Here is a 41,394-nt window from a genome sequence, read left to right on the forward strand (position 1 = left end):
ATTAGAGATGAGTATGGCGGCCATAGTGGCAGGGCCACTCCTGTTCCCATTCCGAACACAGAAGATAAGCCTGCCCACGTTGTTTACTGTACTGAGGTACGAGAGTCCTTGGGAAATCTACATCGCTGCTATACTCACTCTTTACCTTAACTTTTCTTTGATTTGCTACAACCCATGAGTTGTGACTTAATGTTTTCCTGGTATTCAACAGTCCTCCTGAGCTCTGCTTAAAGTAAACCGTGCAGAAGTTTTGCTGTGGTCAAAACAATACGATCACTAGCCTTCATTGTCGCAATGTAAAAGCTTATATGCCTGTATTGCCTACTAGGATTCGTTCAAATGCCAAGGTGGCGGAGCGGCTACGCAATCGCCTGCAGAGCGATTCCATTCCGGTTCGAATCCGGACCTTGGCTTTCATCCATTAACATGAGTAAGAGTACGGCGGCCATAGCGGCAGGGCCACTCCTGTTCCCATTCCGAACACAGAAGATAAGCCTGCCCACGTTGTTTACTGTACTGAGGTACGAGAGTCCTTGGGAAATCTACATCGCTGCTGTGCTCACTCTATTATCCTTTTCCTTTACTTGATCTACACTCACCTAGCTTTGAGTTTGTCTTTTTTTTAAGAATCTCTGATATGTAACCATACATGATCGCACTTTTCTATATCCCGCGCTCTAATCTGGGTGTGGATCTTGGTGTATATTCTGAATGTAGAATCTGTTCTCATTAATTCAATAATTATTGAAATAGCTAAGTTTATATAGTATTTCAACATTATTTGAAATCATGTCAACTGATTACTTCATATTTCTTATGAATGCTGGACTGCAATCGGTCCAGGAATATCTTGCACTTCATGTATTGCTGTGTTTGGTACCTGCATTCTTCCTTGCAGGTGCAATAGCTTCATTGTTCTCAAAGGAATCTGTGTTGAAGTTCTTTGGAGCAGATGCACCAAAGTATGTCTCATACTCGGTAGCTGCAGCATCCGGATGTCTTCTTGCGGTTTGCAGCTGTACCGTTCTACCGCTGTTTGCAGGTATCTATAAAAGAGGTGCAGGGATCGGACCTGCAACAACATTCCTCTTCTCCGCACCTGCCATAAACATACTTGCGATCGTCTACACTGCTAAGATCCTTGGATATGACCTTGGTGTGGCAAGAGCTGTCGTTGCAGTTTCACTATCTATTGTAGTCGGTCTGACCATGGCTGCAATATTTGAAAGAGGCAAGGTCGAGAGAAAGAAGATCGCTACTTTCGGTGAAGATAAGCACAGGAACAGCGCTTACCTGTTCATCCTGTTACTGGGAATCCTTGTTGTCCCGGAAATATTTGGTTCATGGTTGTTGATGCTGTCCATACTCATTCCATTGATAGCCATCACTGTGTACTTCTCGTTCAAATGGTTCACACGTGAGGAACTTTCTGACTGGATGGGTGAGACATGGTTCCTTGTAAAACAGATCACACCTTTGCTCCTGATCGGTGTGTTCTTTGCAGGTATCATTGTGGAGGTACTTCCTTCAGAATATGTTGCCAGGTTCGTAGGTGGTGACTCGGTCTCATCTTACCTGATAGCAGCGACCTCAGCAGCCTTAATGTACTTTTCAACACTTACCGAGGTTCCTATTATCAGTGCTCTCACAGTTCTTGGTATGGGAAGAGGTCCTGCTCTCTCAATGTTACTGGCAGGTCCTGCACTGAGTCTACCGAACATGATCGTAATCAGCAGGATCATGGGCGCTAAAAGAGGTGCTTCCTACATAATGCTGGTAGTTGTAATTGCTACACTGGCAGGACTTGGATTTGGTTATCTTATTGGCTGAGTTATTTAAAAAAATCTGAATCTCTAATATAACAAAAAAATAAAATATTGGGATAATATGGCTGAAGAAAACAAACTGGGGTTTTTTGAGAAATACCTGACCGTATGGATCTTTGCATGCATAGTCATTGGTATTGCTCTTGGCAAGCTTTTCCCACAGATAGCCGGGACACTGGATTCGATGCAGGTATATGAGGTTTCGATTCCTATTGCTATCTGTCTTTTCTTTATGATCTATCCGATCATGGTCCAGATAGATTTCAAACAGGTAGTAAAAGCAGGGAAGACCCCTAAGCCTGTACTTACGACACTGGTCATCAACTGGGTTGTAAAACCCTTTACCATGCTCTTCTTTGCATGGCTGTTCATGGCAAATATATTTGCTCCTTATCTCACAGAGCTCCAGGTATCACAATATATAGCCGGGATGATCCTTCTTGGAGTTGCTCCCTGTACTGCAATGGTGCTTGTATGGGGATATCTTGCCAAAGGTAATCAGGGTCATACTCTGGTAATGGTTGCGATCAATTCCCTTGTCATGCTTTTCCTTTACGCTCCACTTGCAAGAATTCTGCTTGGAATAAGTGATATCGTAGTTCCCTGGGAAACAATACTACTTTCTGTAAGTATGTATGTGGGTGTACCTCTTGTTGCCGGATATTTCTCACGTAACTATCTGCTGGAAAACAAAGGTAAGGACTGGTTTGAGAACCGTTTTTCCCCTGTCATGCACAATATTGCTATAACTGCACTGCTGGTTACACTGGTCGCCCTGTTCTCGCTTCAGGGAGATATTATCCTTGACATGCCTCTTGTGATCGCGATGATTGCAGTACCTCTTCTTGTGCAGGTGTTCTTTATATTCTTCCTTGGATATGGTATTGCAAAGGTCATTGGAATATCCTATGAAGATGCAGCACCAACAGCTCTGATCGGTGCATCTAATCACTTCGAGGTGGCAATAGCAGTGGCTGCAATGCTGTTCGGTATCAATTCAGGTGCAGCTCTTGCAACAGTTGTCGGAGTTCTTATAGAAGTTCCTGTGATGCTCGGGCTTGTGTGCATATGCCTGAGGACAAAGCAGTTTTTCAAACGGGAGGCTTAAGATGAAGTTACTGATAATATCAGACATTCATGGGAACAAAGCTGCTCTTGATGCCGTACTTTCCGTACCCCATGATGAAGTGATCTGTCTTGGTGATCTTGTGGACTACGGTCCTGATCCGGCAGAATGCATCGAGCTCATAAAAAATGAGCATATCCCTGTGATCAAGGGTAATCACGACAATGCTGTGGCTTCAAGAGTTGACTGTGGATGTGGTTACAAGTACAAGCACCTTTCAACAGCTACCAGGGAATATACGTGGGACCAACTTGATGATTCTCACATGGAATTCCTCAGAGGTCTGACGATGTATATTGAAAAAGACCTTGCTGGTAAAAAGATGTATTTTGCCCACGGTAGTCCAAGATCAATGTACGAATATATCAAGCCCGATACTCCTGAAGATGAAGTTCTTGAGATGATCAAAGGTGTGGAAGCAGACTTCATAGTCGTTGGTCATTCCCACATGCCTTTTGTCAGGCATGTTGGGGATGTTACAATAATAAATCCGGGGTCTGTTGGACAGCCCAGGGATGGAGATATACGTGCAAGTTGTGCTGTTTTCGACACGGATGATTATTCTGTAGAAATGATCAGGTGTGAGTATGATTTGGAATCGGTGTGCCAGCGGATACGGGGGAGCATGCCCCATGCTGATGAACTTATTGAGATTCTGAAAAGAGGTTTCTGATAAAAACAAAAAGCTTAAATCAGTTATATTATTCAAAAATATTAAGAGGTGTCTAAATGAAAATAGAAGTACTAGGTTCAGGTTGCGCCAAATGCAACAAGGTAAAAGAGATCGTGGAAAAGGTAGTAAAAGAAGCAGGCATTGATGCCGAGATCGTAAAGGTTGAGGACATCGACAAGATACTTGACTATGGTGTAATGGTCACGCCGGGGCTTGTGATCGATGGCGATGTCAAGATCGCAGGTAAGATCCCTTCCGAAGATAAAGTTAAGGAATGGCTGACCCAGTAACTGAGGGATGTCTCAATGGCAGACGAAATAAAATGTGCTTGTGATTCCACCAACGTGGCATTGTTCTCATGCTCCGGCGCTTCCAACGTCGGGCAGCTTTCCAATCAGCTTGCGATCGAACTAACTGAAAAAGGAGTTGGTAAGATGATGTGTGCTGTAGGCATCGGAGGTCAGGTCCCCGGTCTTCTCAGATCTGCAGAGGGCTGTGATCGTGTAATAGCTATTGATGGCTGTCCTCTCAACTGTACAAAGAAGACCCTTGAACTTGCAGGAATTGGAATTGATCGTCACATTCTGATAACCGATCTTGGAATAAAGAAAAACAAGGATCTGAGAATTAAGGGGTCGGAAATTTCTGATGTACTTGAGAAGGTCTCAGATATTCTGGCAAATTAACTATGCATATCGTTTTTTGCAGGCATTGTCTTTATTTTGTGTGCTGGTCATGAAATACAAATATATAATATCAGCCAATATCTAATGCTCAAATGTCATCGATATTCGAGATTACCCAAAAAGACGCTGCAGGACGTATCGGGAAACTGAAAACACCTCATGGTGTTGTGGAAACTCCTACAGTCATGCCTGTAATAAACCCGAACCTTCAGGCCATCAAACCTTCCGAGATGAGAAGCTTTGGTGCCCAGATGCTTATTACAAATTCATATATCATATCACGCAAGGAAGAGCTTCGCGAAAAGGCAATGACGGAAGGCCTTCACGCACTTCTTGATTTTGACGGTCCCATCATGACAGATTCCGGTTCATTCCAGCTTTCTGTCTATGGTGATATAGAAGTGACCAATGAGCAGATAATCGAGTTCCAGAAGACCATCGGTTCCGACATAGGTGTGCCACTGGATATACCCACTCCACCGGATGTTCCACGCAGTCGAGCGGAATCTGAATTAGAAACAACCCTTGAGCGCCTGATCGAAGCACGAGGGATGGTAAATGACGAGATGCTTCTGGCAGGTCCGGTACAGGGTTCTACATATCCTGACCTGCGCCAGAAGGCTGCAGAGTCTCTCCGGGAACACAAGTTCGATGTATATCCTCTTGGTGCAGTGGTTCCATTGATGGAGACCTACAGGTATGCTGATCTTGTGGATGTGATCGTATCATCAAAGAAGGGCTTGGACCCGACCGTGCCTGTACACCTGTTCGGTGCCGGACACCCGATGATGTTCGCACTTGCAGTAGCACTTGGCTGCGATCTGTTCGATTCTGCTGCTTATGCATTATATGCCAAGGACAGGCGTTACATTACTGCTAACGGTACATATCATATTGATAACCTGAGCTATCTCCCATGTTCCTGCCCGATATGCGTATCCCATACGGCAGAAGAGATGAAGAAAGCTGATAATTGCAAAGAGCTTCTTGCAAGACACAATCTCTATGTTACATTTGAGGAAATGCGCCTTGTCAAGCAGTCCATCAAGGAAGGCAATCTCCTGGAACTTGTGGAGCAGAGGTGCCGCACTCACCCGAGGATGCTGGAAGCCCTTAAAAGGATGTATTCCTATTCCGACTGGATAGAGGAACATGATCCTGCATCAAAGTCCACATTCTTCTATTGTGGTCCTGAGTCTGCACAGAGGCCGGAAGTGCTTCGCTTTTCCAATAAACTTGACCGTTTCACAATAAAAGGTTCAGCCATCATCAGGCCGGCTTCAAAGAAAGAGTTCAAGAATTACGATAACGACCTTGTATTCAAGGCTCCATTTGGTGCATTTCCTGCTGAGCTTATTGAAGTATATCCTTTCAATGCAGAAGTTATCAGCACACCGGATGTGGAATCTCTCGGGAAGGCTCTTGAGAACACGATTGCTCTTATTGAGCTAAACCCTGATGCAAAGTTCACATTTATCAAGGAAGAAGGACTTGAACATCCACTGTTCGAAAAGCTTGGAAAGATCGCAGAGATCAAAGAGTGAACTATACTTTTTATGAGTATAAATATTGAAGAAATCATCCAATGGTGATTCATTTGGTATCAACAACAGGATCAAAGACACGCAACCCCTACTTAGAATTGCTAAGGCCGGAGATCGCGGATATGGATTTTGCTCTCCCGGCAGCAAGTGCCCTGCTGGCATCCTATCTGGCAACATCCGGATTCCCTCCGCTTATTCCATTCATTATTGCTGTTATCGGTGGGTATGCCGCGATCACAAGTTCTTATGTGTATAACGATTGCTGCGATGTGGACATTGATCAGATCAATCTCCCTGACAGGCCACTTGCTTCAGCGCAGGTCTCCCAGAAACAGGGACTTACATATGCATTTATTCTGTTCTTAATTGCAGGAGCTGCGGCATTCTACCTGAATCCGGAATCGTTTCTGGTTCTTGTTGTTGCTGTTCTGACTATCAGCATCTACTCCAAAATGGCAAAAAGGCTAACATTCCTGAGCTTTGTTCCAGTTGGTATTGCATACGGTCTCGTTCCTGTGGGCATCTGGCTTGCGTTCGATCCTGCCGGAATACTCAGGGGTAGCGATGGTGTGATCCTTCCATTGCCAGGAATCTTCTTTTTCATAATGATGTGCGTGGCCGATTGGGGTTTCACCCTTTCGGGAGTATCCAGGGATGTAGAGGGCGACCGTGCAAAAGGTGCTCCGACCTTCCCTGTGACATTCGGAGTCCCGGCGACCTCTAAGTTCGTTTTCTCCTGCTGGCTCGTAGGTGTTCTTTCATCCTTTGCCATTGGAATTACTGCAGGCCTTGGTCCTATATTCTTCACAGGAGCAATTCTTTCAGGTTTCTGGATGCTGTCACAGGCATTCGACTTTGTGAAAAACCCTCTTCCTGAGCGTGGTGGCAGACTTTTCCTGCAGGGTTCGAGGTACAGGGGATTCATGTTCGGTTCCCTGATAGTTGATGTAGTGCTTTCTATATTGTTCACATCTTATGCAGGTATCCTGTGATGTTCGAGGTTTTTCAAATGGATGCAGATATTATTGTAATAGGTGCTTCCCCTGCAGGCCTTATGGCAGCGAGGAATGCTTCCCGAAAAGGTGCAAAGGTACTGGTGATAGACAAAAAAGAGATAATAGGCCATCCTACCCATCCTGCGAATACTTTCTTCAAGGGCATGTTTGACAGGTCCAATGAACCTGTTGACCAGAGCTATGTGATTAAGAACATGAGGGGAGCTTACCTGATCGCTCCGTCCGGTGGCAGGGTTGCTATTGAGAGTCCTGCGTATTTCCTTGATCGTTTGAAGTTCGATGAGTTCTATGCAAAGCAGACCATGGATGCCGGCGCAGAGATTCGCATGGGTGTTGAGGTTACCAGTATTTTCAGGAGCAAGGGTGTCATGAACATCAGCACACCAGGTGGAGTTCTTACATGTTCCCTTGTGATCGTGTCCGATGGTATTAATTCTAAGATCGCCAGTCTGCTAGGGCTTGAACCGATGAAGCATCCCAATGATATTGCATGGGCAATGGAAGCTTTCGTAGAGGCAGATGGCATCGGTGAGCCTGATATGTTCGAATATTATGTTGGGAACCATTGTCCCGGATGGAAATCCACCTATTCCCCATGTGGTGGGAACCTTGCAACCCTCGGGGTTTACGTAAGGCGTCATGGAAAGGATGTATCGCCTTTCTTTGAGAAATGGGTCGAGAACTTCAAGAAACTAAAAGGTATTGATGACCTTGAGGTCCTTGAAAGGTCGGTTGGCGGAGATCCCATTGTGACCATTCCCAAACAGATGCTTGCCGATGGTGTGATGCTGGTGGGAGGTGCTGCAGGTCAGTCAGGTATAGGGTACAGTATGCATGCCGGCCAGATGTGTGGTGATGTGGCAGCAGATGCAGTTGCAAAAGGAGATGTTTCTGCAAGGTTCCTTTCAGAGTACCGTAAGAGATGGAACACCGAGTACCGGGCAGAATATGTGCTTGGCCGAATAGGCCTGGAAACATTGCGCAAGATGAAGGACAATGAAATAGATGATCTTATGAAGACCTTTGAAGGAGAAGACTTTACGTTCCTATCAGGTACATCTCTCCACAGGTCAATGCAGCTAGGCCTTTTCATGATGAAAAAGAATCCTAAGTCCCTTCTGGCTTACAGGGCCTTATTAAGAAAGAAGTGATCTTATGGTAGATAGCAAAAGGTATTATTTTTACAAAAATCCATTTTTCAAGGTATTTGCCACGGTTGAAGATGGCCTTGTCAGGATGCATACTTCCGGAGTTGCATCACGTGCCATTAAACCTCTTACTTCTGAGATGATGGACCTTTTTGAAGGGCAAAGGCCGGCATTGGTAAAGGAAGACGAATTGATCTTTTCCACATGGATGCCACCTATACCCAGCAAGGCCTTTGACCGCCTTGTTTCAAGCCAGATGGGGTACATACGTGGAAAGATGGTTCCCGAACAGGTCACAATTTCAATAACCGAGGATTGCCCTAACAACTGCATTCACTGTGCTCTTCCTGATACCAAAAACAAGGCATCTTTGCCTGCAGGTGATGTAAAAAGTGTAATTGACCAGGTCATTGACATGGGTTCCACTTTCATAGTCTTTGATGGCGGTGAACCTCTTGTCTATGAAGGACTTGAAGATCTGATCAGCTATGTCGATGGCGACCGTGCTATTGCCGGCATGTTCACTTCAGGTGTGGGGCTTACAAAAGAGCGTGCACTTTCTCTGAAGAAAGCCGGTCTAGATATGTTGAGCGTGAGCCTTGACAGCCCCAACGAAAAGGGTCATGATACCATGCGTGGCCGTGCAGGTGTTTTCAATGAAGCTATTGCTGCTATTCAGAATGCAATGGATGTGGGGTTGCTCGTGAACATCTATGTGGTCATATCTCCAAGGAACATCGACCAGCTCGATGATTTCTACAGTCTGGCTACAGATCTCGGTGTCCATGAGATCTCTTTCTTTGAGATAGTACCTACCGGACGCTGGATGAACCGTCTGGATGAGATGATGAGTGCTGAAGATCACAGGAAGTTCGATGAGTTCGTAAAGCGCACTGAGGATATGGATGGTCCGAAAGTTTTTGCCATTCCTCATGTATTGAAGAAAATGGGATGTTTTGCCGGAAGAAAATGGCTTCATATTACTCCCGAAGGTGACATTTTCCCCTGTTCATGCCTTCCTTTATCCTTTGGAAATATCCATAAGAACAGAATTTCCGATGTCTGGAAGAAGATCCGCAAGGATTCAACCTACAAAGGTGGCACCTGCCTCATGAGAGATTCGGATTTCAGGAAGTTGCATAACTTTGACTAAATATATCTTTTAAAGACATTTTGTCATTTTAACTTAGAAATAGTGGTGATGAGTCATTTTTTCTGACTTATCGCTTTTTGATTGATTGATTGATTGATTGAATCTATATGCAATTGCTATAAAAAACCAAAAGAGTTAGGTTTAGTTCAAGCCTAAAGCCTTATCAAAATATTTCCGGGATTCTTCCGGATCGGCTTCATAGCTCATATATGCCAAAAGCATAAAGATATCCTTTATATCAATTATCATATTGCCGTAGCTGTTTTCTGTTCCGGTGAATGTCTTACTTTGTTCCTCCAACAATTCAACATTGCTAAGTAATGATGCATACAATTCCACAGCTTCTTGCTCCTCCATTTGTCCAACATCAACAATATGGATAAACAATGATTTCTTCTGTTCTGCAAGAGCCTTTGCAATTTCCACACCCTTTTCACAAGGGGCAATTGCTATCTTGTCAGAATGATCTTTGTTCTGGATCCATAGTGGGAACATGTCCATCGAGACGCCGTTTTTCTCCTTCACATTTTTGCACTTCTCACATCCTTCCGGACATTTAAAAAAGTCCAAAAGTTTCATTAGATCTTCGTTATATTCTCGAAATTCGTTCTCAACAGTCATCTTTTCCACCTTTATGATCTTCATATGTTCATTTTAACAATCAGTATCCACATTCATGTTTATTCAGCATTCCAATAAAGAATTGTGTTCCATTCCTTTCCATCTTAAAAATTTTCTTACTTTTTATAGGTCACTTGATCGATTTCCATTTATATTCTGAAACAAATGGTGATTACTATCAGTAATTAGTTATTAAAAAACAGTATTCAAAAAGGATGGATCTGATGGATCCTATGAATATTAGAATAAATTGAGGGTGTAGCAACACCCTCGAAGTTGTCAAAATTTTCGATTTTTCGATTAAAGCAGACCGGATTTCTGAAGGACCATGAGGTTCTCGGTGGTGAGTTTTTCACCGGACTTGAACTTGTCAAAGATGTCCTCTGCATCCTTTCTAACATCTTCCATGGATGCGACCTTCTTTCCACCAGTGTCTTCGCCCTTCTTGATCTTGCGAACTTCTTTATCGATGTCCCTGATCTCTTTCTGTGCTGCGATGAACAACTTGTGCTGCTCGTCAGCCTTTTCCTGGAACTCGACAAACTGCTTGTGTGCAGCATCAGATTCTGCACGCATCTTGTCAGCTTCCTTGAATGTGGAGATCATCTTGTCATGATATTCCTGAGCTTTCTGTGCATACTCGGAAAGGACATTGTGGAATGTGGACGCCTCGTCGCGGATCTCCTGTGCTTCTGTTAACAGGTTCTTGAGCTCTGTGTTGCTCTCGAGCTGATCCTTCTTGATCACATAGAGTTTACGGAGCTCTGTGATCTTGTTGACAAGTTCCTTCTCCTTGCTTGGGGAAAGTACTTCTGTCTGCTGTGTGAATTCAAGACGGTCAATATCTTTTCTGATATCCTTGATGGATGGACCTGTAAGGTTATTTGCGGTACGTAATGCATCGACCTTTGCAAATACTTCGTTAGCCTTGGCGTTGATCTCGTCACGCTTTGCCTTGTTCTCTTTGACCTGCTCATTGTTCTCATCACGGAGCTTCTTGTATTCCTGTGCTTCGTTGATGAGTTCTTTTGTGCGCTTGTTAAGTTCATTGCGCTTTGCAGCCAGAGTACTTGCTTCGGCGTTTAATCCATTTCTTTTCTCTTTCGCTTCTTCAGATGCAGCTTTTAATTCCTGCCTTTTGGTGTTCAGTTCTTTCAACATGTTCTATATATCCTCCCTCTCCAGCAAAAAAGCTGGCATTTCATGCATTTCTAATGCACGATACGAGGACTTTAATCCAGATCAAGCGAATCTATGATCGGAATTATTGCCCTGAGGTCTTTTTGAGTAATAACCTCATCTGCATATTGGCGCAGAATTGGTTTTGGATTAAATGCAATTGCACATCCTGCGTTTTTAAAGAGACAAATATCGTTGGCACCATCGCCAACAACGATACAATCTGTGGTGTTGAATCCCATCTCCTTTGTGATCTTCTCAAAGACCACTTCTTTGGAGTTGTTACCTGTCATCGGGCCACTGACCTCGCCTGTTAGATGTCCATCTTCTACAGCAAGTATGTTCGAGTAAACATAGTCGATGCCAAGGAGCTTTCCAACCCTGTCGGTTGAAAGTGTGAAGCCTCCTGAAAGCATTGCTGTTTTGAATCCCAGGTTTTTAACATGTTTAACAAGTTCTTCCGCACCGGGCATGAGCTTCATAGCATTCATAGCTTCCTTTGCAGTTTCCAGCTTTAATCCTTTTAAAAGTTTGACCCTGTCCTTCAAGGCCTGATTGTAGTCGATATCGCCATTCATTGCCTTTTCTGTAACAACAGAAACTTTGTCAACAACGCCGGCAGCACGTGCAAGTTCATCAATGCTTTCTGCATCGACGAGTGTACTGTCCATATCAAAAACGATCAGTTTAGAATATCTTTTCTTAGAAATATTATTGCTGGAATTCACTTGACCATACCTGAAACTTTAAAACACTGATTACAATCAGTAATAACTGGATGTACTGAGATGGAACTACAATTCCCCACATTACTTTTAAGCTTTACGGGTAGAATATGGCTTCGGAGAACAGATCGTTAATCCAAATACTAACACATAGGATGGAATATGAATTTCACATGTAGGATATAAGTGTTACTGTTTTGTTCTGTCTTTACAAAATAATCGCCTATTGCCTCTAATAATATGTGTGGACAATTCTTCTAAGCTCTTTATGTAACTCGTTATACATATGGATAATCACAAATATTATATCCTAAACCGTAGTTGCAGTAATGTGATCTACTATGGCAAAAATAGGATTTATTAAGTTAGGTAATCTTGGTATGAGTCAGGTCATTGACCTTGTACAGGACGAGATCGCAGCAAGAGAAGGTATCAGTGTACGTGTATTCGGAACTGGTCCTAAGATGGGTAAGGGCGAAGCTGCAGAAACAGAACAGCTCAAGGAATGGGACGCTGACTTCTATGTTATGATCAGCCCTAACTCCAGTGCACCAGGCCCAACAGCTGCACGTGAGCTTTACAAGGATGTACCATGCATCGTAATTTCCGATGGTCCAACCAAGAAAGACGACAGACAGGCACTTCAGGATGCAGGCTTCGGTTACATCATCATGACCGTAGACCCACTCATCGGTGCAAAGACCGAGTTCCTTGATGCTGTAGAGATGGCTTCCTTCAACTCTGACGCAATGAAGGTCCTCTCAACCTGTGGTGTTGTCAGAATGATCCAGGAAGAGCTTGATGCAGTTGCTGCACAGGTCGACGAAGGCAAGTCCGGAAAGGACCTCGAGCTTCCACACATTCTCGCAAAGCCAGAGAAGTGCATCGAGCGTGCAGGTTTCAACAACCCATACGCAAAGGCAAAGGCACTTGCAGCACTCCACATGGCTGACAAGGTCGCACAGATCAACTTCCCAGCATGCTTCATGATGAAGGAGATCGAGCAGGTTGCACTCACAACCGCAACCGGTCACGAAATGATGCGCGCAGCAGCACAGCTCGCAGTCGACGCACGTGAGATCGAGAAAGCAAACGACTCTGTCTTCAGGCAGCCACACTCCAAGAAAGGCGTCCAGATGACAAAGACCGCATTGTACGAAAAGCCACAGTAAGTGTCTTTTCGACACTTATTCTTTTTTTAATTACATGGATACTTTAACCGTAATCGGCATTGCTATTATTGCCTTTGTTCTCATTGTAGGGTTTACCGCAATGAACCTTAAAGCAGCTTCAAGTTTCCAAAAAGAAGCATCCGGATCTTCTGTTTCTTCTCAGGATAATGCTCGGATCAAGGGCGATGATGGTGAAAACAAAGCTGATGAAGACAAAGTAGAAGATGAGTCCGAAAATGAAAATAAAAAGTGATGCTGAGATCGGGAACTGAATAAGTCCTGAAAGTAGTATCAATGTAAAAAAAGATTTGAAAAGGGCTGGCATCTTAAAGATGCCCGGATTGAAATTCGTTTTATTTTTGATTTGTCTGTGACTGGTCAGTTCTTATTTTATTCACTTTGGCTCTTCCTTTGCGCGTGGCATTGCAAGGATCTCGCGAACCTGCATGTTGAAGAAGTTCTGTGAATGTGCCGGTCTTACAACAAGTGCTACATCAGCACCCTGACGTGTTCCGCCGATTGCGATTATTTCTGTATCCTGTGAGACAGGTATATGGCCGGAATCTGCAGCCATCATTACGACCTCCAGGGCGACCTTGAAACCTTTTCCAAAGACTGCACGGAGTGTGTCTGAGATCACATCCGTACGGCTTGCACCGCCCAGTCTCTTTTGGATCGCACGCTCCACTCCTGAGAACATGTGTGATTGTGTGGTGACCACTACGCCCATTTCCTGAAGTTTCTTCATGTTGTCTTCATTCATCTCCCACTTGCCATCCTCACGAAGTCCGTACTGGTGGCTTATGGCAACGATCTTCACATCCTTGCCCTTGACCGCTTCTGCCATCTTCAGGGCTGTATATCCTTCTGTACTTGAAAGTACGATGTATTTGATCCCCAGTTCTTCTGCTCTTTCAGCAGCCACTTTCACAATAGCATCGGTGTTCTCTTTGCCGACATCATCGAAATATAGTATAGGTCTTTCCATGATAATTCCTCTCTTTCTTTGGAGTCATTTTGTCATCATCGGTCTTATGTATATCGTTCTTATGCAAGCATTTCTCCGAACTAAGACGATGTTCTTATCTATGAGAATTTACAATTATATAATAAGTGTAAAGTACATGAACTGAAGCAGTGATGGGGTATATTTTTACAGAGGGTGATTTTTTTTGTCAGAAACAGACGACTATGATGCGATCGATGTAGAGATCATAACAAAACCTATCCGGTCAAAGGAACCGATACTTATCGAAGGTTTTCCGGGAATTGGACTTGTAGGTAACATTGCCAGCCAGCAGATCATCGAGGAGCTGGATATGGATTATATAGGTTCCATCGAATCCAGGTATTTCCCTCCTATAGCAGTTCTTTATGAGGGTCTTGTCAATATGCCTGTGAGGATCTATGAGAGTGAGGAGCATAACATTGTGATGGTGGTATCTGATATCCCTATCAATCCATCTGTATCCTATGATGTCAGCAAGGCCCTGGTTGGCTGGGCAAAGTCTGTAGGGGTAAAGGAAGTTATCTCTATTGCAGGTATTGCCACAATGGGAGAGGACAACAAGGTCTTTGGTGCAGCTACAACTGAAGAAATGCTGGAAAGGATCAAAGAGAAGGTCGAGATCTTCCAGATGGGTACTATCTCCGGTATTTCCGGTAGCGTAATGGCAGAATGTTTCATGCATAATCTGCCTGCTATAAGCCTGCTGGGTGCTACCAAGACCCAGAATCCTGATCCAAGGGCAGCAGCAGTTGTCGTAGATGTTCTTAATTCCATGTATGGATTTACGATCGATACACAGGACCTCATTGAACAGGCCGAGAAGATCGAAGTTGAGATGCAGAAGCTTGCTGAGGACGTTCGCACAACCGAGCAGACAACAACTCCAAGAAAAGAGTTCCCAATGTACGGGTGATAAAAATGGAATACGTGGCACTTACGGGTATATCGGATCTGGTAATGTCTGAGCTGAAGAACCATCAGTTGCGCACGATCGAGATACGTACACCTCAGAACTTTTTCACAGCTTTAAATGTGGATGCAGGGGACACTGTATTTCTTACCCATACTTCCATACATGACCTGACACGTGGCACCACCGGCCTGATTGCAAAGGTGATAAAACATCAGTTATCCACGCATAGGACAATAACCGGGAATGACATGTTCTTTGAGGAACATGAGACCATGATGATCCGCCTTCAGCTACAGACCAAAGGCATTGCCCGCATAAGCAATGTACTTTCAAGCGAGGTCGGGAAAGAGACTCGTGTTGTGGCTGAGGACATGTGCTTCTATGAGGCACGTTGACCTGAGGTCAAAACATTCTTAAAAATATCCGGGAAAAGAAGATCTAACAAAAAAGGAAAACCCGGGATTCATTGGGTTCTGATCGTTCTTTGATCAGTTCCTGGTTTCGGGGATGTTCTTCAATCCCTTCTCTATTTTTTCTGCTTTATCAAAGCGTATACCTATGGGTATCTCATCATCGCTATACTCGCTGTGTTTGCGGGAACCTTTACAGCCATAGGTCAGTGCGATCCCTTTCTCATCTGCAAGAGCTGTGCAGTCTCCGCATATTGAGGCCGCACCAAAAGTATCGATACTTACACGTTCTCCATCGTTATATGCCATTGCCTGAACGATCCTCATAGCCTTCTCAGGCCTCAGGTATAGTATCATCACATCAAAAGTGCCGTTGTTCTTTGATAAGGGTTCTATCCTTATGCGATCGTATTCCCTGCTGACCCTTGGAAGATTGGCTGCAGCGTTGGCAGCAGTTTCCTTGTCGATATAACGGCCCGACTTAAGATAATAACTGTCAGGCCTGTCCTCTGATTCCCTAAGAACGAATTTACCGGGAGGGCAACGCTGGGAAGAGGCAAGAAATACCTCTCCATCACGTGCTTTTGTGATCAGTTCACAGTACAGGAGTTCGTAATCATCTCCTTTTTCTGCGTTTTCTCCTTTTTCAAAGGTGACGCAGACCGGTTCACCTTTGTCCATGATTTTTGCGATCTCTGTGAACATGATCTCTCTTATAATGTATTTTTACTCGATCTCTGCCCTGACGGTCGTGAAGACTGGTCCGCGGATATCGATCTTCTTGTTCTTGCCGGTAATGTATCTCTGGGCAAGCGGGTCGAGCTTGATGTTGACCTCGGAAGGTACCTTTACTATCCTGATACGGGTCTCTGTAGAGCTCTCACCGTTCTCAACAGCCTCTTCGATCTCTCTGGCTGCCTGTGCGGCAAATGCATCAAGGAAACGTACTCCTGTCCTTGCGGAGTGGTTCTCGAAAGCCTTCTTCCATTTCTTGTTGTTTGGAAGTCCCAGTATGTCGTTCTCATAGACAACTACTTCATTGAATGTTGCAGGTCCGCAGAGCTTTGTTTCCTCTTCAGGCTCCACTACGGATACCTTCACCTTCTTTCCACCGATCTCTCCTTCCCATGCAGCAAACTCGCATGGGCTTGGTTCTGATGAGTGGAGTTCGCACTGTTCAACGATGCTGTCCATGATCTCCTGACCCTCTGCGGTCTCCGGCAGTTTGTCCACATAGATCATTGTTGCCAGCTCCCCGTCCTTCAGGTTCCATTCGGAGTACTGTGGGATCTGCGGATATGTCATGGCACGCAGGTCAGTTGAGTCGTGCAGTATCATTGCAAGCCTTTCCACACCAAGTCCGAGGTTCATGACCGGGTATGGGATCTCATACTCTGAAAGTGCGGTTGGTGAGTAGATCCCAAAGGTTGCGATCTCTATCCAGCCATCGGAGTATTTTGTATTTGAGCCTACGAGTTTGGGATGGTATGCGAATACTTCGATCTGTGTGTCAGGCACGTAGTATTTGCTTCTCTTCTCATCAGGCCTGAAAAGGAACTTCTCGAAACCAAACTGTGAGAGAAGGCCCTGTGCAACTGCTTTACCATGGTCTACTGTTACATCCTCGTCCATGATGACACATGAAGCGGTGTAGTAGGTCATGAGCCTTGAAGCATCTTCCTGCTGTTCTCTCCTGAATGCACGGTCAATTGAGAAGAAGTGGAATGGTGGTCTTGCACGTTCCAGTATGCCCGCAAGGGAAAGGAACCAGCCTGAGGTCATGTGACTTCTGAGTGTCTTCTTTGTGGCCTGTGGTATGAGTTCCTTGAACTCCGGGAAGACCTGGTCGATCATTTCCACCACAAGCGCATCTGATACATCGAGCTTATGTGAGATCTCCGGGACAAGGTCATCTCCTTCTACCTCTCCTTTCTTGTATGAGTGAAGGACCTTCCTTATGATCTCGATTCCCTCATCATCAATTCCTCCGAGCATCTCTTTTATCTTCGCGATGCGCTGGTCAGATATGCCGACATTTGGTCTTGGCAATCCTGCCAGGTAGAAACAGCGGTCAAGGACTGCAAGTGCCTCATGGCCGAACTGCTTGTGAACTTCACGCTCATCCACGATCAGTGGATTCATCATCTCGTCAAAACCCATGCGCAGGTAGGCTTCCCTGAGCTTTGAGATCGTGTCGTATACCGGGTGTGCTTTTCCGAAATTGAAAGATGTGTGTGGGTACTGCTGGTTAATGCCAGACCTGTGTACAAGGTCCTTTCCACTCTTCCACGCAGCATCAAAATCTTCCTTTGTTGCTTTCCTTATGGCTTCAGGATCGAATTTCATGGTAAAATCTCTTTTTAATTTATGATAATGATCGTAGCTAGTAATCGTAATTTCATGCATAAAAAGTTATCAATAGGTATTATACTTACGTTCGGAAAAAAAGCATGTAAGCTAGGGGCATGAAATAAAAGGATAAGGTAGGCCTGAAGTGTCAGACCGTTTTTCCACAGATTATGATGTGGCTTGTTTTATTCATCTACTGGAATTGTTTCAAGCTGGCTTGCAACATTCCAGATAAGGGTTCTTGTGTGCAACGGGATGTTTGGGTCGTTGCTTATGTCCTCCAGTATGGAAATACTGGATGATGTTCTAAGGAAAAGTGGCTCTGCTTCGTTGTTCAATGTTGCAAGGATGTCATTTGCTGAACGTCTGATATTCCTTGGAACTGAATTATCGTTTGCGATGTGTTCTAGCACTTGTGTACATTGCTTAATGACGTCTTCAGGTTCGCTGGCTCCTAACATTTGGATCACCTTAATAATGGTTTAATGATATAGAATAAGAATCAATATTGCAGTACCCCTAACAATTATATCCTATAAAAAGACTTTCATTCATGGAGTATGCTAAAAGGTGAATTAATGAGCGACAGTGACGATAAGATAAAACAGATATCAAGATTACTGGAACTTGGAGGCACAATGCTTGCACAGCACTGTACCACATGCGGTGCCCCTATGTTCAGGTATCACGGTGAGGTCCTTTGTCCGATATGCCAGGGTGAAGGAGTAGGTGCAGACATTATTCCGCCGGAACCAGTAAAGCGACCGGAGGCAGCAATAGCTCCGCAAGTGGTTGCAACAGAACAACCAACAGTATCTCCGGGGATTGAAACTCAGATCCCGGCAGACCAAGTCCCGATCTCATTTACTTCTCCTGAGGTCAGAACTGAAGCAATCCCAACAACACCTGCTAAACAAGTAGAATGTATGGGCTCAGTTTCCGATATGTTGAAGATGAAGTTAGAGTCTCTTGCAGCTCAGATCCAGTCCGAGAATGACCCTCGCAGGATCAATGAATATCTTGAGACAATGGAAAAGATAATTAATATTCTTGACAGGCTCAGCTGAATTGAATTGAATTGAATTGAATTGAAAAGTTGGGTGAACACGATTAAGTTCTCTTCATCAGATGCAGGGTACTTTAAACCCTGCTTGATCTATTTTTAACCTTTGTATTCACTAGTGAGAATTTCTCTTATCTTTGCAGCGGTCTTCGGTCCGATGTTCTTGACCTCTTTTAATTCATCCTGGTCCGCTTTCATTACGTTCTCGATGGTTCCGAAATGTTCCAGTAGGTTCCTTGCGGCATTTGGTCCTATATCACTGATTGATGAAACAACGTACTCCTGTTGCTGTGAAAGCAGCATTGAGGACTTTTTCCCGTGTACGCTGATCTCCCGCTTTTCATCGATCTGCTCTCGTTTTGCAAGGATGCTGATAAGGGATGCTGTGTCTTCAGGGTCTCTGGTGTAAAGTACAGATACTCCGAAATCCAGCACAAGGGATGCGATCGTCCCATGGATGGCATTCGGGTTAAGCATTCTGGAAGTGAACAGACCTTCGCCTTCAATTATCAGGATCGGCTTGTCATAAGAACCCGCAAGATCTGAGATCTGCCTGAAGAGGTCCCTGTCAAGAAGAGAACTGACAAAGTCCTCAGTGCTCTTACGTTCGATGGCTGTTCTGTCACTGACGATGTAATCTCCAACCTCGAGTGTTTTTACAGAGATATCAACTCCCATCTTCTCAAGGCTTCGGGCAACAGTACTGCGTATCTCTCTCTGGTCGAGAACGACCGTGATCCCATTATCGGCATCTGCAAAATCTGCCAGTCCTGTTTGCTGCTTCTGTGTAACCCCGAACTCATTTGCAATATCCTCATTGCTATTTTCGGATGACATCGACTCCTGCCATTGCTTCATGTTGCTTTGCATCCGGCGTTCCTTGTGGGTACAGCTCCAGTAATAGGCTTCATCACGTGTGCCTTTTGTAACAAGGACGACCACTCTTCCTTCGTGTTTCCTGCCCGTACGACCTTTTCTCTGAATGCTTCTGATCTCAGAAGGCACCGGCTCGTAGAACAATACAAGATCCGTGGCAGGTATGTCAAGCCCTTCCTCGGCAACTGAGGTTGCAACAAGGACATTGTGTTTTCCTGCCTTGAAATCCTCGATGATCTCGACCTGCTGTTTCTGAGTAAGCCCTTTGTCGCGGAATTTTGAGCTCTGCCCCACGAACTTTATGGGTCTTATTCCCTCGATCTCAGAAAGAGCATTCGTCACCATCTCCGAAGTATCGCGGTAATTTGTAAAGATAATCACTCTTGAATCAGGTTTACCATCCAGTTCCTTTGATACGATGTCACGTACCACAGCAAGCTTTGGATGCTCGGTATCGCATTCCTTTATCCTGTGGTAGAACTGACGCATGTACATGTCTTCAGAAAGACGTTTTGCAGCTTTGCTTCCACTCTTTGAGACTGCTTCGTTCTCCAGCCGGTCGGCATATTTTGAAAGGGATTCAAGTCCCTGGGTTTCAATGACCTCAACGGCATGGCTGACCTTCATGATCTCTGCCAGTATGGATAGTGCACTGAACACTGCCGGATCCGCCATTCCTCTCAACTGCCCCTGCAGACTTTTCTGCAGGCCCAGCAGGTCTCTTTTTGAAGAATTCTTTCCGTATGGAAGTGAATAGCCAAGTTCTCCGAGTTTCTTGAACCTGTCATCCAGCACCTTGTCCAGAAGTTTCTTCAGCTCCTTCATCTCATCCGGTAGTATCACATGCTTCCATTCGATCTCTTTTTTGTGAATGTAAGGGGAAACATCCGAATCGGATTCAGTCTTGATGGCAACTGAACTTATGAAGAGGTTGGTGCAGACCTCACTGATCTTCTCATCTGAGCTCCCAGGGCTTGCAGTGATCGCAAGGCAGTGAGGGTCCTTAGCATCCTGGAAGTATCTCTCTGCAATGTAGGTATAAGCATAATTGCCCACAGCTCTGTGTGCCTCGTCAAAAGTGATGTGTGAAACGTCCTCAAGGCTTATTCTTTTAGTGAGGATGTCGTTTTCGATGACCTGTGGTGTTGAGATGATGATTCGTCCTTTTTCCCAGAGGTCTGCTCTTTTCTCAGGTGAGACTGCTCCTGTGAATGTCAGTATCTCTTCTTCGGGTATGTTAAGGGCAGTTTTCAAAAAAGAAGCATGCTGTTCCACCAGCGGTTTTGTAGGGGATAGGACAAGGGCTTTACCTCCGGTCTTTTCCAGTCGCGAGGCAATAACAAGAAGAGCAACGATCGTCTTGCCAAGGCCGGTTGGCAGAACTACCAGTGTTGGTGCTGATAGTGCCTTCCCGGCAAGGTCAAGTTGGTAAAGCCTTTGTTCTATAGTGTCCGGTTTTACCAGAGGATGTTTGATGTAGTTGCTCATATTTATTTCAGGTTATTCATTTAAGGTCTGAAAGTTGCTTGATGCAATTACGTCCTTAACCTTATTAAATATGAGGCAAGCGGTGTGAAAGTGTTTAAAGCTTCACACCTGCGTTCTCAAAGTCCTTCTTTCCATAGACGAGGTCGTATATCACGTTCTCAATTCCATCGACAGGTGTCCTGACCTGTGCCATTGAATCACGGTCACGGATGGTAACGGAATTGTCCTCAAGGGTATCGTAATCGATTGTAATGGAATATGGTGTTCCGATCTCATCGTTCCTGCGGTAGCGGCGACCGATAGCTCTTGAGTCATCATAGGCTACAAGAAGTCCACGATTTCGAAGTTTTTCTGCGATCTCCTTTCCAGGGTTCATCAGTTCTTCCCTTGTAAGCAATGGAAGGACAGCTACCTGGACAGGTGCGACTTCTTTCTGGAATCTGAGGACTATTCTCTCCTCTTCCTCTTCCTCGCCTTCAGCAGCGACCATTTCTTCTTCGAATGCGTGTTCCATGGTACAGTAGAGAATTCTGTCGATACCATAGGATGGCTCGATAACATGAGGTACGATCTTTTCACCGCTGACCTTGACTGTTTCCTGTGAATAGGAGATTATGTCGGAAGGTACTGTGAACTCTTCACCATCGATGTTGACCTTGATCTCATCCTTATCAAGTTCTTCTGAGCTTAATTCCTTAAGTGCATCTGCAACAGCCTTTGCCTTTCCTTTGAAAAGAGGTCCGAGCTTGCCCATATCCGGCTTGACCACGAACTGTTCGATCATCTTTGGTTCATCGTATTCGATGTGAATAACCAGTTCTGTGCCGCTTGTTTTTGCATGGGCCATGAGGTCGTAGTCGGTCCTGTCTGCAATACCGACAACCTCGATCCAGCCGAACCTGTCCGTCAGGATCTCAGCATCCCAACAATCGATAGCGTAGTGTGCCATCTCATCCTTCTGGTGCTGCCTGAACCTGAGCTTGTCTGCAGCAATACCTACGCGCTGCAGGAAATTGTTCGTAAGTGCAATGTGGTATGCCAGGAATTCGTGTGCAATAATGTTATTGTCAATAGCTTCCCTGACGGTCATCTGCTCAATAACGCCTTTCTGCTGTGCTTCATCTGAGTAGAGGCTTAACGTTACATCCTCGAACCTTCCGATGTTCGGGTGGGTCTTCTCTTCAGGATGTGTGAATATCTCAGCTTCTGCCTGTGTGAACTCACGAAGTCTTATTACACCCTGTCTTGGTGAGATCTCGTTACGGTATGACTTGCCGATCTGTGTTGCACCAAAGGGTAGTTTTTCACGGTAATACCTGGAAAGTCTCTGGAAGTTCACGAACATTCCCTGTGCGGTCTCCGGGCGCATGTAACCCTGCCTGCCGGTGCCCGGTCCGATGCTTGTCTTGAACATAAGGTTGAACTCATAGGCCTCACCGAGCTCACCGCCACATTCGGGGCACCCGATGTTATTCTCTTTGATCAGCCTGTCAAGTTCCTCGTTGCTAAGGGCATCTGCAATTTCAACGATCTTATCTACAAGGTGGTCTGCACGGAATGCTTCACCACATTCCTTGCATTCACAGAGCGGATCGGAGAATCCTCCTACGTGGCCGGATGCAACGAATACATCTTCGATGCCGACTGTAGGTGTTTCGATCTCCATGAATCCTTCATGGATCACATACAGTTCACGCCAGATCTGCTCGATCCTGCGCTTTAAAGTGCTTCCAAGGGGTCCGTAATCATAAAATCCTGCAGTACCTCCATACAGCTCAAAGGAGTTCCACAGAAAACCTCGTCGTTTTGCCAGTTCAATAACCTGTTCATACCTGTCCATGATAGATCCTCATAAGTTCGCGATCATATTGCAGGGGGATTTTGAAATCTCTTTGATTTTTCCGGTTTTGATCCAAAAGAGATCTGAAGCCCCAGTTTCATTTTCGCTTTTTTCAATATGTTAGCGGGTATATATTCTGATTAACTCACTTTCCACATATAAATTTGTGTCTGTTGGGTAAATGATCTGGTCATCAGATGATCGGCCTTTTGAATTGGATGTTCGGGTTTTTCCATGTCTGATGGAATTTTGTGGGAGTGAACAATTACTAATTGATTCTATTTTCACCAATCGTCATCATTCGGTTTAGTTGTGATACGTTCTACAAATTTATAATGTCACGCTGTTAATACAAAATTATTTATATTAATGATTTAGTATGACGATTTATAATATAAGTAACACTAAAACAAACGATCAAGTAAAAAAATGTTACTTATCTCTAGCATTTGTGTGTTTACTAAAAAAGGAGGAATGACTATTAAGATCAAACTTGCTAATAAAGCAAATATTGCAATTTTGCTGTTCTTGTCACTTGTTCTTACAGTGGGTGTCTGTTCAGCAGAATCAGTGACAGTACGTGGAGAGATCCTTGACAGCGGAGATGTTACTTCTATATCCTGGGACAGATCTAACTGGGGTGCACTGTATTTTGCATTGAATGATGCAGGCTCTAACACGGAATCAGTTTACTATGAGAATATCGATCCTGAGAACCCTGCAATCGGTGCAGATCCTGTTAACAATGTCATTGATAAAAAGGAACTCATCTATAGCACTCATACGTATAATAAGAAATTCATGTTGAGTAAAAAGACAGATGTTACTGTTGTTTCCACATATTCAGTCATACCATTGTTCGGTGCAAAGTATATTTCTGTCAATGATGATGCCAGTAAGATGACAACACTGATCACAGAACAGGGTGGAGGCTCAGAGAAACAGCTGATGGAAGGTGAATCCTGGGAGCTGGGTAAGGGTTACAGCCTGAAAATGGATCAGCTGGATGCAGATGCAGGTAAAGCTTTTGTTATTCTCTATAAGGATGGCGTTGAACTGGATTCTGCTATACTTGATATGGATGGGACCGATGATGACCGTGCATTTGTTGCGAAGGAATATATTGCAGGAATGGATGATGTGGTATACTTTGCTACATATCTTGAGAACACCTTCAAGGGAACTTCCGACTCTTTTGCTATAATCAAGTATACCTGGCTTATCGACAAGGATAATATAATTTCCATTGAAGAGGGAGACAAGTTTGGTCTTCTTAAATGCAGGGAAGTTTCAGAGAACTACATCAATATGTCCAACGATGAAACGATCACCCTGGAAATGAATGATGCTGTTTACTTTACTGACGACTGGTATCTCAAGACCTCTAAAGCAGGTAAGGGTACTGATGGTGGATTCCTATTCTATCCTGCAATGAATGTTGTATTTGAAACTGCAACCGAGACTGAAAAGGCTGTTGAAGTTCCGGCTTCAACCGAGATTGAGAGCGAAAACTCTGAGGAGACGACTTCTGAGGCAGATGCTTCTGTGGAAGATTATACCGTTGTTTCTTCTTCATCAGAATCTTCTTCTGAAGACTTAAGCACTGTGGAGTACGGACCTGAAGAATATGCACAGTCAGGTGAAAGTCTGCCTGGCTTTTTGTCCATAACTGCAATTGCAGGTCTTGTTTCAGCGCTTTTCATCTTGAGGCGCAAAGTTGATTGAATCTATTTATAAGTCTGATCAAAAATGTGGTGTAGTATAATGAAAAACAAATCAATTGATTGGAATGTGGTCTGGATTGAAATGATGAAGGCCAATCGAAAAGCAGATCATCAGGACCGTGGGAACTGCGCGACTCTATGGGACAGCAGGGAGAACGCAGAACGTTTCTGGAATAGGTCGCAGGAGAACAGGGGAAGGGTCGAGAAGACACTGAACGAACTTCCTCTTAAAGAAGACTCCCGTGTCCTGGACATTGGAGCCGGTCCGGGTAGTCTTGCTATCCCTCTTTCAGAGAGGGTTGGTCATGTGACTGCTGTAGAGCCGGGGAAAGGCATGATGGAACTTTTACAGGAGAACATCATCAACTCCGGAATTAGCAACATCGGCTGTGTTAACAAAAGATGGGAGGATCTGGATGTCGAAAAGGATCTTGAAGGCCCTTATGATATTGTAATCGCATCCTTCTCGCTGGGTATGCCTGATATAAAGGATGCTATAGAGAAGATGCAGCGTGTTTGCTCAGGTTACATCAACCTTTACTGGTTTGCAGGAGAGACGCCATGGGAAGAACATTCTACGAATCTGTGGCCTGCTATGTACGGGAAGGAATATTCTCCCGGCCCGAAGTGCAATGTGCTTTATAACCTGCTTTACAGTATGGGCATCTATCCGGATATGCACATTTTTCCACTTGAGTTCGTAAACTCATTTGATTCAATGGACGAAGCGTTCAATTACTTCAGTTCTCGCTACACAATTGATACAGAACAACAGGAAGCAGCTCTCAGGAACTATCTGGAAGATACACTGGAGGAGCAGGACGGCCAGTTTGTGGATCGTGGCCAGTCTACCAGGGTAAAAGTCTGGTGGGATCAGGGGGCGATGGATTGAAAGCATTGCTCTGTGGAAAAGGCGGCTGTGGCAAAAGCACACTTACTGCTCTGATCGCCAGGTCACTTTCTGACAGGGGTTGTAACGTCCTTGTTATTGATAATGATGAATCCAATTTTGGTCTGCACAGGCAATTGGGTCTGGAATTACCGGATGATCTCCTGAACTTTATGGGAGGAAAGAAGGACCTCATCGGAAAGATGATGGAAGCCTTTCCAAAGGGTGAAAAACTAACCCTTTTCGACCACAAATGGGAGATCCCGACCATCCCTGAGGGCTATGTCAGCAGAAAGGATAATGTGTCATTGATGGCAGTTGGTAAGATCCATGAATTCGGGGAGGGTTGTGCATGTCCCATGGGGGCTCTTGCAAAACAGCTGATACAGAATATAAATCTCGATGACGATGATTTTGTTCTCGTTGATACGGAGGCTGGAATTGAACACTTTGGCAGGGGTGTGGAAGAAGGATGTGATGTTCTTTTCATGGTTGTTGACCCTTCCTACGAATCCATACGTCTTTCTGAAAAGATCAGTGAGCTTGCAGCAAAAGCCGGAAAACAGCTTTACTATATACTGAACAGGGCTGAGGGCGCAGGCAGGGAAATATTGTGCTGTGGCATTCCCGAAGATAGGATCATCTCTACCGTTCCTATTCATGAGTCCGTCTTCAAGGCGGGTCTTCTGGGAGATGAGTTCCTGACCTCAGTTCCTGAGGTTGATCTGGTTGCTGATTTTTTGATAGAACTTAAGTCAAAATAAGATCTGAAAAACGAAGTCTCTGACTTCATGTAATTTTTGGAGGATTCCAATGAAATTTAACAAATCGATTATCTACTTAGCTCTGCTTATGATCGCAGGGTCTGTGTTATCCCCCGTAGCCCTTGCTGCGGAGGGAGATATTCTGGAGATCAAACGTAACGTTCCTTCCGCTCTGCCATCCGGAAGCAGCGTTGAGATAACACTTGAAATTTCAGGTGAGACACCTTTTATGGTTGGTATTGTGGAGACAATACCTGAAGGTTTTTCTTTTCCTGATGACGATTCCGAGGTATCGGATGCAAGTCATTTCAAAGTTGACAGGAATGCAGGTAAGATCGCTTTTTCTGTAAGCAATGAAAATGAGATTACATACAAGGTGATTCCTTCCGGAACCGTTGAGTACACATTTGAAGGATATTGGGTTGATATGCTTTTCCAGACCCAGGAGCTCAACGAAGGGAAGGAAAGATGGATTCCGGTAACTGATCCGAACGCTGATCCTGCGACCTTTTCTGCTTCAGAAGTTTGCACGTCCGTTTCAGAAGGATCTGAGGCAGCTTCTACTTCCAATGCACCTGGTTTTGGAGTATCTGTTGCTTCATTGGCGATCATTGGTTGCATGCTTGTTTTCCGAAGATATAATTCCAGGGGTAATAAAAAATGAGATACATACCAAAGTTCTTAGCTGGAACATTAATGATCACATGTTTGGTCGTTTCAATAATGAGTGCAGCAGCATTACCTTCAGTTCTTCCATGTGACAATGGCGATAACATCCTTACAGATGATGAGGTTTCAGGTGCTATTTGTGATTACATGCTCGATGACAGTTCATATTCACTTGATGATGTAGGCGATGCTTCATACATACTGACTTTCTGGGAAGGAAAGCCAAAGTCGGTCACTGACAGCCATGAACGTGTAGTGACCTTCTACAGGCCTGTAGAGAGGATAATCACAACCAATCCTGACAATTCCAGGATGGTCATTGCTCTTGGCGATCTTGATAAAATAGTCTCCACCGACGAATGCACTCGTTCCGGATGTGTTCTTCCAAGAGATGCAAATGATGAGAAAATAGCGAAGAATGCCTGGCAATCCCTCCGGATATATGAAGGAGGTCAGCTCGACGATCTTCCTGAAACAAATACCCGTAAAGAGATTGATTATGAGACAATGGCAATTCTTAAGCCGGATGTTGTTTTCGATGCGACCTGGTACAACAGGGGAGACCTTATCGAAGAGAAGGTAGGTTGTCCATGTGTTGATGCAGGTGCAGGTTTTACTTTTGCTGAAAGCTATGATCACATCAGTTTGCTGGGTAATGTTCTGGATCAGCAGGACAGGGCAGTTGAACTGGAGGATTATGTTAGTTCAAAGGTTGACATGATCGCATCCGTGACCTCACAGATTGAGGAAAATGAGAAGCCAACGGTCTACTTTGCGCCAAGAGGGGCAAAAAAAGGTTTCTACGATGCTGTTGAGGGAAGAGACTTTACCCGCACAGAAGCTGTTTATGAGCCTCTGGATATTGCAGGTGGTATTAACGTTGCAAGGGAATGTACAGGTGAGAATGTCAATGTTCCTCCTGAACAGATCGTTGCCTGGAAGCCTGATTACATATTTGTCGCATGGTCTTCAACCTCAACATTTGGAGAACCCAATGGTGTTGATTTTGTAATGGAGACAGCTGAACTTTCAGAGATTCCTGCTGTGTCTGAAAACAATGTCTACTCCTGTGTCTATCCATATTGCAGAGGGCGACCTCTGGACAGGAGTCTTTTGAACATGATGTACATGGCAAAATGCCTGCATCCCGAAGAGTTCAGTGACCTTGACCTGGAAGAGGAAGGAAACGAGGTATACCGCCAGATCCTGGGGATTGATGGTGTATACACCGAAATGGCAGAATACCAGCCTTTCCTGAAGGAGATCAATTGATCCGGTCTGTTTGCCGGAGCAAGGACTTATAGAGGATATGGGGTGGTAGCCTTTGAAATTTCCAACCCCATATGGTCTTCTCATATCCTCTTTTGTCCAGATGCGGTGAGAATATGAAAGAAAATTTCAATAAACAACGTGATTCCGGACTGGAAAATACTGATATTCCAGGTTCAGGGACGAGTACCCAAGTGAGGGAAAGTTACCACCGTTATGTGGGGAAAAAACTTGTTTTCCTTGTTTCAATGTTATTTCTGGTAACCTTACTTTCAGCATTTATAGTTACAATTGGTCCTCTTGAGATCTCAATTCCGGATGTCTACAAAATATTGATCTCCAGTTTATTTCCCGGTTATTTTGTGAGTGAAGAGCTACCTTCACAGATCGTATGGAACATTCGTCTTCCACGTATCGTTGCCGGTATAATGGCAGGTTTCGGGCTGGGTATCTGCGGTTGTGTAATGCAGGCGGTACTTAAGAACCCGCTTGCAAGTCCATTCACTCTGGGTATCTCTTCGGGGGCAAATTTTGGTGTGGCAGTGGCAGCTGTGATGGGTGTAGGTGTTATTGGAGGTCCATATCTTATGGTGGGAAATGCCTTCCTTTTTGCAATGTTATGTGCACTGTTCATAATTGCGCTTGCAAGCTTTAAAGGTGCAACTTCCGAGACCCTGATCCTTGCAGGTATTGCGATAAATTATCTTTTTGGATCCCTCAGTGACCTTTTCCGCTATTTTGCAACGGATGAACAATTGAGAGTTATGGTAAGCTGGGGTATGGGTGACCTGTCCGCTTTTTCATGGAGCAACTTTGCACTTCTGCTTGGTGTATTTGTTTTTTGCACACCTTTACTCTACCTGAAGGCAAACGATCTGAATATAATGGCAATCGGTGATGAAAACGCTAAAAGCCTTGGTATAGATGCAAACCGGGTAAGAATGTTCAGTATGCTTCTTGCCAGTCTTCTTATAGCGACTGTAGTCTGTTTTACGGGAACTATCGCTTTTATAGGACTGGTTGCACCCCATATGGCACGCATGGTCATAGGTTCGGACCACAAATACCTGTTTCCTGCATCCGGCCTGCTTGGGGCTCTCATATTGATCTCAGCGGACGCTACCGGTATGAATATACTCAGACCCACAATGATACCGACGGGTATTATGACATCTCTGCTTGGAGTGCCGTTCTTCATGTATCTTATACTTAAAAGGAAAAAGAAGGAGTTCTGGTAATATGGTGAAAGTAAAGATCAAAGACATGTGTTTTGGCTATGCCAGTACACCAATATTGGAAGATGTGTCTGTTGATATCCACAGATCAAGCTTTGTGAGCCTTGTAGGTCCCAACGGGGCTGGCAAATCGACTATGCTAAAATGCATGAACAAGATATTGATGCCTGATTCAGGCGATATACACATCGATGGATGCAATTTGAAAAACATGAAGCGTATGGAAATTGCAAGGAATCTTGCTTATGTTCCCCAGAGTTCTAACAGGGTATTTCCTACAACGGTCTTTGAGACTGTATTGATGGGAAGAAGGCCGCATATTGGCTGGTTCAGTAATGAAGAGGACAAGGAAAAGGTCTGGCAGGTGCTTGAGGAAATGGGTATTGATGATCTGGCCCTATGCAGCTTTGATGAGCTTAGTGGCGGTCAGCAACAAAAGATCCTCATTGCAAGGGCACTGGCACAGGATACAGGTGTTATTCTACTTGATGAACCCACCAGCAACCTGGATATCTGGCATCAACTGGATGTCATGGAGAGCGTGCAAAAGCTTGTAAAGGAAAAGAAGGTCACAGCCTTAATGGCTGTACACGACCTGAATCTGGCTTCCAGATATTCCGATCAGATCCTGATGATGAAAGATGGTAAAGTTGTTTCTGCAGGTGAGCCTTGTAAGGTTCTTACAACTGAGAACATAGCAAAGGTCTATGGAGTTGAAGCGCACGTACACAGTCATGCAGAAACGCCTTATGTTATGCCACTTAAGCAACTTAATATTGGTATTGGTATCTGAAATCTTTGATTAATTTTTTCCATATATATTATGGAAATAATGTCAGATTTAATTCTCCTCCCATCTTTTTTATTTTTTTCTCTTAGCAATTTGTATTATCAACACAACAGACACATCATCATAATTATCATAGAATGCAATAGTTTTATATACTAGCTACTTTATAGTAGTATTTAGGCAAGACCGAAGAAAATCATATCGTACCACCACCACCACAAACTGATTTTTTATTGGTCATTCCATCACGGTCTTGCTATTACTCTTCATTCCGTTCTTCTCCTCAGGTTTCTTATCATTTTAAATTATTATCTATTTAGTTTAAAACAAAAACGATTTCGGAAGTTATATATAATAAATAATATATTCTAGTAGTCGAGCAAGATCGTAAAATCATATTGTACCACCACTACTAACTGATTTTGTTGGTTATTCCATCACCGGTCTTGCTATCCTTTTCATTCTATCCTTTCTTCAGGTATATTTATTCATATATGATAGCCAAAGCTATATCCTGGATATACTGTCATAAATATTAGTAAATAAAAAATGAGTGCCGGAAATTCCGGCATGTGAATTATAGTGCTCTCAGTCTTCCATGGCTTCGTCTGCTGTCATTCCACCGTGTACGACCTTTGAGATCCTGGTCACAAGTCTTGTTGGATTGTCGGACTGGAAAACGTTCCTGCCCATTGCGACACCCTTGCAGCCGACCTGGAGCGCATCGTAGACCATTTCGAGTATCTCCTTTTCGGTGTCCATCTGCGGACCGCCTGCGATCACTACAGGGACCGGACAGCCATCAATTACCTCTTTGAAGGAATCAGGGTCGCCAGTGTAGCTTGTCTTGACGATGTCAGCACCAAGTTCAGCACCAACCCTTGCTGCGTGCTTCACGTATTCCACGTCAGTCTCGGATACAACTTTTGCACCTCTTGGGTATGTCATTGCGAGAAGGGGCATTCCCCACTCGTCACATTTCTTTGCGGTATATCCGAGATCCTGAAGCATTTCTGCTTCATCAGCTGCGCCGACATTGATGTGAACTGAAACTGCATCAGCACCCACCTTTATAGCTTCCTCAACGGTTGTGACAAGGACCTTGTGGTTTGGGTCAGGTCCGAGTGCTGTGGAACCGGAGAGGTGGATGATAAGTCCTACATCCCTTCCATATCCACGGTGACCGTGTTTTGCAAGTCCCATGTGGCCAAGGACAGCATTTGCACCGCCCTCTGCTACCTTATTTACTGTTGATGGCATGTCGATCAGACCTTTGATAGGTCCTGCACCGACGCCATGGTCCATTGGTATTATTATAGCATTACCCGTATTTCTGTCGAAAATACGCTCCATCCTGACAGATTTGCCGATTTCACTCATGCTACGGGAGATACCTATTATATTACATATCCTTTACGTAGGTGCTACTTCCTGCCATGTTAGAGATTCTCATGCTGGTATCTTCTACAATAGCCTTCTTATGGTTGGGGTGATAGAAAAGCAGTTGCGTTGTGTATAATTTTCAACAAATTATTTCGAAAGGCTTCTTTTGTGAATATCAGTTCTCTCCATCATCTCTTTTTGTGAATTTGTTGAGAACTGTGTGGCTATGGTCAAATATATATACAACATCAACAATACAGGCAAAATTGATGTATGTAAAGTCAAGTTGTTTTAATTCGATGGCAAGTTCAAACCTGACTATTTCCCTATTTATAAATACATATTATGAAGGATTCTGGTGGCAATAAGATGCAAAATTCATCAAGAAAAATGGGCTTTCCTATATCAGATGTTCCGCATGGGGAGCATATTACGCTTGTATACAAAGAAGGCGATAAAGTACTTGATTTTGTTTCGTCTTTCTTAAGGTCCGGTTTTAAAAATAATGATCTATGCCTCTGGCTGACACCCGGGATAAAAGATAGTGAAGATCAGGATGCTTTTTTCGAGGAAAAGACCATTTTTGTTAAACAGAATTCCGGTTCATCTAATTTTGATCTTGTTTTTGTGAGTCCTACACTGCTTTCAAATGTAGAAGATCTTTGCAATGCTATATTGGAATTTATCGAAAAGAAGCAAAAATATGCATCAAACTGTGGATTTGACGGACTGCGCATCAATATTGACCTGATGGCAGACGAAGGCCAGATGCTAAATTTCCTCAAACAATGCCGGAAATCTATCATTTCTGCAACTTCAGGTATGAACCTTACAACCCTATTTACCTGTCCTCTGGATTCTTTTTCCTCCTCTGATGTCTTTGATCTGATGGATGACCGGGAAAAATGTACTATTATGAAAAAAAATGGAATCTGGGTAAATCTGATGGATCTTATCAGCAGCAAGTACAGGAAAGAACTGCGCATTTCTTCTGAGCTGATGGTGAGAGAAAAGGAGCTACATTCGGTTTACTGTAATAGTCCTGTAGTTGCGTTCCAGAGGAATTCGGAAAATGGTTTCCCTGTTGAATTCGTTTCTGAGAACATATCCCAATTTGGTTATTCGGCAGAAGATCTCATGTGCAACAGGGTTCTGTATGAGGATCTGATTCATCCCTGGGACATTGACGATTATTTCATGTCATTTTCGGAATGCATTAAAAATGGGGATGCCAAATTTACAAAAGAATACAGGATCCTGGATCACAAATGTAATCCTCGCTGGGTCAATGAAACTTCATTGATCGAGACTAATAATTCAGGTCAGCCAACTCGCTTCCAGGGAATTATTGTTGATATTACTGAAAGAAAACTTGCAGAAGGGTCCTTAAATGGATCAATGGTCAACGCTTAATTTTTAAGGATCCCAGCGATCCATTTTCCTTTATGTCCCGTATGGATGTGAATGCTGGATGAAAATGAAAATGAATATTCTATAAAAGTTCTTATTAAAATGGATGGATGCCAATGGCATCCGGACACATTCATGCGCTCTTCCACATTTCTCACTTAGGTGCCATCTAATTACACATCAGATATTCTCATGCTGGTATCTTCCACAATAACCCTCATCCACTTCTGTGTGAAGGTGGTAGAAAAGAAGCTGCATTATGCGTGCATCTTTCTGAAGATCGAATCCTGCTGCATTGTGTACTACAAGCATGCATTCGCTCCTTCCACAATATCCTGCATCCCATACAGCAGTTTCAAGGGTGGCTCCGCACCTGATAAGGCTGGAACGGGGTTTAGCGATCGCTGCCAGTGTCTTCGGTATATTGACGATCTCATTCAAAAGGACCTTGTATATGCCGGGGTCGAGGTGTATCCATCCGTTCTCATCGAATCCGATCCTTTTCCCATCTGATATCTTCCTTCCTGAATTATCAAAGTCCACTGCTCCTGCTCCATCAATGGTCCTGACCTCCTGAAGTGTCATTTCCACACCGTTGGGCTGGAGCTGGATATCAATATCTATCATGTTCTCTACAAGAGGCGGATTCGCAAGTACAAGCTCTTTAAGTTCATTTTTTGATAAGAGGGTCATAGCTATTGGATGGTCTGGATGGCTTATTATGATTTCGGAATGCTTATTTGAACCATTTCCAGTGGTGTTTTTGTTAGTTTGTTTTCATAATTGATGATATAAGTTACCCCAATTGGCAATGTTTATATACAATGCTGTTTTACAGTCGAACTTGTCGGATATAAAGTTAATTTGTTTTAATCAACAATTACTTTCACTCTCGTAATTTAGTCGTTACAGAAGTCCTCGATTCAGAAAAAGGTGTTAAAAGCATGAAGGAATATTCAAGGAAAATTGGTTTGCCTATATCAGACGTTCCTCATGGCGACCATATAACGCTAGTTTATAAAAATGATGATAATGTGCTTGACTTTGTTTCATCTTTTTTAAGATCCGGATTTAGGCGAAATGATCTATGCGTATGGATTACGCCTGGGATGAAGGTTAAAGAAGATGCGGATAATATTTTCAAAGAAAAAACGATCTATGTAAACCATAATTCCTGTTCCACGAATTTCAATCTTGTTCTTGTAAATCCAGAAATACTTTCAAACGTTGGTTTGTTCTGTAATTCTATACTGGAACTTATTGAAAAAAAGCAGAAATTTGTTCTTAAAAGCGGTTTTAATGGCCTGCGGATCAATGTTGACCTGATCGCAGATAAAGGTCAAATGTTTCCTTTCCTCGAACAGTGCCGAAGATCTATCATCTCTTCAACTTCAGCTATGGATCTTACGACATTGTTCACATGCCCTCTGGATTCATTATCCTCTTCAGAGGTACTTGAACTGGCCGATGACCGGGAAAAAACGATCATGAAAACGAATGGTATGTGGATGAATCTGGTAGATATGCTCAGTAGCAAATGCATGAAGCAATGCGCTCTTTCACGCACTTGTTGAAGTACAAAAGCCGATGAACATTAAATTGGACTTTATGAATTGTTATCATTGAAGATTTCCGGGCGTTGATGGCATGTATGGATATTCAAGAAAGATCAAATTGCCTGTATCAGATGTTCCTTGCGGTGAACATCTCACACTTGTGTATAAAAATGATGATGATGTGCCTGATTTTGTCCACTCTTTCTTAGCTTCAGGTTTTGAACGTAATGATCTATGTGTTTGGATAACTCCCGGGATAAAAGATAGTGAAAACATGGGTGAGCTTTTCAGGCAAAATGCAATCTATGCCGATCATAATTCCTGTTCCACAAATTTCGACCTTGTTCTTATAGATCCAAATTTATTCTCTAATGCCGGTGCATATTGCAATGCTATAATGGAAATAATAGAAAATAAACAGAAATATGCTATTAAAAATGGATTCAATGGACTGAGTATTAATATTGATCTGATCAGAGATGAAGTTGCGATACTTCCTTTTCTGAGGGAGTGTCAAAATTCTATCATTTCCTTTAGTTCAGTTTTCCATTTTACTACTTTATTTACCTGTCCGCTTGAATCTTTTTCTTCTTCAGAGTTTCTCGAATTGATGGATGATCGGGAAAAGATTATCATGAAGGCGGATGGGGTGTGGATCAACCTGGTAGATCAGCTCAGTAGCAAGTACAGGAAACACCTGCGAACTTCTCCTGAGTTAATGAAGAAGGAAAAAGAGCTGAAATCGATCTATAGGAACAGCCCTGTGGTGGCATTTCTCAGGAACTCGGAAAATGGTTTTCCTGTTGAATTCGTTTCTGAGAACATATCCCAGTTTGGATATTCAGCAGCATGTCTAATGTCTGATAAGGTACTATATGAGGATATAATTCATTCTGAAGATGTTTCTGATTATTTTTTGTCCTTTTCTGAATGCATAAAGAATGGCAACTCCGAATTTACAAAAGAATATAGGATAATAGATTCTGAACGTAATATTCGCTGGGTAACCGAAACGTCACTTATAGAATTGGACAATTCCGGAAAACCAACTCGTTTTCAGGGAATTATTGTAGATATTACTGAAAAGAAACTTGCAGAAGAAGCTCTGAAAAAAACAGAGCTAAGGTTCAAAACCCTCTTTGATCATTCAAATGATGCAGTTTCCCTTTACGATCTGACGGGTTATATCTATGAAGTGAATGACAAACTATGTGAGTGGCTAGGTTACACAAGAGATACCTTGTTGAAGAAGAACATACTTGATACGTTCAGTCCGGAATGTGTGGCGGTCTTCCATAAAAAGATGACAGATTTTTTCCATACTGGCGGATGCATCTTTGAAATGGTACATCTTCGAAAAGATGGATCTGAAATACCAGTTGAAATGAGTGCCCATTTTATCGAATATAATGGTAATGTAGCTATTCTGAGCATTTCCAGAGATATAACTGCACGTAAAAAGATAGAAAAAGCCCTTTTAGAAGCAAAGGCCAACGCAGAGGTATCAAATAAATTAAAAAGTGAATTCCTGGCTAATATGAGCCATGAACTCCGCACTCCTTTGAATTCGATTATTGGATTTTCAGATGTCCTTCTCTATAATGGTGAAGATCTGCTTAATGACAAACAGGTTAGATATATTACGAATATATCTAAAAGCGGCAGGCATTTATTAAGTCTTATTAATAATATTCTTGACCTTTCAAAGATAGAAGCTGGTAAAGCGGAGCTTCACTATGAAACATTCATATTTTTAGATATGTTGGATGAAGTATTGTCAATTGTTTCTCCTCTTGCGCAACAAAAGGACTTATGCTTGGATACAATTGTTGAATCTGATAATTTTTGCATTAATGCTGACAAGTTAAAATTAAAGCAGGTTATTTTCAACCTGTTTTCCAATGCTATAAAGTTCACTCCTGAAGGTGGTTCAGTACTTCTTAGGGCCAAAAAGACTAGTACGTCTTTGGTTATCAAAGTTGAAGATACAGGCATTGGAATTCCAAGATCAGAACAACATAATCTATTTCATCCTTTTACACAGGTGGATTCAGCTTCGAATCGCAAGTTTGAAGGAACAGGTCTTGGGCTTTCCCTTGTTAAAAAATTAGTAGATATGCATGGTGGCAATGTTTGGGTCGAAAGTGAACCCGGTGTTGGAAGCACTTTTGGCTTTAGTGTTCCTTTGTCTCCTGAATGACCTTATTTCTGTTTCTTTCAGCATAAACTCCGATGAATATCTATTTCTTCCATAAAGCAAAATTTAACTTAACAAAGGAAATTCATTTTCCTTTAGGGGGGTATAATATGAGCGATCTTAAGGCTATAATCTATATTCTATTCACGGCTGTCCTCTTACTGACAGTCGCTGGCTGTGTGCAGTCAGATGACACTTCCGCTTCTGAGCAGGAGGGCCAGGCAGTTGACGAGGAGCAGTTCGCACTGTCCTCAGAGGAAGAGTATACGTTATCACGGGTCAATGCGGCCATTGACCTGATACAAGAGAAGGGCGAACTGGCATTTCCGGAGTTCAGGGAAGCCGATAGTGAGTGGTTCCATGATGATTTCTACATATTCATCTGGAGAACAGACGGAATGCGTGTCGTCTATCCGCCGGACCTGAGTGGTGAAGGCCAGGACATGAGCAAACTTGTGGATTTCAACGATAAATCTATAGGCCAGATCTTCATTGATACAGCTCTCAGCGAAGAAGGAGAGGGTTGGGTTGATTACTACTGGCCAAAGCCTGGTGAGAGTGAGGCTTCAATGAAGCACACGTTCATCAAGATGACATCGATAGGGAATGAGACATATCTTGTGGGGTCCGGTTTTTACGTGGATGAATGATCTACACGAGAATAGGGGGAAGTGCTAAGATGACTGAGAATAAACCAATAATCAGAATGTATTTTGCCAGGATCAAGGAAGCATTTTATGATCTGTCTGATGAGGAAAAGTCTGAGTTCATGCGTAAGGATCGCGAGGAAATGGATGAACTCGGAATGAAGGTCCTTATGATGATCGACTGTCGGTGGTCCAACGAAGAGTGGGATTTTGTTGGGATCGAAGAATGGCCAAGCATAGAAGCTCTTGAGGAGCCTGGCAGATTCGAAAAAGAAGAACTGGAAGCATTCAGATATGTTGAATCAAAGACATATTTGGGTACTAGTGAATCCTTTGCTGAATATGGCAATGAATGAGATCAATATCAGTAGGGATTGACACCGTTTCCAAAGTGTCTGATCTTACTTTTTCCTTATTTGAGCATGTTGAGCCTATATTGGGGCAGGAATGATAAGATCGCTCATTGATAGACGCTATTCATTGGATAAGTAACAATATCTACAAAATAACGGGGTACTGAAATGACAAATCAGATTGCAGATCTATCGCAGCCCAAAGCTGCAATTGTTGCAGGACTTGGGCTTCTGGGAATGACCATATTTGCTATTGTTGCTCATTATTTTATTCTCCCTGATCTTATTGTACCGGGAGATGCAGCAACAACAGCAAATAATATCATTGCTGGTGACTTTCTGTTCCGGGTTGCTATCTGCAGCTATCTTATAGTGATCATTCTTGATGTGTTGGTTGCCTGGGCACTTTATATTCTGCTCAAACCGGTGAACAACGCTCTCTCGTTGCTCACTGCCTGGTCCCGTTTGGTGTATGCAGCTATTTTTGGAGTCGCTCTGGCTGATCTTTTTGCTGTTCTGCAGCTTTTAAGTGATGCTAATTACCTGACAGTATTTGAAACAGATCAGTTGCATGCTCAGATGATGCTATCTCTGAGCGCTTTTGATCAAATGTGGGATATAGGACTCATATTTTTTGGGCTTCATCTTGTGCTGCTGGGTTATTTGGTTTTCAAGTCAGACTACATTCCTAGAATTCTGGGTGTCTTTCTGATAATTGCAGGTTTAAGCTATCTGATAGATTATTTTGCGATTTTTCTTTTCCCGGATTTCGATCTGGCAATCAGTCAGAGTCTGGGTTGGGGAGAATTGTTGTTTATGATCTGGCTTTTGTTGAAGGGAGGTAAGATACCCGAAATGGGATTATGAGATTGCATGCGTAAGATCATGCTTCTGCATATGCTAGATTTCGCTTCAGGAGAGCGGATCGAGTTGCTGAGCTACACTCAACACCTCACTGACTTTAATATGGAAGTTTCAAGAGCAAACTCAGTTTTTTGAAGCCTGATAAAATACATTTTTCATCATTTTGTTTTGTTAACAGTGTTATAAATTATAGATTTCTTAACATATTTAACATGACATTCAATATTCTTTAACAATGTTCTTATAAAATGAAATATAATTTTTAAATAGAGGTTCAGATTCGTCTGTGGGGACGATAAGGTGGTAATGCCTTTTTTGTACCTGATGGTCTTTGGCATTTTCTGCCTTAGTGATAGTGATCTTTGCAGATGTGGACAATCTGGAAGATCGTTATAATGTGGTGGTGGGGTTATGAGGATTGAACGAAGTATACTGATTTGTTTTGGGATGACTTTAGTATTGATGAGCATTGGAACGGTAACAGCTCTATCGCCTCCAATTGTTTACGTTTCCGCAAATAATGATGGTGACTACAATTGTAATGGAGTAGCTGACCAGGTTCAGATCAATCAGGCTTTGGCTTATGTTAGGGATAATCCCGGGTACACTACGGTCTACCTTAAAAAAGATGGCCTTGCCAATGATTATATTATTGATGACACAATTGAAGTTCCTTCAAATACTACTTTTACAGGAGAAAAAGGGGTAGTTGTCAAACTAAAGGCCAATATCCCTAAACCTTCAAGTTACGAATGGTCAATGGTAACTGGTAATACAGCGGTACCTGGCCACTATTACAAGAGTGCCTACAATGTCACAATATCAAATATTACTTTTGATGCTGACAGATGGAACCAGGACAAAATTATCGAATCCAATAAAGACATGTATGGTCTTATTGAGATACGCGGTCATGGGCTTACATTCCATAATCTAAGCTTTATTACTGGAATAGGAGACTTTATAAAAATTCCAAACTGGCAGCAGATGACACCGGATGTTGAAATTTGTGATAATTACTTCGGACGTGCAGGTCACTGTGATGTTTACATACTTTATACAGGTTACACAGGCGATGACAGGATATGGATTCATGACAATAATTTCAGTTACGTTGCCTCCAATGCTGGTATTCGTCTGGATGAATGTTCAGGTGCACTCGTTGAAAACAACATATTTACCTCAGACGATCAGGGAGATTCTGCTATCTATATGCTCTACAGGAACGACGCTTCAAGTTTTAGCAAAGATAACGAGATAAGGTATAATGAAATTTATAACGTCCGGGAGTACGGTATAGCATTATCGGCTGAAGTGTCAGGTGACAGTGTTGTAAAGTCTGAAACAACCGGTAATCACATCCACCACAATCTTATTTATAATACACAGGGTGACGGCAGGGCCGGTGGTATTTGTGTGTATGGATATGATGATGTATTGATCGAATATAATACCATTAACGGGTGTGATGGTGACGGTATCACAACAAGGGAGTATTACGGCAGCACAAGTACAACCGGATTTATGATAACGGTAGAGAATAATATCATAACTAATTCTCAGCTGTATAATGATATGGGATATGGGATAAACAACGTTGAAAGTAGAAGACACACCATAAACAGCGATTATAACAACTTGTATGGTAATGCACTGGGAAGCTACAATAATTTAGCAGCTGGAGCTCACGATATATACGCGGACCCGTTATTCTATGATACAGCCAATGGCAAGTATTATCTAAATTCCAGCTGGGGAACATGGAACGGTGCAGGGTGGGAAATAATACCGGTATCCAGTCTATGTATTGATGCCGGGGATCCTGCAGACAGCTACAACCTGGAACCTGAAAACAATGGTGACAGGGTTAATATTGGTAGATGGGGTAACACTATCTATGCTTCAAAGTCTGGTACAGAAGATGAAATCAATGTGTATCCTGGCTATTCCATCCAGGATGCTGTTGATGGTGCAACCAATGGTGATACGATTGTTGTCTATCCTGGTACGTACAATGAGAATGTGAATGTGTACAGACAGGTGAACATCACTTCATCAGGTGGTGCTGCTTTGACGAATGTCACTGCTGTATCCAACAGTGACCATGTATTCGTGGTTACTGCTGATGGTGTGACTATCAACGGCTTTAATGTCACGGGTGCCAGTATTGGAAGTAGTGGAATATCTCTCGATAGAGTTCAAGGATGCATTATCAGTAACAACAATATTAATTTTAACAAATACGGCATTTATCTGGATAATTCCAGCAATAACTTGATCTACAACAACTGCTTAAACAACACGAACAACACTCTAATTAATGATAGTACCGGGAACTTCTGGAACATCACCAAAACAGCAGGTACAAACATTATTGGTGGATCATATTTAGGTGGTAACTATTGGGCACACCCCAATGGCACAGGATTCAGCGAGACCAATAATACTGATGCAGACAGAGATGGCATATGCGACGAAACCTATACGATTGCAGCGGGTCACATTGACTATCTGCCTCTGGCTGCACCGTCCGTCTATCCAGTTGCTGACTTTACCGCTAACGTTACTGAAGGAGATGTTCCACTCACTGTTGCGTTCACTGATCTCTCAACCGATGCAACCTCATGGTCGTGGGATATTGATAATGACGGTACTGAGGATAACTCCAGTCAGAATTTCGTTCATACCTACGATACAGCTGGTCTTTACACTGTGAATCTTACTGTCAGTAATATCAATGGTACTGATTCCGAGGTCAAGACCGGTTATATCAATGTGACCTCAGCTCCGGTACCTCCGGTCCTTCCGGTTGCTGATTTCAGTGCCA

39 protein-coding genes, 1 tRNA gene and 2 rRNA genes are annotated in these 41,394 nt (G+C 43.3%); 31 read left to right on the top strand and 11 right to left on the bottom strand.

Annotated elements, in window-relative coordinates; all coding sequences use genetic code 11:
• Positions 1-12: 12 nt before the first annotated feature.
• The 12 genes from rrf (WOA13_RS00005) (at position 13) to WOA13_RS00060 (ending at position 9,172) form a co-directional block, all read left to right on the top strand.
• Positions 13-134, top strand: a 5S ribosomal RNA gene (rrf, locus tag WOA13_RS00005).
• 207 nt (positions 135-341) lie between these two features.
• A tRNA-Cys gene (locus tag WOA13_RS00010) sits at positions 342-413 on the top strand.
• 24 nt (positions 414-437) lie between these two features.
• Positions 438-559: ribosomal RNA gene (rrf, locus tag WOA13_RS00015) — 5S ribosomal RNA — on the top strand.
• 230 nt (positions 560-789) lie between these two features.
• Positions 790-1,830: a permease gene (locus WOA13_RS00020; protein ID WP_342125962.1), complete on the top strand. Its 1,041-nt coding sequence runs from the start codon at positions 790-792 to the stop codon at positions 1,828-1,830.
• 57 nt (positions 1,831-1,887) lie between these two features.
• On the top strand, positions 1,888-2,934 hold the full coding sequence (gene arsB, locus WOA13_RS00025) for an ACR3 family arsenite efflux transporter (RefSeq protein ID WP_342125963.1): 1,047 nt from the start codon (positions 1,888-1,890) through the stop codon (positions 2,932-2,934).
• A gap of 1 nt (position 2,935) precedes the next feature.
• Entirely contained in the window at positions 2,936-3,625 is a 690-nt protein-coding gene (locus WOA13_RS00030) for a metallophosphoesterase family protein (protein ID WP_342125964.1), read from the top strand.
• Positions 3,626-3,681: 56 nt separating this feature from the next.
• Positions 3,682-3,915, top strand: a complete 234-nt coding sequence (locus WOA13_RS00035; RefSeq protein ID WP_342125965.1) for a thioredoxin family protein — start codon at positions 3,682-3,684, stop codon at positions 3,913-3,915.
• A gap of 15 nt (positions 3,916-3,930) precedes the next feature.
• Positions 3,931-4,311: a putative zinc-binding protein gene (locus WOA13_RS00040; protein ID WP_342125966.1), complete on the top strand. Its 381-nt coding sequence runs from the start codon at positions 3,931-3,933 to the stop codon at positions 4,309-4,311.
• A gap of 92 nt (positions 4,312-4,403) precedes the next feature.
• Positions 4,404-5,855, top strand: a complete 1,452-nt coding sequence (gene tgtA, locus WOA13_RS00045) for a tRNA guanosine(15) transglycosylase TgtA (protein WP_342125967.1) — start codon at positions 4,404-4,406, stop codon at positions 5,853-5,855.
• A gap of 53 nt (positions 5,856-5,908) precedes the next feature.
• The gene (locus WOA13_RS00050; RefSeq protein WP_342125968.1) at positions 5,909-6,847 is read left to right on the top strand and encodes a UbiA prenyltransferase family protein; all 939 of its coding nucleotides are present in this window, start codon (positions 5,909-5,911) and stop codon (positions 6,845-6,847) included.
• 17 nt (positions 6,848-6,864) lie between these two features.
• Complete coding sequence (locus WOA13_RS00055; protein WP_342125969.1) at positions 6,865-8,022, top strand: NAD(P)/FAD-dependent oxidoreductase; 1,158 nt, start codon at positions 6,865-6,867, stop codon at positions 8,020-8,022.
• Between the two features lie 4 nt (positions 8,023-8,026).
• Complete coding sequence (locus WOA13_RS00060; protein WP_342125970.1) at positions 8,027-9,172, top strand: radical SAM/SPASM domain-containing protein; 1,146 nt, start codon at positions 8,027-8,029, stop codon at positions 9,170-9,172.
• A gap of 141 nt (positions 9,173-9,313) precedes the next feature.
• Here WOA13_RS00060 and WOA13_RS00065 read toward each other — a convergent pair whose 3' ends face one another.
• From WOA13_RS00065 to serB, 3 genes are all read right to left on the bottom strand, one after another.
• Positions 9,314-9,817 carry a hypothetical protein gene (locus tag WOA13_RS00065; protein ID WP_342125971.1) on the bottom strand — a complete coding sequence of 168 codons (504 nt, stop codon included), beginning with the start codon at positions 9,815-9,817 and terminating at the stop codon, positions 9,314-9,316.
• A gap of 276 nt (positions 9,818-10,093) precedes the next feature.
• Entirely contained in the window at positions 10,094-10,954 is an 861-nt protein-coding gene (locus WOA13_RS00070) for a coiled-coil protein (RefSeq protein WP_342125972.1), read from the bottom strand.
• Between the two features lie 71 nt (positions 10,955-11,025).
• Complete coding sequence (gene serB / locus WOA13_RS00075) at positions 11,026-11,643, bottom strand: phosphoserine phosphatase SerB (RefSeq protein ID WP_342125973.1); 618 nt, start codon at positions 11,641-11,643, stop codon at positions 11,026-11,028.
• 395 nt (positions 11,644-12,038) lie between these two features.
• Between serB and WOA13_RS00080 the strand changes: the two genes are divergently transcribed.
• Together WOA13_RS00080 and WOA13_RS00085 are read left to right on the top strand one after the other, a co-directional pair.
• A complete protein-coding gene (locus WOA13_RS00080) occupies positions 12,039-12,869 on the top strand; it encodes a F420-dependent methylenetetrahydromethanopterin dehydrogenase (protein ID WP_048205576.1) in 831 nt (276 codons plus the stop codon).
• Between the two features lie 34 nt (positions 12,870-12,903).
• Entirely contained in the window at positions 12,904-13,122 is a 219-nt protein-coding gene (locus WOA13_RS00085; RefSeq protein ID WP_342125974.1) for a hypothetical protein, read from the top strand.
• A gap of 141 nt (positions 13,123-13,263) precedes the next feature.
• Here WOA13_RS00085 and WOA13_RS00090 read toward each other — a convergent pair whose 3' ends face one another.
• Positions 13,264-13,857, bottom strand: coding sequence for a pyruvate kinase alpha/beta domain-containing protein (locus tag WOA13_RS00090; RefSeq protein WP_342125975.1), 594 nt, complete (start codon positions 13,855-13,857; stop codon positions 13,264-13,266).
• Positions 13,858-14,041: 184 nt separating this feature from the next.
• Here WOA13_RS00090 and WOA13_RS00095 point away from each other — a divergent pair, with 184 nt between their 5' ends.
• On the top strand, positions 14,042-14,791 hold the full coding sequence (locus WOA13_RS00095) for a proteasome assembly chaperone family protein (protein WP_342125976.1): 750 nt from the start codon (positions 14,042-14,044) through the stop codon (positions 14,789-14,791).
• Positions 14,792-14,796: 5 nt separating this feature from the next.
• Positions 14,797-15,186 carry a DUF473 domain-containing protein gene (locus tag WOA13_RS00100; protein ID WP_342125977.1) on the top strand — a complete coding sequence of 130 codons (390 nt, stop codon included), beginning with the start codon at positions 14,797-14,799 and terminating at the stop codon, positions 15,184-15,186.
• Between the two features lie 93 nt (positions 15,187-15,279).
• Here the strand turns inward: WOA13_RS00100 and WOA13_RS00105 are convergent, their stop codons facing one another.
• The 3 genes from WOA13_RS00105 to WOA13_RS00115 all read right to left on the bottom strand — a co-directional run bounded on the left by WOA13_RS00105 (position 15,280) and on the right by WOA13_RS00115 (position 18,011).
• On the bottom strand, positions 15,280-15,906 hold the full coding sequence (locus WOA13_RS00105) for a DUF169 domain-containing protein (protein WP_342125978.1): 627 nt from the start codon (positions 15,904-15,906) through the stop codon (positions 15,280-15,282).
• 21 nt (positions 15,907-15,927) lie between these two features.
• Positions 15,928-17,547 carry an O-phosphoserine--tRNA ligase gene (sepS, locus tag WOA13_RS00110; protein WP_342125979.1) on the bottom strand — a complete coding sequence of 540 codons (1,620 nt, stop codon included), beginning with the start codon at positions 17,545-17,547 and terminating at the stop codon, positions 15,928-15,930.
• Between the two features lie 188 nt (positions 17,548-17,735).
• Positions 17,736-18,011 (bottom strand): stationary phase-response protein, encoded by a 276-nt coding sequence (locus tag WOA13_RS00115; protein ID WP_048205569.1) that lies wholly within the window; start codon positions 18,009-18,011, stop codon positions 17,736-17,738.
• Positions 18,012-18,128: 117 nt separating this feature from the next.
• Here WOA13_RS00115 and WOA13_RS00120 point away from each other — a divergent pair, with 117 nt between their 5' ends.
• On the top strand, positions 18,129-18,617 hold the full coding sequence (locus tag WOA13_RS00120) for an Sjogren's syndrome/scleroderma autoantigen 1 family protein (protein ID WP_342125980.1): 489 nt from the start codon (positions 18,129-18,131) through the stop codon (positions 18,615-18,617).
• A 95-nt stretch (positions 18,618-18,712) separates the two neighbouring features.
• Here the strand turns inward: WOA13_RS00120 and WOA13_RS00125 are convergent, their stop codons facing one another.
• The gene (locus tag WOA13_RS00125; RefSeq protein WP_342125981.1) at positions 18,713-20,977 is read right to left on the bottom strand and encodes a DEAD/DEAH box helicase; all 2,265 of its coding nucleotides are present in this window, start codon (positions 20,975-20,977) and stop codon (positions 18,713-18,715) included.
• 94 nt (positions 20,978-21,071) lie between these two features.
• Positions 21,072-22,817: a glycine--tRNA ligase gene (gene glyS / locus WOA13_RS00130; protein WP_342125982.1), complete on the bottom strand. Its 1,746-nt coding sequence runs from the start codon at positions 22,815-22,817 to the stop codon at positions 21,072-21,074.
• Positions 22,818-23,291: 474 nt separating this feature from the next.
• Here glyS and WOA13_RS00135 point away from each other — a divergent pair, with 474 nt between their 5' ends.
• The 7 genes from WOA13_RS00135 (at position 23,292) to WOA13_RS00165 (ending at position 30,160) form a co-directional block, all read left to right on the top strand.
• The gene (locus WOA13_RS00135; RefSeq protein ID WP_342125983.1) at positions 23,292-24,542 is read left to right on the top strand and encodes an S-layer protein domain-containing protein; all 1,251 of its coding nucleotides are present in this window, start codon (positions 23,292-23,294) and stop codon (positions 24,540-24,542) included.
• 39 nt (positions 24,543-24,581) lie between these two features.
• Positions 24,582-25,433 (top strand): class I SAM-dependent methyltransferase, encoded by an 852-nt coding sequence (locus WOA13_RS00140; RefSeq protein ID WP_342125984.1) that lies wholly within the window; start codon positions 24,582-24,584, stop codon positions 25,431-25,433.
• On the top strand, positions 25,430-26,194 hold the full coding sequence (locus tag WOA13_RS00145; RefSeq protein WP_342125985.1) for an ATP-binding protein: 765 nt from the start codon (positions 25,430-25,432) through the stop codon (positions 26,192-26,194). Before WOA13_RS00140 ends, WOA13_RS00145 begins: the two co-directional genes overlap by 4 nt.
• Positions 26,195-26,243: 49 nt before the next feature.
• The gene (locus WOA13_RS00150; RefSeq protein ID WP_342125986.1) at positions 26,244-26,858 is read left to right on the top strand and encodes a hypothetical protein; all 615 of its coding nucleotides are present in this window, start codon (positions 26,244-26,246) and stop codon (positions 26,856-26,858) included.
• On the top strand, positions 26,855-28,135 hold the full coding sequence (locus WOA13_RS00155) for an ABC transporter substrate-binding protein (protein WP_342125987.1): 1,281 nt from the start codon (positions 26,855-26,857) through the stop codon (positions 28,133-28,135). Before WOA13_RS00150 ends, WOA13_RS00155 begins: the two co-directional genes overlap by 4 nt.
• Before the next feature lie 113 nt (positions 28,136-28,248).
• Positions 28,249-29,370 (top strand): FecCD family ABC transporter permease, encoded by a 1,122-nt coding sequence (locus WOA13_RS00160; protein ID WP_342125988.1) that lies wholly within the window; start codon positions 28,249-28,251, stop codon positions 29,368-29,370.
• A gap of 1 nt (position 29,371) precedes the next feature.
• Positions 29,372-30,160, top strand: a complete 789-nt coding sequence (locus WOA13_RS00165) for an ABC transporter ATP-binding protein (RefSeq protein ID WP_342125989.1) — start codon at positions 29,372-29,374, stop codon at positions 30,158-30,160.
• A gap of 585 nt (positions 30,161-30,745) precedes the next feature.
• Here the strand turns inward: WOA13_RS00165 and WOA13_RS00170 are convergent.
• On the bottom strand, positions 30,746-31,537 hold the full coding sequence (locus tag WOA13_RS00170; protein WP_342125990.1) for a 2-amino-3,7-dideoxy-D-threo-hept-6-ulosonate synthase: 792 nt from the start codon (positions 31,535-31,537) through the stop codon (positions 30,746-30,748).
• Positions 31,538-31,909: 372 nt separating this feature from the next.
• On the opposite strand from WOA13_RS00170, the gene WOA13_RS00175 reads away from it, so the two are divergent.
• Complete coding sequence (locus WOA13_RS00175) at positions 31,910-32,953, top strand: PAS domain-containing protein (protein ID WP_342125991.1); 1,044 nt, start codon at positions 31,910-31,912, stop codon at positions 32,951-32,953.
• 177 nt (positions 32,954-33,130) lie between these two features.
• Here WOA13_RS00175 and WOA13_RS00180 read toward each other — a convergent pair whose 3' ends face one another.
• Positions 33,131-33,643 (bottom strand): deoxyuridine 5'-triphosphate nucleotidohydrolase, encoded by a 513-nt coding sequence (locus WOA13_RS00180; protein WP_342125992.1) that lies wholly within the window; start codon positions 33,641-33,643, stop codon positions 33,131-33,133.
• Positions 33,644-33,894: 251 nt separating this feature from the next.
• On the opposite strand from WOA13_RS00180, the gene WOA13_RS00185 reads away from it, so the two are divergent.
• The 6 genes from WOA13_RS00185 to WOA13_RS00210 all read left to right on the top strand — a co-directional run.
• Entirely contained in the window at positions 33,895-34,524 is a 630-nt protein-coding gene (locus tag WOA13_RS00185; protein ID WP_342125993.1) for an MEDS domain-containing protein, read from the top strand.
• A gap of 73 nt (positions 34,525-34,597) precedes the next feature.
• Positions 34,598-36,706 (top strand): PAS domain S-box protein, encoded by a 2,109-nt coding sequence (locus WOA13_RS00190; protein ID WP_342125994.1) that lies wholly within the window; start codon positions 34,598-34,600, stop codon positions 36,704-36,706.
• A gap of 107 nt (positions 36,707-36,813) precedes the next feature.
• A complete protein-coding gene (locus WOA13_RS00195) occupies positions 36,814-37,353 on the top strand; it encodes a cache domain-containing protein (protein WP_342125995.1) in 540 nt (179 codons plus the stop codon).
• Between the two features lie 29 nt (positions 37,354-37,382).
• Positions 37,383-37,706 (top strand): hypothetical protein, encoded by a 324-nt coding sequence (locus WOA13_RS00200; RefSeq protein WP_342125996.1) that lies wholly within the window; start codon positions 37,383-37,385, stop codon positions 37,704-37,706.
• A gap of 165 nt (positions 37,707-37,871) precedes the next feature.
• A complete protein-coding gene (locus WOA13_RS00205) occupies positions 37,872-38,570 on the top strand; it encodes a DUF4386 domain-containing protein (protein WP_342125997.1) in 699 nt (232 codons plus the stop codon).
• A 459-nt stretch (positions 38,571-39,029) separates the two neighbouring features.
• The coding region (locus WOA13_RS00210) for a NosD domain-containing protein (RefSeq protein ID WP_342125998.1) at positions 39,030-41,394 on the top strand (2,365 nt) is incomplete at its 3' end.

The organism is Methanococcoides sp. LMO-2, assembly GCF_038432375.1.
In the GTDB taxonomy this organism is placed as follows: Archaea; Halobacteriota; Methanosarcinia; order Methanosarcinales; family Methanosarcinaceae; genus Methanococcoides; species Methanococcoides cohabitans.

What these genes read in the sequence shown, in the direction of transcription:
- WOA13_RS00120 (WP_342125980.1), top strand. Translation starts at nt 18,129, where the DNA reads ATGAGCGACAGTGACGATAAGATAAAACAGATATCAAGATTACTGGAA.
- WOA13_RS00060 (WP_342125970.1), top strand. Translation starts at nt 8,027, where the DNA reads ATGGTAGATAGCAAAAGGTATTATTTTTACAAAAATCCATTTTTCAAG.
- WOA13_RS00090 (WP_342125975.1), bottom strand. Translation starts at nt 13,857, where the DNA reads ATGGAAAGACCTATACTATATTTCGATGATGTCGGCAAAGAGAACACC.
- glyS (WP_342125982.1), bottom strand. Translation starts at nt 22,817, where the DNA reads ATGGACAGGTATGAACAGGTTATTGAACTGGCAAAACGACGAGGTTTT.
- WOA13_RS00115 (WP_048205569.1), bottom strand. Translation starts at nt 18,011, where the DNA reads ATGTTAGGAGCCAGCGAACCTGAAGACGTCATTAAGCAATGTACACAA.
- WOA13_RS00180 (WP_342125992.1), bottom strand. Translation starts at nt 33,643, where the DNA reads ATGACCCTCTTATCAAAAAATGAACTTAAAGAGCTTGTACTTGCGAAT.
- WOA13_RS00170 (WP_342125990.1), bottom strand. Translation starts at nt 31,537, where the DNA reads ATGAGTGAAATCGGCAAATCTGTCAGGATGGAGCGTATTTTCGACAGA.
- WOA13_RS00185 (WP_342125993.1), top strand. Translation starts at nt 33,895, where the DNA reads ATGAAGGAATATTCAAGGAAAATTGGTTTGCCTATATCAGACGTTCCT.
- WOA13_RS00150 (WP_342125986.1), top strand. Translation starts at nt 26,244, where the DNA reads ATGAAATTTAACAAATCGATTATCTACTTAGCTCTGCTTATGATCGCA.
- WOA13_RS00165 (WP_342125989.1), top strand. Translation starts at nt 29,372, where the DNA reads ATGGTGAAAGTAAAGATCAAAGACATGTGTTTTGGCTATGCCAGTACA.
- WOA13_RS00135 (WP_342125983.1), top strand. Translation starts at nt 23,292, where the DNA reads ATGACTATTAAGATCAAACTTGCTAATAAAGCAAATATTGCAATTTTG.
- WOA13_RS00205 (WP_342125997.1), top strand. Translation starts at nt 37,872, where the DNA reads ATGACAAATCAGATTGCAGATCTATCGCAGCCCAAAGCTGCAATTGTT.
- WOA13_RS00020 (WP_342125962.1), top strand. Translation starts at nt 790, where the DNA reads ATGTCAACTGATTACTTCATATTTCTTATGAATGCTGGACTGCAATCG.
- WOA13_RS00070 (WP_342125972.1), bottom strand. Translation starts at nt 10,954, where the DNA reads ATGTTGAAAGAACTGAACACCAAAAGGCAGGAATTAAAAGCTGCATCT.
- WOA13_RS00125 (WP_342125981.1), bottom strand. Translation starts at nt 20,977, where the DNA reads ATGAGCAACTACATCAAACATCCTCTGGTAAAACCGGACACTATAGAA.
- WOA13_RS00105 (WP_342125978.1), bottom strand. Translation starts at nt 15,906, where the DNA reads ATGTTCACAGAGATCGCAAAAATCATGGACAAAGGTGAACCGGTCTGC.
- WOA13_RS00200 (WP_342125996.1), top strand. Translation starts at nt 37,383, where the DNA reads ATGACTGAGAATAAACCAATAATCAGAATGTATTTTGCCAGGATCAAG.
- WOA13_RS00055 (WP_342125969.1), top strand. Translation starts at nt 6,865, where the DNA reads ATGGATGCAGATATTATTGTAATAGGTGCTTCCCCTGCAGGCCTTATG.
- WOA13_RS00030 (WP_342125964.1), top strand. Translation starts at nt 2,936, where the DNA reads ATGAAGTTACTGATAATATCAGACATTCATGGGAACAAAGCTGCTCTT.
- arsB (WP_342125963.1), top strand. Translation starts at nt 1,888, where the DNA reads ATGGCTGAAGAAAACAAACTGGGGTTTTTTGAGAAATACCTGACCGTA.
- WOA13_RS00190 (WP_342125994.1), top strand. Translation starts at nt 34,598, where the DNA reads ATGTATGGATATTCAAGAAAGATCAAATTGCCTGTATCAGATGTTCCT.
- WOA13_RS00140 (WP_342125984.1), top strand. Translation starts at nt 24,582, where the DNA reads ATGAAAAACAAATCAATTGATTGGAATGTGGTCTGGATTGAAATGATG.
- serB (WP_342125973.1), bottom strand. Translation starts at nt 11,643, where the DNA reads ATGGACAGTACACTCGTCGATGCAGAAAGCATTGATGAACTTGCACGT.
- WOA13_RS00175 (WP_342125991.1), top strand. Translation starts at nt 31,910, where the DNA reads ATGCAAAATTCATCAAGAAAAATGGGCTTTCCTATATCAGATGTTCCG.
- WOA13_RS00160 (WP_342125988.1), top strand. Translation starts at nt 28,249, where the DNA reads ATGAAAGAAAATTTCAATAAACAACGTGATTCCGGACTGGAAAATACT.
- WOA13_RS00065 (WP_342125971.1), bottom strand. Translation starts at nt 9,817, where the DNA reads ATGAAGATCATAAAGGTGGAAAAGATGACTGTTGAGAACGAATTTCGA.
- WOA13_RS00035 (WP_342125965.1), top strand. Translation starts at nt 3,682, where the DNA reads ATGAAAATAGAAGTACTAGGTTCAGGTTGCGCCAAATGCAACAAGGTA.
- tgtA (WP_342125967.1), top strand. Translation starts at nt 4,404, where the DNA reads ATGTCATCGATATTCGAGATTACCCAAAAAGACGCTGCAGGACGTATC.
- WOA13_RS00195 (WP_342125995.1), top strand. Translation starts at nt 36,814, where the DNA reads ATGAGCGATCTTAAGGCTATAATCTATATTCTATTCACGGCTGTCCTC.
- WOA13_RS00100 (WP_342125977.1), top strand. Translation starts at nt 14,797, where the DNA reads ATGGAATACGTGGCACTTACGGGTATATCGGATCTGGTAATGTCTGAG.
- WOA13_RS00155 (WP_342125987.1), top strand. Translation starts at nt 26,855, where the DNA reads ATGAGATACATACCAAAGTTCTTAGCTGGAACATTAATGATCACATGT.
- sepS (WP_342125979.1), bottom strand. Translation starts at nt 17,547, where the DNA reads ATGAAATTCGATCCTGAAGCCATAAGGAAAGCAACAAAGGAAGATTTT.
- WOA13_RS00085 (WP_342125974.1), top strand. Translation starts at nt 12,904, where the DNA reads ATGGATACTTTAACCGTAATCGGCATTGCTATTATTGCCTTTGTTCTC.
- WOA13_RS00040 (WP_342125966.1), top strand. Translation starts at nt 3,931, where the DNA reads ATGGCAGACGAAATAAAATGTGCTTGTGATTCCACCAACGTGGCATTG.
- WOA13_RS00080 (WP_048205576.1), top strand. Translation starts at nt 12,039, where the DNA reads ATGGCAAAAATAGGATTTATTAAGTTAGGTAATCTTGGTATGAGTCAG.